We start from the raw sequence: 57,671 nt of genomic DNA, 5'->3' as shown, positions 1-57,671 counted from the left end.
AACAATTCGCCGCAGAACATGAAAACCGACCAGAAAGGGGTGTCGCTGCAGGTCGACTGGGATCTCGGCTTTGCAACCGCGACATCGATTTCCGCCTGGCGCTATTGGCATTTCAATCCCTTGCAGGACAGCGATGGCACGCCGCTCGACGTCATCCAGGTCAACGTCGCGCAGACCAAGGACGATCAATATTCACAGGAATTCAGGCTCGCGTCGCGGCCGGGGCGGTTCAACTGGCAGGTCGGTGCCTACCTGTTTCACCAGCGGTTGAAGGATCACTTCATCCTCAACCAGTTCGGTACCGATGCGAGCGCGTTCTACACGACCTATCTGCGCCTCGCCAATCCGGCTGCGGCAGCCGTGGTGATCGCGCCGGGATCGCAGTATCTCGACGATGTCGATACCAGCGTCGACAGTGTCGCCGCGTTCGGCCAGGCGAACTTCGATATCACGGAGCGGCTGACGGTCACGGGCGGCATCCGCTATACGCGCGACAAGCGCTCGGGGGTGTCGGACACCTCGATCGTCGGCACGCCTTATGCGGCGACGTCGATCCCCTTCCATTACGACGTTTCCGTAAAGGACGACAATGTCTCCTACCTCGCGAGCGCATCGTACAAGCTGGCCGACGACGTGCTGGCCTATGCCTCGTATTCGACCGGGTATAAGGGATCGGGCCTGAACCTGAACTCCGCGGTGTCCGCGGGGACTCCGCTGGTCCTGTCGCCCGAGAAGGTGAAGAATTGGGAACTCGGTTTGAAGAGCCAGTTCTTCGATCGTCGTGTCACGATCAATCTCAGCGCGTTCTCGACCGACCTGTCCGGCCTGCAGGCGAATATCGTCCCGACGAACGGCAACCGCTCGTATCTGGCAAACGTCGGCGACGTTCGGTCTCGCGGTGTCGAGTTCGACGCCTCGCTTCGCGTCACCGATACGCTGACGCTCAGCGGCAACGGATCGTACAACGACGCGGTCTATAAGCGCTACGCAAACGCACCCTGCCCTGTCGGCGTGAGCGGCGTCTGCGACCTGACTGGCCGACCGCTGTTCCAGGCGCCCCGATGGATCGGCAACGGCACGGTCGATTACCATGTCGATCTGGGAAACGGCACACGCCCATACGCGCTCGCGCAAATCAGCTATCGCTCGAGCATTTTCGGTACCGCCGATGCCGGACCCTATAGCCGCATTGAAGCTTACGCGCTGGCCAATTTCCGGATCGGCGCGGTGCTCGGCAACGGACGCTACGACCTCTCCGCCTGGATCAACAACGCGTTCGACAAACAGTATTTCCAGAACCTGAGCACGACGGCGATCGTTGGTGCGTCGCCATTCGCCTATGCCGGACAATTGGGTACGCCGCGCGCCGCAGGGACTACGCTGCGAGTCAACTTCTGACTTGCAGCACGCTAGGTTCTTTTCGATCTTCAAGCGCGGCGTGATCGGCACGTCCCACCACATGAGCGAGGCTAACCTGGGCCGCTACTGTGCCGAGTTCGACCTCCGCTACAACACGCGCGGTATGGACGATGGCGAGCGCGCTGCGCTGATGCTCAAGGGCGGTGAAGGCCGTCGTTTGACCTATCGGCGGACTGACAACCTCGCCGCCTAAGTGGCCAAAAATCCCGCGAACGATCGGAACGCCGCGTAAGCGTTACTTTCCTGACTGACTCGACTCTGGCTTGCGCTTGCCGATAGGCTTGTGCGGCTTGTGAGGAGTGGCGAACATACGCTGTAACGCTGCCTCGCGTCGGGCTGTCGTCTCCGCTTCGGAGTAGGTGTCCGCGTCGTGCTTAGGAACCATCATGTTCGTCACTCCTCCAAACACAATTCGCATCAGAACAGCCAGTTTCGCCTTCGCTTCGGTGCCGGGCTCCGGCACCGCGGGAGCCACGGACTTACACCTTTTTACGCCGGACGGTGAGCCAAACTACGTCACCTTCCTTACCCCGTTGGGCGTAGGGCAGATTAACGCGACAACGTCGCAGGTAATGGCGCAAGCCGGCGATGTGCCCCATGAAGGACAGTATCCGTTCGCTGTGCCCGGTGCCATTCGTAAAGGTGAAGGAACTAAAACGTTCTTTGGGCAAGAGTACGACAGGGCGGCCATAGAAGCCTTAGGTGTACTTTTGATTCGAGAAAACTTGCTAGATCATGGCTTGATCGAGACATACAGCGCAATGACGGGCGTATCTATTCAACAGGCCTCTAATCAATATTATTCCTCGACGAACATGAAGACTAGACTAGATGTGATCCGCAGTCTAGCTGACGTGAGCAGCCTCTCAGGCGAGAGAAAAAAAAGCTGCTAAAAGCATTGGATATAGTAAGTTCCGTTTCTAATCGTAGAAATGATCTAGTTCACGCTCATTGGTATTTCAGGGATGGCAAGCACATAACTCATAACTACAAACCGAACTCAAAAAACAAGATTGTGGAGGTAAACGTTACTGCCAAGGCGATATTGTCTCTCGCAGAGGATTACCTGGCGGCACAGGGGCTGTTACCAGCTTCTGCGCAGCTTATTGAAAGAGAGCGGAAGGCGACCTCAAACACCGCGACAAGTCGATCTTCCGGCGACCCAAGCATCTGATAACCCATCGCACCGCGCAGGGCGGAAACACCTGCTTCAATCATAGCTGCGGTTACTTCGATTTTAGCGCCAGTCCGCCCGGAATCATGTGCCATCTTAACCTGCTAACTAAAGTATATAGCTGCCCTTCCACCCGCTAGGCTGCCTGGCTGAATTTATTATCAAGCAACCCGGCGATACGGCCACTCTCAACCGGGCGACTGAATAGATAGCCCTGAATGTTACCGCAGCCCTCACCGCGCAGCAGGTCGAGCTGCCCGGTATCCTCGACGCCCTCGGCGGTCGTTTCCATGTTCAGCGCGGTCGCCAGGTCGACGATTGCGCGGACGATCGCCGCGGCGCTTGGATCGGTGGCGATGCTGGTGATGAACGAGCGGTCGATCTTGATCTTATCGAACGGAAAGCTGCGCAGGTAGCTGAGCGACGAATAGCCGGTGCCGAAATCGTCGAGCGCGACGCGAATGCCCATCGCGCGCAGCGTGTGCAGCAATGCGATCACCGGATCCTCGCCGTCGAGGAAGACCGATTCCGTGATCTCGATCTCGAGCCGATCGGGTGCCAAGCCACTATGTGCGAGCGCCTGGAGAATGATCGCCTGCAAGCCGCTGTTGCGGAACTGCAGCGGCGAAACATTGACCGCGACGCGGACATGCTCGGGCCAGTGCATCGCCTGTCGACAAGCCTCCTGCATCACCCATTCGCCGATCGCGATGATCAGCCCGGTATCCTCGGCGATCGGGATGAACTCGGCCGGCGGAACGATGCCGCGCTCCGGATGATGCCAGCGCACCAGCGCTTCGAACCCGCCGATCCGGTCCGCCTTAAGGTCGAACACCGGCTGGTAGTTGAGCACGAACTGGCCTGCCTGGATCGCCTCGCGAAGGTCGAGTTCGACCTGCCGCCGCCAGCGTGCCGCGGCGTCGAGTGCGGGTTCGAAAAACCGGAACACGCCGCGACCGTCTTCCTTCGCGAGATACAGAGCGAGATCGGCATTCTTGAGCAGTTCGTCGGCGTCCTCGCCGTCGATCGGCCCGATCGCGATGCCGATGCTGACCGCGGTCGCGATGTGGTGGCCATCGGCCACGACCGGCTGGCGCATCATATCGAGGATGCTCTGTGCAAGGACGCGCGGGCGATCGGCATCGAACTGCCCCGACAGGATCACCGCATATTCATCGCCGCCGAGCCGCGAGACCAACCCGTCGGGTGCGACCTCGATCAACATCGTGCCGATCGCCTTCAGCAACGCATCGCCGACCGGATGGCCGAGCGTGTCGTTCACGCCCTTGAAGCGATCGAGATCGAGACACAGCACCGCGATCCCCCCGCCGGTACGCCCGACCTGGAGGATCGCCTGGTCGAGCGACTGGCGAAAAAAGGTGCGGTTCGGCAGGCCGGTTAGGACATCGTGGAACGCAAGATGGGTGATCCGGTTCTCGCGTTCGAGAATGCCGGCCGACATCCGGTCGAAGCTCGCGGCGAGCCTGCTGATCTCGTCGCGCCCCTTCACGACGATATGCGCGCGACTCCCCTCCTCCAGCGCGCGCGCCGCGGCGTCCAGCGCCGCGAGCGGTCCGGCGATCCCCAGCGCCAGCCGCCGGCTGCCCAGCACAACGAGGATCAGCCCGGCCAGCCCGGCGAGCGCGATGCCCGCCTGCAACGGAAGATAGGGAGTCAGTGCGGCGTTGAGCGGATAGCGGATCAGGATCGCCGCCTGCGGCCGACGTGTCAGGCCGGCCAGCGGCTTGGCGATCGCGAAAGCGCGGCCGGTCGACAGATTTAGCATGGCGAGCGTCCGGGTCGACTGCGATGCGCCGACCAGGCGATCGACGTCGGCGTCCGACCCGATCGACCGGTCCGCCGCATGCCAGCGGCCTGCGCCGTCGCTGCGCATGATCGTCGCGATCAGCGGGATCGCGGACAGCCGTTCGAGCGCATGCATCTCCGTGCCATCGAGTCGCACCGCGAAGACCACCCAGCCGACCTGTGTCGGCGCCATCACCGGTGACAGGATCAGTCGATATACCTGCCCCGCCACCACCACGACCGCGTCGCGCCGGTCGTCCGGAACCGCGAAGGGAAACCGAGCGACCGTCGCCGCAAGCGCGCCCGAGGGGCCGCTGACCCGGCCGTCCTGATCGACCACGAACGCGGCGGTAACCTCGGCCCGGTGGCTGATATTGGCAAGCGCGGATGTGATCGTCGGCCGATCCCCACTGGCAACCGCGGCGCGGAATCCGAAATCTCGCGACAGCAGGTCGGCCGACGCGATCAGCGACTGCGACCTGAGCGTCCAGACCCGGTCGTAGACGCTGCCGCTGGCGATAAGTTCCTGGCGCACGGATTCGCGCGCGTGCGTCCAGATCATCGCCTGCGCGACGATCGCGAGCAGCACCATCGTTACCGCGAACAGGCTCGCGTACAGCACCGACAGCTTGGTCCGGAGATGGCGGAATCGCGGCGCGCGAAGACCCATCACCGGTGCAGCACGAAGGTCGTGGCAAAGCCCGTGGCGGCGACGTCGATCGGCTGCGACGCGGTGCTGCCGGGCGCGCGGATCGAGGGGTGCCAGACGCGGACCGTACCTGTCCCTGCCGGCACGCCGGTGATGCTGACATGCCCCGCCTGGTCGGTCAGCGCGGCAAACGGCGTGGCAGTCACGAACACGAACCCGCTCATCGAATCATGGATGTTGCAGCCGAGCGGGACCACCCCCGGACGGTCGAACAGGACGGTCCGCGCATCCTCCTGCCCGTAGAGTTTCAAGTCGAACTTCTTGGTCTTCGAAAACGAATAGACGTGGTGACGCACCCGGTCGCGATTGGGGAAGCCGACCGTCGCGCCGACCGGGACGATCAGCACGTGTGGCTGAAACGCGATGTCGCGCTGTTCGATCATGTACGGCCCGCGCACCGTCACCCCCGGCGCCTTGGGCGTCTCGATCGTGACCACCGCGCCCGGCAGTGGCTTGCCGTCGAAGCCACGGACATCGATCGCCACCGTGGCGGCATGCGCGGCCATGGGCAGCGCAAACGCGACGATCATCGAACTCAGGCGGAGGACGGATGCGTACATAGAGCGACTTCTAACGGTCGGAAGATTGCCAATCCGTAAATGCCGCTCATGTCTTTTTCGCCCCGGCTCCGCGTGGAAAACCGGGCTAGGGAAACCGAGATTTAACCAATGGTCTCCATGAGATACCGGATGATTCGCATGCCATCGACCGTCGCCGGATGCATCGCCAACTTCGTGGTGGCGATCACCGTCGTGACAGCGTCTCCCGCCGCAGCGCGCGAGGGTCGCGCAGGCGGTAAGCTGATGCTGACCAACGGCGTCACCACGATCGAGGGCAGTTCGGGCGGAGGCATCTCCACCTGGGCGCTGATCGCCGGCAACGAGACCGTCGACGGGATCGGCGGGTCCGCGCACGTCTCGGTTATCCTGCTGCCGGACTATCGATGGGAGAGCCACGGCGCAGCTATCGGGGTCCACGACCGACTGGAACTGAGCTACGCCCGACAGAATCTCGACACGCGCGATGTCGGTGCAAAGCTTGGTATCGGTCGCGGCTATACGCTCAACCAGGACGTGTTCGGTGCCAAGCTGCGTGTCGCTGGCGATGCCGTCTATGGCAGCGCCTACCTGCCGCAGATCGCGATCGGCGTGCAGTACAAGCACAATCTCGATCCGCAGATCGTCGCCGCGGTCGGTGGACGCCACGCCAGCGGTACCGATATCTACGTGGCTGCCACCAAGCTCCTGCTGCGGCAAAGCATCCTGCTCGGCACCACGATCCGCTACACGAAGGCCAACCAGAACGGCCTGCTCGGGTTCGGCGGCGATCGCGGCGCACATCGCACCGTCCAGGTCGAGAGCACGCTCGGCTATCAGATCTCGCGCCAGTTGGTGGTCGGCGGCGAATATCGGTCGAAACCGGACAATCTCGGGTTCGCCAAGGAGAATGACTGGAAGTCCGCCTATGCCGCCTATGCGATCAACAAGAACCTGACCGCGACCGCGGCCTATGTCGACCTGGGATCGATCGCAACGGCCGAGCGCCAGCGCGGCGGCTTTCTGTCGCTCCAGACTGCCTTTTAGGGGACGTTTCCGATGCTCGTGCTTGCCTTGCTCGTCCTCCTCCAGACCGCGCTGGCGCCGCCAGGCGAGGACCCGGTCGCGCCCTATGCCATGAGCGATGCCAATGCCGGCGGCGGTCCGTTCAAGGGCGTTGCCATGCTCGAGGCGTTTCACGGCGTGGCCGGCATCGGCCGGATCGTCGATGATCTGGTGACGACGAGCCAGGCCGATCCGCGCATCGGCGACATCTTCAAGGGGCAGGACATGATCCGCCTCCGCCGCACGCTGAAGGAGCAGTTCTGCGTTCTGTTGAACGGCGGCTGTCACTATACCGGTCGCGACATGGCGACCGCGCACAAGAGTCTCGGCATCCAGGCCAAGGACATGAATGCGCTGGTCGAAAACCTCCAGGCCGCCATGCGTCGCGAGGGTGTGGCGTTTCCAGCTCAAAACGCCTTCCTCGGCAAGCTTGCCGCTATGAAGCCGTACGTGGTCACCCGTTAGAAAGCCCACAAACGGACGTTCGGGGCCCTTCCCCGCCTCCATCTTCAGCCATCCGTTCGTCGGGCTGGAAGGTAGTGCTTGACGGCCGATCCGTTGTCTGGACGGCCTGAAATGACAGGAAAGCGGAAGACGGCTGTCGATAAGGCGGGTGGCAATAGCCAACATTCCGAAGCTGCTGCTTTTACCAAAAATAATCACGTTTGAGAAGGTCCGGTACAACGCAATGCGTTGATAAGCATACCGTGCGGTCTGCACGAACAGCGGACGGACACCGATCCTGTTCCGGCATGCGCACATGTACGCCCAAGCGGCAAGCGACACCGCCAACAGGACAGACATGCCACAATCATCGCCACGCCGGTAGCGACGCGTTGATCCAATATCGGTTAGGCTTCAGTGGGAAGGTAGCGGACAAGCGACTTTCCGCCCCGCGAGATGGTTCGCCATCGGGGTTATCGCCGCATTGTATTCACGCTCAAGCGTCAACGGATTGTGACGTTCATCGTGACGCGGCGGTTGACGGGGGCCACTTCCTCGTTGGCGGTCATGTCGAGTAGCGGTCGGCCGTCCGCGCTCCAGTGCGTGCGGCGCACGCGCGCATCTCGGCCGTCACCGCCGACACCATTGCCCCAGCTGTGGTAGACGTAGAGGTCGTTGCCGTCCTCGTCAGTAGTGAAGGCACCGTGGCCCGGCCCCTGTTCGTAGCGGCGATAATCGGTGACCCCTGCGGGCATCGGCACGCTTTTCTGGAGCGGTGCCGGCCACTTGCGCCACGAACTCGCCCTCGTCAAATCGGCGTCCACCGGCGCGGAGATGCCGTTCACGACATAGGTCGGGCTCACCCCGGAACTGGAATAGACGAGCGTCAGCCGTCCGTCGTGCCTGAGCGCGAACGCGCCTTCGGCAAGGTTCTCTTCGACCGAGGTCCCGGGCGCGATGATCGGGGCTGGCTGGCTGGCAAGGCGCGTCGGATGCTCAGGGTCGACCTTGGCGATCCACGTCAGCGGGTCGCCGAGCACGCCAGCGGTCGGCAGATAGCGTTGCGACCACGTGTAATAATGCTGACCAGCGACCTCGACGTAGGACATGTCGAGACTGATATTGCTCGGCATTTCAGTGCGGCCGAGTCGTGCGCCATCGGCCTTGCGGATCGCCGCGGGTCGCGACCAGTCGGCAGGGTTGGCGGGGTCGCCATCGTCGCGCAGTTGCATGATGTGGGATTCGACCGTGAACCATGCGCCGCCTTCGTTTGACGTGTTGTCCCGCGGGTTGAAGCAGGGCGCAAACAGGATCGAGAGCTTGCCGCCAATCTCGTGAAGCTCCGGCGCCCAATAGCAGCCGGCGATGACGCGGCCGTCCGCGGTGCGATCGCGGCGGGTGCGGCGGTTGAGCAAGTCGACCTCGCGCGCGCGGCCGCCATTGTCGTCGGCGAGGTCGGCGATCGTGTCGGCGACCCGGATGGGCAGGTGCGCGGAGCCGACATTGTCGTTGTTCGTGTCGTCGGTCGCGACGAAGAGGTAGCGGACGCGGCCGTTGCGCTCCCAGCGATAGATGTCGGGATCGGCGCGATTATAGGCGAAGATCGCCGGATAGGTGCGTTGGCGCACAGTGCCGTGAACGACGTATCGGCCTGGATGGGTAAGGCGCGCAAGATCGGCGGCGTCCCAGTCGACGGCGCGGGTGGCAGTGGAGCCGTCCGAATACCCAAGAGTCACACGTGCGTCGCGTAGCGCGGCGGCTTGGCGAGCGACGATCACCTGCGGCGCCACCGCGGCGGTGGTGTTCACGATGCGGCCAAAGCGTTGGGTGAGCACGGTGGCTAGGGTGGCATCGATCGGGAGCGTATCGTCATCGGTGGTAAAGATGCGGCCGTTGCGGGCGTCGCCGACGTTGCCGGCCGAAACGATCTGCTGACGACGACCGCCGGGCTCGAAGGGCATGTCGCGCCATTCGGTGCGCGTCAGATCGGCGGCTGTCGTCCAGCGCGGCTTCCCGGAGCGATCGGTCCACGACAGCACGTAGCGGCGGGCGGCGGAATCGTAGCGCGCGTGCGGCTTCGCGACGCCATCGGCGGTGTGCAGGTCAAGAGAGCCCAGTTCGACGAAGTCGCCCGGGTGCGTCAAACCGCTGCGGAAGACGATCGTCGCGGTGGGATCGGGATCTGGCGTGCCGGCCATGTCGACGCGCGTCGCGATAACGCCGAGCGTGGCGTCTGCGAAGTAGAACAATGACGGGTCGGCAACCCCGCGCAGCGCGACGCGATCCACCCCAACATACTTGCCGCGCGCGAACAGGACGCCGTAATCGTCGTTCAGAGGGACGGTGCTGCCGTCAGCGCCGGTAAGCGCGAGGTGAACGCTCCGCGCCACGGTCGGCTGGTTCGCGTCCCGCGCGGTCGTGGGCGCGCGCGCATAGGACCTGAGGCGGCTCGACGCGGTGCCGAGCAGGCGGACGGTGAAGTGCTTGGCGAGCGTCGTTCCGTCCAGACGCTTCAGGGTTCCGTCGAGATGGACGACGCGCGCCATCGCGTCACGGTTGATGAGAACACCGTCGGACAGCACGCGGCCGTCGACGCGCCATGTGACGAGATGGCCGTCTGGTACAGGCAAGCGCGTACCCGAGGCCAGCACGGGAGGAACCACCCAGCTATCGGCCGCGGGCGCGGGCGCGGGCGCGGGGCGGTTCCAGTACGCGACGAGCCTGTCACGTTCCGACGCGGTGATCGCCATGACCGTACCGTGCCGCGGCGATGCCGGCAGGCTGAACGCCTGCGGGTAAGTCCAGGCGATCTTGCCGTTGAGGTCATTCGTCGCCAGCGGAATGTAGCCGACGCCGCCATAGTCATCGACCCACAGGAAGTACTTGAATCCGCTGGTGTCGCCCGGATTGGCGACGAACGCGCTCGGCCCCTCCACCTCCGGTGTGCCGGAGCGCCGGCCGACGCAGCGGTCGACGATCTTCCACGCGCCCGAGGCACCGGATGCGCGCAGCGATGGGGAGACCTGAGCCAGGATATCGCTCGACTTGCAGCCGCTGGCGTCGCTGACTTTGGTGAAGCGATAATATTGATCGCCAACTTTCATGACGGTCGCGTCGATCATGCCCTTGGCCTTGACCGCTCCCGGGACGTCGGCGGCCTTGAACCACGGCTTCGGAGAAGTGAACGTTCTGAAATCCCGGGTCATCGCAGTCAGGATCTGCGGCCCGTTGCCGTCCTCGCGCTTGTGCGCGGCATCCTTGTAGAGCGTCGATGTCCAATAGACAACGTAAGCACCAATGGTGGGATCGTAGGTGGCCTCGGGCGCCCAAGTCATGCCCGCGGCAGGCACGTTCACGCGAACGTGGCGCTGCTTGCCCCAATGGATCAGGTCGGTCGATTCCCAGATTTCCAGGTGGCGGCTGCCGTGGTCGGTCGCCCCGCCCCAGCCGCTGCGACCGGTCGAAAGATCGGTAGCGAGCAGGAAGAAGCGGTCACCCTTTGCCGAGCGCATGATAAACGGATCGCGCAGGCCCCGCGTGCCCTTGGTCGATTCGAGTATCGGCTGGGCATCGTTCAACGTCTTCCACTGCAAGGCATTGTTGCCATCGGAGATCGCGAAGCGCAGCTTCTCGCCGTCGATCGTATTGCCGGTGAAGTAGACGAAGACATAGGCGGATAGCGGCGGCAGCGTGGCGGGCGCGGCGCCGATCAGGGGGACACCCGCAATCATGAGGAGTAAGAAACGAAGTGCCTGATTCATTCGGGTCCACCCAATCACCACCGGGGCCGGCAAGCTTGCAGGTTCCCTTATCAACTATAATATGTCCGACATTTAACCGGCAGCAAGGTTAATCGGAAAGCATCGTCCTTGCCGTGGGTGGCGCGTTCCCGTCCCCTCCCCTGCTTCACCACAGACCGAAGTGAGGAGCCTCGCTCCTCGGCCTATTGCGGCAAGAGAAGCTTGGTCGAATTGGGTGAATATCTCGAGCTGTGGAAGGCCGGGCGCGCAGCATGGGCCTCGTGTTCTTCTAACCAGCCGCCCCCTTCCAACCGACAACCTGTCCCGCGATCAGCAGTCAATGCGACGACCAAATTCCCATAGAAAGGGGGCGGACCCTGTGAAACAAACCGATTCTTATGGTACCCTTCGCGTCATGAAATCGACGAACTCGGCATCCATCTAGCCTAAGTGCTAAGGATCATTTGCTTAGCCCGTCCGGCATAATCGACTGCCATGCCCGGGCTTACTGACAGCGCAGAGATCCCAGGGCGCATCAGGTGAGCGCGGATTACCCGACTATTCGTCATACCGGAATAAGAACCCCGCCGCGCGCCCAAGGTGAGCACACCCGTTGCATGCTTCCACTCCAGCGACATCCGCGCCGCGGCGCCTTGCTCGTAGCGATAGGTAAGCCCGTCATCCTCGTACAACGACGCGGCGCCGTCCCGACCCGGATAAATCAGGAGATCGAGCGCCCCGCCAAGCAGCCCGGCCGTCGATTGGCCAACCGGCCCCAGTGGCAGGATACTACCCGCCCGCACGTGAAGGGGGATATGGTCCAGTGTCACCGGAACGGTGTGCGTCCGCCCTCCCTCACGATGCTCGCCTGTCCAGAAATCGTACCAGCCGCCGTCCGAAACCGGCAGGTAGACGTCCCAGGTCTTCACGCCGGCCGCGAGCACCGGCGCGACATGGATGGCGCTGCCGAACATGTACGCATGAACCTGATCGAGCGCCTTCGGGTCGTGTGGAAAGTCGAACACCAGCGGTCGGATGAGCGGCATGCCAGCCGCCGACGCCTCGGCTGCCAGAGCATAGGTGTAGGGCAGCAAGCGATAGCGGAGTTCGAGGTACAAGCGGGCGATGCGCTCCACCGTCTCACCATATCGCCAGAACTCGGTGTCGGTCATGTAGCCGTGGACGCGCGTCAACGGCAGGAACGTCGCGAACTGGAACCAGCGGAGGAACCGTTCCTGATAGGCAGGGTCGGTATATTGCCCTTTGCCCGGCCGAAAGAAGCCTCCCGCGTCGACGGTCCACCAGGCCTGGCCCGCCGCCGCCATATTGAGTCCAGCCGGGATCTGCCGTTTCAACGTCTCCCAGTCATGACCGATGTCGCCCGACCATGTCGCGGCACCATAGCGTTGCTGGCCCGGTGCGGCCGATCGGGTGAGGATCATTACCCGCTTGTCCGGATACGCGCGCCGCTGCTCCTCGTACACCGTTCGGCTAACTTGCAGCGGATAGAGGTTACGGCGCTTCTCGCCGGGCTGGGTCCTGCCCGGTGCCGCATAAATCGGCCGTCCGACGAGGTCGTCATTCTCTGGCTCTGTCGCGTCCTGCCACCAGGCGTCGATACCGAGCGAGGCGAGCTTCTGGTTCTGCTGCCGGGCATAAAAGCGCGCGGCGACCGGATTGAAGAAATCGATCCATTCGGTACCCGGAATGTAGAAGCCCTTCGCGGCCACGTCCTTGCCCAGCGCCGTTTCCTTGCCGACCTTGGACCAGACCGACAGCATCAGGCGCATGTCCGTCGCATGCAGATCGCGTACGAGGCCTGCAGGGTCGGGATAATGGTCTTCGTCGAAACGCATGGCGTTCCAGCCGTATTTTCCCCAATATTGCCAGTCCTGCACCATCATGTCGCAAGGGAGTTTTCGCGCGCGAAATTCGCGTGCCGTCGCGATGATCTCATCCGACGAGTGAAACCGCTCGCGACAATGAATGTAGCCGAGCGCCCAGAGCGGCATCATCGGCTGCGGCCCAAGCAAGGCGTGATAGCCGGCCATGACCTCCACCGCCGTAGGCCCGGCGATCACGACGTAATCGATGCCCTCGGATACCGGCGACCACCAGGTCGTGCGATCTTCGACCGGTGCGAAGTGGAGCACCGGCACGTCCTCGTCACCTGCCCGTACCAGCACGCTGTGCTCTCCGGCGGCGAGCTTGCCGATGAAGCTGGCGGTCGGCGGCAACCAGAGGTTGGTGTGATCCGTCATGGGCTTGCCGTCGATCTCGACATAATGGCGCGACGACATCTTGCGGTTGAGATCGAGCAGGAACGCATAGCGCGCGCCTTGCGGGACCGTGAACTTGCCCGTGAACACGGCATCGCGGCGCTCGACGCGGGCATTACCGGTGGACGTGGTGACATCGGCCATGCGCGCGTCGCCCGCTGCCGCCTGCCGGGTTAGCACGATAGGCCGGTCCGGCCGGTTCAGCTCCGCCATACCTGGATTATGCCACAGCAGACCATAGCCCTTGCTCGACAGCACGAACGGCTGACTGATCTGCGTGTTCACCTGCGTCAGGCGTCGCGGCAGGCCCCGAATATCGAGATGGCCGTCCTGAAAGCAGCCCGTACCGTAGAGGCGTTCGTCGGCCGGGCTGACGAAGCCTTGCGCTACGGCCAGGGTCGGCTCGTTTCCGATCGTCGATTGCGCGACATGCCGCGATCCGGGGGCTTCGCTGAGGAGCAGGTTGCCGGCGCCGTCATGGAATGACAGGCATCCGGTCGCTTCATCCCATACGCATTGTGCCTGGGGAAGCGTCAGACGCGTTCGGCTGCCCTCCCGTATCCGCCTGGGGACTGGCGGCTTCGCGATGGGCGCCAGCATTTCGCCTGGCGTCGCCGGCGGCGCTCCCACGGGTGCAACACGGACGCGGAACGCACGATCGCTCAGGACCGTGACGGCAATCGACAGATCGCTGGTGCGGATCACGAAATCGGTGGAGGCAATTCTGGTCGCGGCGTGTACCAGGCCGCTCGACACGATCGCCGCCCCCGCGCCGCTTCCTAGCAGTGCCCGCCGGGTAATGGCGGCGTTACGCGGCGTTTTTTGATCGTTCACGCAACCTCCCCTTCGCTTTGTTTCCGCACGGCGCGGCCATTAATCGGATCGTCCATCTTCCTCGATGATGGCGACATCCCACGCGGCAAGCTCGATCGGTCCGCCACGCTTCACCTTGCGCCCCTGCAGCAGTTCAGTGCCCGCAGCCGGGGCCGCCATATGCTGTGGCATAGCCGAATAGTTGAGCACGTAACGAACGGTGTGGCCGTTCTTCAAAATGCCGCCGCGCACGATCAGCGGGAAACGCACGCCCGCGACTGATGGCACGACACCCGCGCGCGTGACTTCGGCGGCAACGATCTTCTCGGCCAGCGCGTCGCTCGGCATGAAGCCGACATAGCTGACCTCACCCTTGCCCCAGTGGTTGCGGGTCATCGCGGCGGCAGCCGGCCATGACGGATGCTGATAGTGTGCCACGACCTCGGCGGTCGTGGGCTTCAGCATCTCCATCCACCAGCGCGGCGCGTTGTCGGCATCCGAAACGCCGAACGGATTGCCCGCCAACGTGACCCCTACGGGAATCGTGAACTCCTGGTACGTGACGCCAGCCGCTTCGGCGATCGCACCCGGTTGTGACGCATAGCGCACCTTCGTGTTCTCGTCCGAAAAGCCGCTCTTGAAGGTGTAGAGCAGATGTCCGCCGCGCTTGGCATAGTCGTTCAGCCTCGCGATCTCGGCGTCGCTCGCCGCGTAAAGCGCCGGCACGACGATCAGCTTGTAATCATCGAGCTTCCGCGTGCTGTCGGGCGACACGATGTCGGCTTCGACGTTCATCCGGTAGAGCGCATCGTAGAAGGGGCGCATCACCTGATTATACTCGATGCCCGCCGGCTTGAACGAATTGAACGCGGTCTGGGCGGCGTTGCTGACATAGACGGCGACCTGATTGTGCTTCGTCATGCCTGCCAGCTTCGGACCGAGCCGCGCGATCTCGGCACCGATCACCTTTGCCGCCGCATACTCCGCATTGGGCTTGTAGTCCTGCGACAACAGCCCGCGCCAATAGGTCTCGACCGCGTTGGCGGTGGTCGCCCAGTGCCAATATTCGACCATCTGCGCGCCCGAAGCGAGATGGCTGAACGCCTGCAGGCGAAGCTGGCCCGGATAGGGCGTCCATTGCGGGAACCCCTGCGCCTCGGTTTCCAGCACCAGATAATTCTGTCCATTGCGGATCGAGCGGGCTTCGTCGCCACCGAAAGCGATCTCCGCGCCGGTGAGCTTGTCCTGCGTTGGATGATAGATGTCGATGCCGGCGATATCGAGCGACCTTGCCGCCTTCCAATGGTCGACTTCCGGCTGGATGCCGTAGGAGCCATCACGCCAGCCCAAGTCGAAGTTCTGCGTCATGAACTGGCCGGGCCGGGCATGGGCGCGAACGAGCTTGGCCTGCCACGCGAGGAAGTCGGTGACGAGGCTGCGCTGGTAGGCGGCGAAGGCGTTGGACATGCTGGCGTTGATCGAGCCGGTGGCCGACGGGAAGTCCTCCCACCGGTTGATGCGGTTCGACCAGTAATTCAGCCCCCATGCCTGGTTCAGCGCATCGAGGCTCGGCCATTTCGCCCTGATCGACCGCACAAACCCCGCCTGCACCGCAGGACCGCTGGTGTCATAAGGCTTGGTCTCGTTGTCGAGCTGGTAGCCGATCACCGCAGGATGATCCTTCACATGGTCCACCAGCGCCACGATCACCCGCTGGGCCGCCGCCCGGTAGTCGGGATCGGTGATGTCCATGTTCTGCCGGGTGCCGTATTGCGCACGTACGCCGTCACGACCGACGACGAGGACGTTGGGATGCTGGCGCGCGAGCCAAGTCGGTATCGCATAGGTCGGGGTTCCGACGATCACCTTGATGCCTTGCTTGTGCATCGCGGCGAGCATGCGATCGACATGGCTGAAATCGAACACCCCGGGCTGCGGTTCCAGCGTGCCCCAAGTCGATTCCGCGATGCGGACGACACTGATCCCCGCCGCCTTCATCATCCGCGCGTCCTCATCGACGCGGTCGACCGGGGTGTACTCGTCGTAATAGGCGACGCCGTAAAGGATGGTATCGGGCACCTGCGCCTGCGCAACCGTCGGCAACGCCACCGTGGCCAATGCGAGTGCTTTCGCGAACCGCTGCATGTTCCTGCCTTTCATCGCCAAGTCCTCCCCACGCCGTATCGTTTGCACGCTATCGGCGCGATCCTCGCCGGCTCAGCAAGCGAGCGCAAGCGATCGATACGGAGCGGCGATCAGTCGCGATGGCCGAGCCGCCCGTCTTTCAATCCCGCGGTAAATCGCGCGGTAAATCGCGCGGTAAATCGCGTGGCGCGCGAGCGATCACTGCTTGGGCCGAACGAAGACGAGCCTTCCAGATTTTAACCGATGGGTGCCCCGAAGCCAGGCCGGCAAGCCGCCCTTCGATCTGCGCAACCTCTCGCTTGGCTGCATCGAGCTCGGTGGCTGTCGGAGCAGGTTGGATATTGGCGCGCGCGTGTGCGCCGGTGCGTCCCTTGCTTTTGGTCATGGACGACGCGATGGTCTTAGAGACGGGATCCCGTCAATGCGGGATGGCATCGAAGACGCCGCGTTTCGCCAGATAGCCATAGTCGGCCATTCGCGCGCCCTTCCCCGCTTCCCAACTTCAGACACTCGTTCATTGCCGCGCTGGCCGCTTTTGGCGCCTGTTCGTACGTCATGAATGTCGTGAAGGGAGAGGTCAGCCGACATTCCTGCCAACAAGGAGAAAGGCGTATTAGCAGTCGATCCGTTCCGCATTAAGTGATTGCCAAGCTCCTGCTCGTAGTCTGTGAAGGATGGGCAGGATGTCTTTCTTCGTCGGGATGTTCGGCCTTCAGCTGGTCGCGCCTTTGATAATCATTGGCTACCTAACCCCTCGCTACGTACCCAGCGCCTCGCTAGCGAGCGCGGCCGCCTCGACGCCGTGGCCGGAACTCGGGCGCGAACGCATGATGGCGAGCTTCGTCAAACGATGCCGCGGGGACTGGAACTTCGAAAGGTTTGAGCGTCGCGGCGAGGCGACGCTGTATTCCTGGGAAAGTGACGCCGGTCTCATCGCCCGGACCCGGATCAACTGCATGCCAGGCCATCGATGCTCGGTCGCAGCGCAGGCGCTCATAAACTGGCCATTCCCGCCACAGCTCGGAGGCAAACCCGTACCCACCCATATCTGGGGCTGCGGCGCCGGCATCCCCGACTGGACTCGGCCCAGCCCTGTCACGTAACGGGCGGTGTTCGCTGTCCCATGCCGCTGGTCTGTAACATAAACGATTACGTCGGATATGATTACTCCGGACATATAGCGCCAGAGTCCTCCGCGGCGCCGAAGAGCCGCGCGCCATTCCAGCCGCTGCTCACGACGATAGCCCAGCCAAGTGAATGATTGGCCACCGCCCGGTCGAACTGCTGGTAGACATCTTGCGGGGCGTCTACGAGGTTCTCGAGCAAGTCACGCTCCGCCACGAAACTCGTGGTCAAAACAGTACCATGACTCCGCAGCCTATGATCCGAATATCCACCCGAAAATCCTCGATGCGCGCTGAGCGCGGCGATAGGGCAGGCCCGAACGGCACGCTGGTGATCTTCAGCGCCGGCGATTTCGCGTTCAACCTCTATTGGCAGGCGATAAGCCTGTACCTGCTCTTCTACTATATCGATGCGCTGGCGTTGCCGCCCGCGACCGCCGGGCTGGTGTTCATGATCGGCGCGATCTGGGACGGTGCCGCCGATTTCCTTGCCGGGGCGGCGGCGGAGCGGATGCGGCTTTCGTATCGTCGGCTGGTCGGATGGGGTGCGCTGCCGCTCGGACTGACGTTCGTCGCCATGTTCTCCGTGCCGACCGGTGCCGCCGCCTTCGCGCTGGCGACGCAGATGATGTTCCGCACGCTCTACGCGTTCACCAACATCCCCTATGCGGCGTGGACGACACGCGTGGCGCAGACCAGTCGGGATCGCTCGCTGGTAGCCGGGTTGCGCATGGGGTTCGGCTCGGCAGCGGGAGCCCTGGTCGCGCTGCTGCTGCCCTGGCTGGTGGCGCGAACCGGAAGCTACGGCGTGGCCTCCGCCATCCTCGCCGTCGTCGCGGTGCCCCTGCTCGCGATCATGGCGTGGCGCGTGCCCGAGCCGACCCCGAGTGCCGCACCGGCAGAGCGGCTCGCGATCTGGTCCGGACTGGCGGTACTGGCGCGCAACCGGGCCTTCGTCGTGCTCAACGTCGCGTCGGCCGCCGGCGGCGCCGCGACCGCGCTGACCAGCCAGTCGGTGCTCTATTTCTTCCGCTACGTTCTGCAGGACGCGCCGGGCGGTCCTCGCGCACTGGCGGCGATGGCGGTCAGCAGCCTCGTCGCGGTACCGCTCTGGACGGCGCTCGCGCGCACCCGCGGCGCCCGCACCGCATGGTTGGGCGCCGGGGTGCTCGCGCTGATCGTGCCTGCGGTGTTCGCGCTAACCGGTTGGCCTGGCAGCACGGCGACGGCGGCATTCCTGCTGGCAATGCAGGCGGCGTTCGTCGGCTTCGCGCTCGCCGCCTGGACGCTGCTGCCCGATACCGTCGATTGGGGCGAAGCGCAGAGCGGCAAGCGGGTCGAGGCGCTCGCGTTCGGCACCTACGCGCTGATGCAGAAGATCGCGCTGGCGGGCACGGGCTTCGCGATCGGCATGATCTATCAGGCGAACGGCTTCGTCGCCGGTGCCGTTCAGGGCCCAGCCAGCCTGTACGCGATCCGCTGGCTGATGCTGGCCGGCCCTGCGCTGCTGATCGCGGCGATGCTGGCGGCGGTCCTCGCCATCCCGCTTCGCCGCGATACGATGGCCAGCCTCAGGTGAGCGTGAACTCGCCCGACACCCCCTCGGCCTGCGCGGACGGTGCGATCCAGATACGGAAGCGGCCAGGCTCGACCGTCGGCTTCAGGTCCCTCCCGACGAACAGAAGGTCCGCCTTGCGCAGCGTGAACGAGACGATCTGTCGCTCGCCGGGCTTGAGCATGATCTTCCGGAACGTCTTCAGTTCGCGGACAGGCCGCGTGATGCTCGCGGCGAGATCGTGGATATAGAGCTGCACCGTTTCCTCGGCGGCCCGCGTGCCCGAATTGGCGATCGTCGCGCTGACCGTCAGTGCCCCGTCCCCGGCGATCTGTCCGGTACCGAGATCGAGCCTGGCATACTCGACCGTGCCGTATGTCAGCCCGTGACCGAACGGGAATAGCGCTTCGTTGGCGAACTCGCGGTAGTGCGCCTTGTATTCGAGGAGCGGTCCAGGCGGGTTCGGACGCCCCGTGCTCTTGTGATCGTAATGATACGGCTCCTGCCCCGTCGCGTGCGGGAACGAGACGGGCAAACGCGCCGAGGGCCCGGTCTTGCCGAACAGCACGTCCGCGATCGCTGGGCCGTCCTGCGACCCGAGAAACCATGTTACGAGGATCGCAGGCGCGGCCAGCACCGCGCCGCTCAGCACCAGGGCGCGGCCGGTGCGGAGCAAAACGACGATCGGCTTGCCGGTCGCCGCGACCGCCTCGACCAGCGCGATCTGAGCGGGCGGGATGACGATGTCGACGCGCGACTGCGCCTCGCCCGACATCCGCTGGCTCTCGCCGATCGCCAGCACGACCACATCGGCCGCGCGCGCCGCGGCAACCGCCGCAGCAATCCCACCGGCCAGCGGCGCATCGACACCCGATCCGAGCGCGACGCTGACCCGCGACGGATCGGCGACCGTGGCGCGGACTCCGGTCGCGAGGTCGACCGCTTCGGCGTCGGTGCCGTACACGTTCCACGGCCCGATCAGGTCGTGCTGCCCCGCCGCGAACGGACCGATCAGCGCTATCCGCTTGCCCTGTCGCGGCAATGGCAGCAGGTTGCCGTGGTTCTTGAGCATCACGATCGACTTGGTACCCGCCTCCCGCGCCAGCGCCAGCGTCTCGCGCGTGCGGATACGCGTCCGCTCGCGACGCGGGTCGATACGGCGGAACGGATCGTCGAACAGACCAAGCTGCACCTTCAGCGCCAGCACGCGGCGCACCGCCTCGTCGAGCCGCGCCATCGGCACCTCGCCCGCCGCGACCAGATGGGGCAGATGCTCGATATAGAAACCGCTCTGCATGCTCATGTCGACGCCGGCCATGAAGGCAAGCTTGGTCGCCTCGCGCGCATCGGCGGCGAAACCATGCGCGATCAGTTCCTCGTCACCGGTATAGTCGGAGACGACCAGGCCGCCGAACCCCCATTCACGGCGCAGCACGTCGGTCAGCAACCAGTCGTTCGCGGTCGCCGGGATGCCGTTGATCTCGTTGAACGATGCCATCACGGTCGGTGCGCCCGCCCCGAAGGCGGACTCGAACGGCGGGAAATACACCTCGCGCAAAGTCCGCTCGGAGATGTCGACCGTGCTGTAATCCAGCCCCGCCTCGGCCGCGCCATAGGCGGCGAAATGCTTGGCGCAGGCGGCGACCGCATCGGCCGCGGCCAACCCATGCTCGCCTTGGAAACCACGAACGCGCGCGGCGCCCATCATCCGGCCGAGCAGCACGTCCTCGCCCGATCCCTCGACACCGCGCCCCCAGCGTGCGTCGCGGGCGATGTCGACCATCGGTGCGAACGTCCAGTCGATCCCGGACGCCGCGGCTTCCGCACCTGCCGCCCGCGCAGTCCGCCGTGCCAGCTCGGGATCGAAGCTCGCTGCTTCGGCCAGCGGCACCGGGAACACGGTACGCAGACCGTGGATCACGTCGGCGGCAAAGATCAGCGGGATCTTGAGCCGCGATTCGCGCACCGCGACCGTCTGCATCCGCTTGGCCATGACCGCGCCATTGCCGTTGAACACCCCCCCAAGCTTGCCGGCCCGGACATCGGCCAATTGCCCGTCGAAGCTCGCCGCGCCGCCGGCCGGGTTGAGCGACGTCGCAGCGCCCCCCGCCCAAGCCGCCGCCATCAGCGTCAATTGCCCCGCCTTTTCAATCACGGTCATGCGCCCGATCAGCGCTTCGACGGAGGCGGGCAGCGCCGCCGTACCCGCCTTCGTCTGCTGCAACAGCGCGCGCGCTGGGCTTGCCGCCCAAGCTGCGACCGCGCTTGCGCCCATCAGCATCGCCCGTCGGGAAATCGTTGTTGCCGTCATTCGCTCATCCCTTGCCTGTGCCTGCTGCGATCCCGTTCCGGCGTGTCGGAACGGCAATCGTCGCAAGGTTCTTGATCCATGTTTCTGGATCATGTAACCGGTTACATCAAGAACAAGATGCCGGTCGCAACACGTAAGACCGGTGCCAGAGGGGACCCTGACGCTTCATGCCGTACGCCACCATCCGCGATATTGCCCGTGAGGCCGCGGTGTCGGTGGCGACCGTATCGCGGGCGCTGAACGGGCACAGCAACGTCCGTCCGGAAGTCCGCGCGCACATCGAAAGCGTCGCCACGCGACTCGGCTACGTTCCCCACGCCGCGGCTCGACATCTGAGTTCGGCGCGGTCGGGGATGATCGGCGTCGTGGTCCCCGACCTGCATGGCGAATTCTTCTCCGAACTGTTGCGCGGCATGGACCGCGAGGCTTCGGAGCTCGGCCTCTACCTCATGATGATGGTCATGCACGGCGACGCGCAGCGCGGCGTCGCGGCGTTGCACGCGATGCGTGGCCGGGTCGACGGGCTGGTGGTCATGGCACCGCAGGTGTCAGCCGGCGAGTTGCTCGCGCACCTGCCGCAGGGCATGCCGGCCATCCTGGTCAATTGCGCGCCCGGCCAAGTCGGCCGTTCGGAGCTGCGCATCGACAATGTCGCGGGCGCGACCGCGCTGGTCGAGCATCTGATCGCGGGCGGCCGGCGGCGGCTGGTCCACATCGCCGGCCCGGAGGGCAACATCGACGCCGAGGAGCGGTTGCGCGGCGCGCGCGATGCCTGCGCCCGCGCCGGCCTCGCGCTGCACGTCCTCCCGGGTGATTTCCGGGAGCCCGCCGGGGCCAGCGCGGTGGCGACGCTGCTCGACGACGGCACCGAGTTCGACGCGATCTTCGCCGCCAACGACATGATGGCGATCGGCGCGATGATGGCGCTGAAACGCGCCGGCGTCGCGGTCCCCGACCAGGTCGCGATCTGCGGCTTCGACGACGTCCCGCTGACCCGCCTCCTCTCGCCGTCGCTGACCAGCGCCAGCATCGACATCGCCAGTTTCGGAGCGGGTGCCGTCGCGCGGCTGGTAAAGGCGATCGCGGGCGAAGACGACGGCCTGATCGAGCACCGCGTGCCCGTCGTGGTCGTCCGCGAGTCGACCGGTCCAATGCTTTTCGATGTCCACAACAAGACACCCGAACAATCGGGAAAAGGGGAACTACGATGAACAAGATGATGTTGCGTGCGGCGGTGGTATCGCTGACGGCGCTGTCCAGCGGGCTGCTGTTCGCGCCGGCGCCCGCGTCGGCACAGGTCGGCCAAGCGTCGTTGCGCGGCACACTCACGGCGCCGGCCGACAATCCGGTGATCGAAGTCGCAGCGGTCGAGATCTCTACCGGCATCCGCCGGGTCGTGCCCGCCGACGCAGCAGGCGCGTATAACTTCGCGTCGCTGCGCGCCGGCACCTACCGGCTCGAGATCAAGCAGCGCAACGGCACGCGCAATTCGGACGCGTTCACGCTGCGCGTCGGCCAGACCGCCGGCCTGGACCTCGATCTGGCCACCGCGCCCAACCCGGCTGCTCCCGCAACCGAAGGTGCCGCGCCCGCCACGACACCCGAAGCCGGCACCGATACCGCGGCGGCAGGATCCGGCGGCGAGATCATCGTCACCGGCAACCGCATCCGATCGCTGTCGGGCGGCCAGGTCGGTAGCGTCATCTCGTCGCGCCTGATCGAGCAATTGCCGCAGAACAACCGCAACTTCCTCGCGTTCGCCGATCTCGCCCCCGGCGTCCGCTTCATCGAGGATTCGAGCGGTTCGTCGCGCATCCAGGGCGGCGCGCAGGACAGCCGCACGGTCAACGTCTTCATCGACGGCGTCAGCCAGAAGGATTACGTCCTCAAGAACGGCATCACCGGCCAGGACACCAGCTCGGGCAATCCCTTCCCGCAGCTCGCGATCGGCGAGTATCAGGTGCTGTCGTCCAACTACAAGGCCGAGTTCGACCAGGTGAGCTCGGTCGCGATCACCGCAGGCACGAAGTCCGGAACCAACGAATTCCACGGCGAAGCGTTTTTCGACTTCACCAATCAGGACCTGCGTGATCGTCGGCCGAGCGAAATATTTCCGACCTATATCCCCAAGACCGACACCAGCAACAAACAGTTCGGCGCCGCATTGGGTGGCCCGATCATCAAGGACAAGATGCACTTCTTCGGCACCTACGAAGGCAAGCGCATCTCCAGCCCGTACGATGTCCGCCCGAACAACAACTTCCCGATTTCGTCCGTTCCGGAGCAGTATCGCGACAATTTCGGGACGTTCGCGCAGCAGTTCAAGGAAGACCTGTATTTCGGCAAGATCGACATCGTGCCGACCGATAACGACCTGATCGAACTGTCCGGCAAGTACCGCAAGGAATCCGGGCTTCAGAACATCACCGGAATCGATGCGGCGAGCACCGCCACGCTGAACAAGGTCGAAGATAAGCGCGGGCTGCTCCGCTGGCAGCATACCGGCGACCAGTGGATCAACGATGTGCGTGTGTCCTATGAGAATGCGATCTTCTCACCGACGCCCTCGACCGATGGCATAACGCAGTTCTTCCAGTCGACCGAACGGTTCGGGACATCCGTCCAGCGGAATGACATCCTGCGGTTCGGCGCGGGCAGCAACTTCCAGTCGAAGGGGCAGAAGGGCTGGACCCTGCAGGATGATTTCACGTTCACCGGCTTCAAGGGCCACACGATCAAGGTGGGCGGCAAGGCCAAATGGGTGAAGCTCAACTCGCTCGAGCAGAACTTGACCAACCCGTTATACACCTATGACGTCAACGCGATCCCCGGCGTCGCCTTCAACGACACGCTGCCCTACCGACTCCAGTTCGGTGCAACGACGGATGCGTCGGGTAACGCGACGGTCAGGTCCAACAACTTCCAGCTCGGCTTCTACGCGCAGGACGATTGGGACGTCACCAGCCACCTTACGCTGAACCTCGGCCTGCGCTGGGATTACGAGCGGACGCCCGCCTATCTCGATTACGTGACGCCGGCGGTCAACGTGGCGGCGGTGTCGCCCGAAAACTATCCGAACCTCAGAAACGCCGATTACGACATTAACGACTTCATCACCGACGGCAGCAAGCGAAAGGCGTTCAAGGGCGCGTGGCAGCCGCGGCTTGGCTTCACCTATCGCTTCGACGAGGCGGGTCGCTTCTCGATGTTCGGCGGCTATGGCCGGTCGTACGATCGCAACCAGTTTGACTTCCTGCAGCAGGAGGTCAGCCAGGGCCGGTTCCAGGTCCGCAGCTTCAACTTCATCGGCAATGACTCGGTCAATCCCTGCACGCCCAGCCAGACCTGCATCGCGTGGAATCCGATCTACCTGACCGACGCCGGACGTCAGCAGTTGCTCGGCGCCGCGACCGGCGGCGGCAGCGAGTTCCGCTTCATGAACAACGATCTCAAAGTGCCCTATTCGGACCAGTTCAGCCTGGGCGTGCGCGGTCGCTTCTCGCCGGTCGAGCTCGAGGTCGGCGTCACGCACATCGAAAGCAAGGACGGGTTCGTCTTCCTGCTCGGCAATCGCAGGACGGACGGCTCGTTCTTCTTCAACGATCCGACCTCGGCCACCGACATACCGCAGTCGCCCACGACCTTCACGCCAAACGGTTATGGCTCGATCATTCTCGGCAGCAATGGCCTGAAGACCAACTCGGACGCTGCCTATTTCAAGCTGACCAAGGTCTATTCGGCATCCTCGCCGTGGAGCATCGACGCCACCTACACCTACACCCGGGCAGACGAGAACCGGAAGTTCGGGGAGACCTATTCGCTCGATTACGCGCAGATCTCGGATTACCCCACGCTGCGCTCGTCGGCCGTGCCACGGCACCGGCTCGTGATCGCGGGCAGCGTCGACACACCGATCGGCGTGACCTTCTCGAGCAAGTTCCAGATCGAATCGCCGGCATTTGTAAAGGGCTTCATCGACAATGCGGATCCGTTCGGGCGCATCCTTGTCGGGCGCCAGGTGGATAGCCTCGGCGATGTCTGGGGCCGCCGCCAGCTGGATTTCGCGTTCACGAAATATGTGCCGATCGGCTTCGTCAGCGATCAGGCGCGAATCCGCATGCGCGTCGATATCCTGAACGTGATGAACGATCGCAACTATGTCGACTTCAACAGCAATGCGAGCGATCCGGCCTTTGGTCAGCGGTCGTCGTACAGCATCGGCGGCAACCCACCGCGAACGGTCAAGCTGTCGGCGGGCTTCTCGTTCTGACCCCTTTGGTGGGTCGCGGCCTGTCCGCGACCCACCACGTTTCTGGGCGAAATCTCGCTATCGAAGGACGTCATGATCGATGTCAGGCTGAAGAAGCCGGTCCCGATGCCGACGGTGTCATTCGATGATATAGGCACTTGCGCTGATCGCAATCGCTCAACGCTGAAGCCACTCACTTTCGAGTGACCATCGCCGCGCGGGCGGGGGCGTCGCCCCATAAGCAGTTGTTTACAGGTAATTAGCGGCGTTCCAACTTTCGCCCTATATTAACGGCGATTGCTATCATTTTCAGCAGCTTAGAAATACGTTCAGGCATAGATTCTTCAATACCAGTTTGGCTGTTTAGCCCAGCGATCGGTCTCAGGCCGTACCCGCTCTCTTCGCCTACTGTACGACCTTGATCGATGTGGCCTCGCCATCAGGATCGGTGCAGCATAAGACCGCCCGATGCGGATCGCGATCATCGACACGAGCACGACCCGGGCGGCGATCATCTCGGACGGCCTGCGCGAGGCGGGGCTCGACGATATCGTCGTGATCGACGGCACGTTGGGTATGGTCGCCGCGCTCGAGAAGGCGGCGCCCGAAGTGGTGTTGATCAACCTCGAGAACCCCAGCCGCGACGTGCTTGAGGAATTCTTCGCGGTATCACGCGCACTGGCCCGCCCGATCGCGATGTTCGTCGACCAGAGCGATGCGGAATCCACCGCTGCCGCGGTCGATGCGGGGGTTTCGGCGTATATCGTCGACGGACTCGCCAAGCAGCGGATCAAGCCGGTCATCGACCTCGCGATCCGCCGGTTCCAGGCGTTCGCAAGGTTGCAGGCCGAGCTGCACGAAGCCCGCAGCGCGCTCGCCGATCGCACCACCGTCGACCGTGCCAAGGCGATCCTGATGAAACGCCGCGGTATCGACGAGCCGACCGCGTACGGCCTGCTTCGCGCGCAGGCGATGCGATCCAACCGCAGGATCGCCGAGATCGCCGACGCGATCATCACCAGCGATGCGCTCATGGGAGATTTGTGATGGCGCTCGACCGGGTCCGCATCGGTTTCCTCCCGCTCGTCGATGCGGCGCTGCCGATCCTCGCGCGCGAACGCGGGTTCGCCGAGGCCGAGGGACTGGAGATCGAACTCGTCCGCGACATGACCTGGGCGACGGTGCGCGATCGGCTGTTGTACGGGCACACCGACGCCGCGCACATGGTCGCGCCGCTCGCGATCGCGACGGCGCTGGGGCGTGGGCGGCCAGCGGTGCCTATGGCGGTGCCGTTCGTGCTGGGGCTCAACGGCAATGCGATCACGCTGTCGCTGCCGCTTGCGGCACAGGTCATGGAGGGCGATGCGCTGGGCGATCCGGTGGTGCTGGGTGCGCGACTGAAGTCAGTCGCAACCGAGCGTGCCGCGACGGGGCGGCGGCTGCGGTTCGGCGTGGTGCATCGCTATTCGAGCCATAACTACATGCTGCGCTACTGGCTCGCCGCGGTAGGCATCCGGCCGGATACTGACGTCGAGATCGTCACGACCAGTCCGACTTTCGCCGCCGATGCGTTGGCGGCGGGCGAAGTCGATGGCATCTGCGTCGGCGAGCCCTGGAACGGCGTCGCGGTCGATCGCGGCGTCGGGCGGATCGCGCTGGTAACCGCGCAGGTCTGGCAGCGTGGCGTCGAAAAGGTGCTGGCGATGCGCGCCGCGACGCTGGCCGAGCGTGGCGACGTGGTCCACCGGCTGATCCGTGCACTGCACGCTGCCGCCGCGCAGTTCGTCGATCCGGACACGCTTGAGGAGAATGCGGCGATACTTGCTCGCGCGGAGTATCTCGATGCCCCGGTGGATGCGGTGTCGCGGGCGATCGGCGACCGGGTGCGGCTGGTGAAGGATGCGGGGCCGATCCACGTGCCCGACTTCATGTTCCAGTACCGCGAGGCGGCGAACTTCCCGTGGCGCAGTCAGGCGGCGTGGCTGTATTCGCAGATGGTACGCTGGGACGGCACGCCGTTCTCGGCCGAGGAGGCGGACGTCGCGCAAGGGGTGTTCCGACCGGACGTGTACCGCGCGGCGCTGGCGGGCTCGGGCGCGCCGTTGCCGAATGCGAGTTCGAAGCTCGAAGGGGCTATCGGCGCGGACAGCATCGGCGCGGGATCGACGCAGGGGCGGTTGATCCTCGGGCGCGATGCGTTCTTCGACCGGCGCGCGTTCGATCCGGATGATATCGAGGGGTATCTGGCCGGCTTGCCCTAGGCATTGCCTTCGCCCCTCCCTGGAAGGGAGGGGTTGGGGGTGGGTCGGCCAGCTTGAGCCACTGCGGTTCGGACTTGCGGAAGCCGACCCACCCCCTGCCCCTCCCTTTCAGGGAGGGGTGTTTTAGCGTCAATCGCCCGGCCAAACCCAAATCTGCTGCACCCGCGAAATGACGCTTGCGTGACCCGCCCACTTCGGTCATCTTCGCATCGTCCGGCAAGGGAGTCGGACACGAAATCATCGCGAGACCGGTTCCAACGAAGGGACCTGACCGCGTAGGATGATCCACCGATCGTCCATAGGCAACGAAGCCGCTCCGATGCGTCCGCAAGGTCGCCGTCGGGGCGGCTTTTTCTTTGTCCGCCGCAGATGGGGGAAATCATGCTGTTCGCATCACCAGCTATCGACACCGCCGCTTCGAAAGCCACACGGATCGACCTGTTCAGTGCCGCCACGCCGCAGATGCGCGCGTTCCACGTTACCTGGGCCGCGTTCTTCGTATGCTTCTTCGCATGGTTCGCCGCCGCGCCCCTTATGCCGCTGATCAAGGCGGAGTTCGGCTTGAACAAAGACCAGATCGCCAACATTAACATCGCCGCGGTCGCGGTGACGATCCTGGTGCGGCTGGTGGTCGGGCCGCTCTGCGACCGGTTCGGGCCGCGGCGTACCTACACGTGGCTGCTGCTACTCGGCGCGATCCCAGTGTTCGGGCTGGCGTTCGCGCAGACCTACGAGACGTTCCTGTTCTTCCGCCTCGCGATCGGCGCGATCGGCGCGTCGTTCGTCATCACGCAATATCACACGAGCGTGATGTTCGCGCCGAACGTCGTCGGCACCGCCAACGCGACCGTCGGCGGCTGGGGCAATGCCGGCGGCGGTGCGGCGCAGAGCCTGATGCCGCTGGTCGTCGCGGCGCTCGTCGGACTCGGCGTCGAGCACGCGTTCGGCTGGCGCGCCGCCATGTTCGTGCCGGGCGTCGCGATGGTCGCGATGGCGTTCGTCTATGCGCGCTACACGCAGGACACGCCGCAGGGCGACATCGTAGACCTCCGCGCCGCGGGCATCGAACTCGACGGCGGCAAGGCTACGGGGATGGCGATCTTCCGCCGCGCCGCCGCCAATTACCGTACCTGGATGCTCGCCGCGACCTATGGCGCGTGCTTCGGCGTCGAGATCTTCATCCACAACATCGCAGCGAGCTACTACGTCGACCGGTTCGGGCTTTCGCTGACTAGCGCAGGGCTGGCGGCCGGGATCTTCGGCGGTCTTGCCCTGTTTGCGCGTGCGCTCGGCGGAATCGCGAGCGACCGGATCGCGCTCGTGAAGGGCCTCGACGGCCGCGCGCTGCTGTTGTTCGCGCTGATGCTCGGCGAAGGCGTCGGGCTGGTGCTGTTCGGTCATGCCGGCAGCGTCACGCTCGCGATCCTGGCGATGACGATGTTCGGGCTGTTCACGCACATGGCGTGCGGCGCGACCTATGCGCTGGTGCCGTTCATCGACCGCAAGGCGCTGGGGGGTGTCGCCGGGCTGATCGGCGCAGGCGGCAACATCGGCGCGGTCGCGGCGGGGTTTCTCAACAAGGCCTCGGCCACCCCGCAGCAATGCCTCATCGTGCTCGGCTACGTCGTCGCAGGCACCGCGGTCTGCGCGCTAGCCGTCCGCTTCTCCGCCACGCACAAATCGAACGAGCGCGCGCTGCTCGACGCCGCGCTCGACGCACGCCGCACCAGCGACCGCTCGGTCAACGGCGCGCTCCCCGCATGACCCTCCCTTCCCCGGCTCCAACCCGACTGGATGATCTGATGGAACACCAAACCCCCTTCCCCGACACCCCCTTTTCCAAGCGGCGCGAGCATCTCGTCGTGATCGGCAACGGCATGGCCGGCTGTCGCGCGGTCGAGGAACTGATCGCGCGCGATCCGACCCGGTACCGCGTGACGATCTTCGGTGCCGAGCCGCACGTGAACTACAACCGCATCATGCTGTCGCCGGTGCTGGCGGGCGAGAAGACGTTCGAGCAGATCATCATCAACGATCACGCCTGGTACGCGACCAACACCATAGAGCTGGTGACGAGCGACCCGGTGCAGGCGATCGACCGCGCCGCAAAGACCGTGACCGCACGGTCGGGGCTGACGGTATCGTACGACCGGCTGCTGATCGCGACCGGCTCCGATCCGTTCATCATCCCCGTCCCCGGCAAGGACCTCCCTGGCGTGATCTCGTTCCGCGACATGGCGGACGTCGATCACATGCTCGAGGCTGCGGGCAAGGGCGGCGCGGCGGTCGTCATCGGCGGCGGGCTGCTCGGGCTGGAGGCCGCACACGGTCTCACGCTGCGCGGGATGAAGGTGACGGTGATCCACCTGATGCCGACGTTGATGGAGCGGCAGCTCGACGAGGCGGCAGGGTGGTTGCTCAAGTCGGCGCTGGAATCGCGCGGCCAGGTCATCCTCACCGAGGCGAACACCGCCGAGATCGTCGGCGATACCCACGTCGAGGGCGTGCTGCTGAAAGACGGCACGCTGATCCCCGCGAGCCTCGTCGTCATGGCGGTCGGCATCCGCCCCTCCGTGGCCCTCGCGCGCGACGCCGGGCTGGAGATCGGCCGCGGGATCAAGGTCGACGACCACATGGTCACCAGCGACCCGTCGATCCTCGCGGTCGGCGAATGCGTCGAGCATGACGGCAACGTCTACGGCCTCGTCGCGCCGCTGTGGGACATGTGCCGCGCGCTGGCCGACGGGCTGACCGACAGTCACAGCGGCTATCGCGGATCGGCGACCTCGACCAAATTGAAGGTCGCCGGGCTCGATGTGTTCTCGGCGGGCGATTTCTCCGGTGGTGCAGGCGCGGAGGACATCGTCCTGCGCGATGCGTCGCGCGGCATCTACAAGCGCGTCGTGGTCAAGGACGACCGGATCGTCGGCGCGGTGCTGTACGGCGACACGACCGATGGCGGCTGGTATTTCGACCTGCTCAAGCGGGCGGAAGACATCGCGCCGATCCGCGACATGCTGATCTTCGGCCAGTCGTTCGCCTCGGGGGGAGGCACTGCGGACCCTAAGGCGGCCGTTGCGGCGCTCTCCGACGATGCGGAGATCTGCGGCTGCAACGGCGTCACCAAGGGCAAGGTCGTGGCATGCATCGGCGCCGGCAACGCGACGCTCGATGCGGTCCGCGCGACCTGCAAGGCATCGGCGTCGTGCGGATCGTGCACCGGACTGGTCGAGACGTTGCTCGCGGTCACGCTCGGCGACGAGTATTCGGGCGAACGTTCGGTCAAGACGATGTGCAAATGCACCAGCTTCGGCCACGATGACGTCCGCCGCGAGATCGTCGCGCAGGGCATGCGCTCGATCCCCGAAGTCATGCAGAAGATGAGCTGGTCGACCCCCGACGGGTGTTCGTCGTGCCGGCCTGCGCTCAATTACTATCTGCTCTGCGCGCTGCCGGGCGACTACAAGGACGACCAGCAGAGCCGCTACGTCAACGAGCGCGTGCACGCGAACATCCAGAAGGACGGCACCTATTCGGTCGTGCCGCGGATGTGGGGCGGGCTCACCAACCCGCGCGAGCTGCGCGCGATCGCCGATGTCGTCGAGAAATACGATGCGCCAATGGTCAAGGTGACGGGCGGCCAGCGGCTCGACATCTTCGGGATCAAGAAGGAGGATCTGCCCGCGGTCTGGGCCGATCTCAATGCCGCCGGGATGGTCAGCGGACATGCGTACGGCAAATCGCTGCGCACTGTGAAGACCTGCGTCGGGTCGGACTGGTGCCGGTTCGGAACGCAGGATTCGACCGGGCTCGGCGTCAAGGTCGAGCGGATGACCTGGGGCAGTTGGATGCCGCACAAGTTCAAGATCGCGGTCAGCGGCTGCCCGCGCAACTGCGCCGAGGCGACGATCAAGGATTTCGGCGTGGTCTGCGTCGACAGCGGCTACGAGCTGTCGGTCGGCGGCAATGGCGGGATCAAGGTCCGCGCGACCGACTTCCTGTGCAAGGTCGCGACCGAGGAAGAGGCGATGCAGTACTGCGCCGCGTTCATCCAGTTGTACCGCGAGGAAGCGCGCTATCTGGAGCGCACCGCGCCGTGGATCGAGCGGATCGGCGTGGAATATATCCGCGAGCGGATCGCGGACGATCCGGAGGGCCGCGATGCGCTGGCGGCACGGTTCCTGTTCTCGCAGCAGTTCACGCAGGACGATCCGTGGGCGGCACGCGCGGCGGGCGAGCACCGCGAACAGCATGCGCCGATGGCGCGGTTCACGCCCATCGACAGCACGAGGGAAATGGCATGATCGGCGAATGGCTCGATATCGGCTGGGTCGACGAGATCCCGGTCCGCGGCAGCCGCACGGTGCAGGTCACCGGTGGCGACGACATCGCGGTGTTCCGTACCGGCGACGGCAAGGTCTTTGCGCTGGCGGATCGGTGCCCGCACAAGGGGGGACGGTTGTCGCAGGGCATCGTGCATGGCGGCGCGGTGGCGTGCCCGCTGCATAATTGGCGCATCGCGCTGGATACGGGGGAGGCGCTGGGCGAGGACAAGGGGTGTACGCCGGTGATCCCGGTTAAGGTGAGCGGTGGCCGTGTGCTCCTCTGCCGCACCTCGACCATGAAAGCCGCCGCATGAGCGCGCCACTGCTCCCTCTCCCCTTTGGGGAGAGGATCGGAGTGAGGGGTCGGGGCACGTGCGGCGTTTCCCAACTGCACCTCACCCAACTCTCTCCCCGAGGGGGAGAGGGCTAATGGCTTCCACCCGCGTGATCGTCCCACTGCTCCCTCTCCCCTCTGGGGAGAGGGTCGGGGTGAGGGGTTGGGGCGCGTGCTGCCCGTCCCAACTGCCCCTCACCCAACCCTCTCCCCGAGGGGGAGAGGGCTAATGGCGGCCGTTCGCACGACGTGCGCGTATTGCGGTGTCGGTTGCGGCATACTCGCGACGCCGACCGGCGAACGCCGCGTCACGATCGCAGGCGACCCCGACCACCCCGCCAACACAGGCAAGCTCTGTTCGAAGGGCACGCATCTCGGCGAGACGATCGGGCTCGAAGGTCGCCTCCTCACCCCGATGATCGGCCAGCGCCGCGCCTCCTGGGACAAGGCGCTCGACCTCGTCGCCAAACGCTTCCGCGACACGATCGCGCAGCACGGCCCCAACAGCGTCGCCTTCTATGTCTCCGGACAACTGCTCACCGAGGATTATTACGTCGCCAACAAGCTGATGAAGGGCTTCATCGGCTCGGCGAACATCGACACCAATTCGCGGCTTTGCATGGCGAGCGCGGTCGCGGGCCACATGCGCGCGTTCGGCGAGGATATCGTCCCCGCGAGCTACGACGATCTCGACGCCGCCGACCTGATCGTGCTCGTCGGATCGAACACCGCCTGGTGCCACCCGATCGTCTATCAACGCATCCGCGCGCGCTGCGACGCCGGCGCGAAGCTGGTGGTGATCGACCCGCGCCGGACCGAGACCGCGGACGAGGCCGACCTCCATCTCGCGATCCGGCCCGGCACCGACGTCGCGCTGATGAATGGCTTGCTCGCGTGGTGCCGTGACGCGGGCGTGGTCGACCACGACTATCTCGCCGCACACGTCGCGACGCCCGATGCGTTCTGGGACCAGTTCGACGAGGGCAGCGACCTGTGGTCGGTAGCGCGCATCTGCGACGTTCCGCCGCAGGACCTCCGGCGCTTCTTCGAACTGTTCGCCGCGACGCCGAAGACCGTCACTATGTTCAGCCAGGGCGTGAACCAGTCGCTGTCGGGCACCGATCAGGTCAACGCGATCACCAACCTGCACCTCGCGACCGGGCGCATCGGCAAGCCGGGTGCGGCGCCCTTCTCGATCACCGGCCAGCCCAATGCGATGGGTGGTCGCGAGGTCGGCGGGCTCGCGTCGTCACTCGCCGCGCACATGGATTTTGCGCCCGAGAACGTCGCCCGTGTCGGCCGGTTCTGGGCCGCGCCCAACATGGCGACCAAGCCGGGGCTGAAGGCGGTCGACCTGTTCCGCGAACTCGGCAACGGCCGGATCAAGGCGCTGTGGGTGATGGCGACCAACCCCGCGGTGTCGATGCCCGACGCCGGCCGCGTTCGCGAGGCGCTGGCGGCGTGCCCGTTCGTCGTCGTCTCCGACGTGATCGAGACGACCGACACATCGGTCCACGCGCACGTCCGCCTGCCTGCCGCTGCCTGGGGCGAGAAGGACGGCACCGTAACCAACTCGGACCGCACGATCAGCCGCCAGCGCGCGTTCATGGCCGCGCCCGGCGACGCAAAACCGGACTGGTGGATTATCTGCGAAGTCGGTCGGCGGATGGGCTGGAAAACCGCGTTCTCCTATGACCGGCCGGCCGAGATCTGGCGCGAGCATTGCCGGTTATCGGCGTATGAGAATGACGGCACGCGGATGTTCGCGCTTCCTGGTCACGCCGCGAAGGGCAATGCGGAATACGATGCGATGACGCCGTTTCGCTGGGGTGGCGCGCCCTTCGCAGACGGCCGGTTTTCGACACCCGATGGCCGTGCGCGCCTCGTAGCATTGGCGCAAAAGCCAGTTGCCGCGCCGCTCGCGCAATGGCCGATGACGCTCAACACCGGGCGCTACCGCGACCAGTGGCACACGATGACCCGTACCGGCCTGTCGCCCAAGCTCGCGCGCCACCGCGAGGAACCGTTGGTCGAGGTCCACCCCGACGACGCGATGCGACTGGGGATCATCGATGGCGGCTTGGCGCGCGTAATCACACCGCAGGGCGACAGTGTCTTCCGCGCGACCGTCGTCGCGACGCAGCGGATCGGCGAGCTGTTCGTACCGATCCACTGGACAGACCGCACCGCGACCGGGGGCCGCGCGGGGCTGCTCCCCCGCCCGCTCGCCGACCCTGTCTCGGGCCAGCCGGGCTTCAAGGCGACCCCCGTCCGGATCGAACCGGTTGCAACCGAGTGGCGCGGCTTCGTCGTGGTCCGCAGCGAACTGGCGACGCGCCCCGATTGCCTGTGGGCGACGCGCGTCGCGGTACCGGGTGGAACGGCGTGGGACATGGCGGGCAACGGCGACGCCGCCGCACTCGACGCGTTGCTGCCGAAGGGCCAGCGGATCGAGGCAGTCGATGCGGCTCGGGGCTCGCGCCGGATCGCGATATTGGAGGGCGGCAAGCTCGCCGCAGTGCTGTTCGTGACCCGGGACGGTACACTTCCGCCCCGCGACTGGCTCGTCGCGCAACTGAGCGAGGCCATCGCCGCCCCCACCCTGCTCGCCGGCCGCGCGCCAGGCGCTCAGGTCGATCGCGGGCCAATCGTCTGCGCGTGCTTCGACGTCGGGCTGAAGACCATCCTCGCCGCGATCGCCGACCAGCGTCTCGCCGACGTCCCCGCGATCGGTACGGCACTGAAAGCCGGCACCAATTGCGGATCGTGCCGCCCTGCCCTCGCCAAACTCCTCGTCACGCAAGGATCAGCCCATGTCGCATGATTTCCCGCCCGGTTCGGTCTGGCTAGTCGGTGCCGGGCCCGGCGATCCCGACCTGCTTACGCGGAAAGCCGAGCGGCTGATCGCGGCGGCCGACATCGTGTTTTACGACGCGCTGGTCGGCTCGGGCGTCCTTGCACTCATTCCCGACGGCATCGAGCGGGTAAGTGTCGGCAAGCGATCGGGCCGGCATTCGAAGGATCAGGTCTCGATCAACGTCTTGCTCGCCGGGGCAGCGCTCGCCGGCAAGCGCGTCGTCCGGCTCAAGGGCGGCGATCCGTCGATCTTCGGCCGCTCGACCGAGGAACTCGAGCACCTCGCCGCCAACGGCATCACGGTGCGGATCTGCCCCGGCATTACCGCCGCCAGCGCCGCCGCGGCCTCGGGTGGCGCCTCGCTGACGCTGCGCGGCCTCGCGCGGAAGCTGACGTTCGTCACCGCGCACGCCCGCGCCGGCGAAGCGCTCGATCTCGACTGGACCGCGCTCGCCGCGCCCGATGCCACGCTCGCCGTCTATATGGGTCGCGCTGCCGCCGGCGAAGTCGCGCGTAACCTGGTCGCAGCCGGGCGCGCGCCCGACACGCCGGTCATGGTCGCGGTCAACGTCTCGCTCCCAAGCGAACGCATCCTGCGCGGCCGACTGTCGGCGCTCGCGTTCCTGGTCGAGACGATCAGCGATCATGACCCCGCGCTGCTGCTGATCGGGGAGGCGATCGCGGTATCGTCGATAGCATTCGGTGCAAACGACGGCGCGGACGCGCAACTAGGAGTTCAGGCTGCTAGCGCGAACCGGCCCGTCCGGTTTCCGACTGACGCTGCGTGCGGCGAGCTTTGAGCAAGTCCTGACGCGAGAGGATGCCGACGACCTGTCGCGTATCGCGCGCGACGATCGGCACGCGTCCAATGCCGGATTCGACCATCATGTCGGCCACGACTCCGATCGGCGTATCGGGATACGCCACGAGCAGCGAAGCGTCCGACAAGGTCTCGGTCAGCGACACGTCGGTGCCGGGTTGCATCGTCCGCCAGCGCAACGCGTCGGTCCGCGACACCAGGCCAAGCACGCGACCCGCATCGTCGACGACCGGATAGCTCCGATGCTCGGCACGATCCGCGAAAAAGGTCGTCGCGTCTGCGGTCGTCATCGAACCTGGCAACGTCGCGGGCGCGCGTGACATCAACTGCTCCGCTTGCATCAGATCGAGGGGATCGACGCTATACTCCTGCAGGATATGCCGGCCGCGGCGCGCGATCTTCTCGGTCAGGATCGATCGCCGCATCAGCAAGACGCTGACCGCATAAGCGGCGGCGGCGGCGGCGATGGTCAGCGGCAAGGCATCGAAATGCCGCGTCAGTTCCGTGGCAAACAGCGCCCCGGTGATCGGTGCCCGCATCGCGCCACTCATGATGCCGGCCATCCCGATCATAGCCCACAACCCTGAACCGCCGGGCAGGACCTGGCCGATCAGCGCCCCCGCGGCGCCACCCAGGATCAGCAACGGCGCGAGGATGCCGCCCGACGTGCCCGATCCCAAAGCGACCAGCCAGACGATCGCCTTCACGACTAGCAGCGCGAGGATGACGCGCACCGCGAGGGACCCGTCGAGTAGCGCCTGGATATTTGGATAGCCGGCGCCCAGGACATGCGCGTCGACCAGTCCGCCGAGACCGACGACGACCGCGCCTATTGCCGGCCACCACATCCAGTGCACCGGGAGGCGATGAAACGCGTCCTCCACCGCGTAAAGCGCGACCGACAGCGCCGCCGCCAGCATACCCGTGGCAAGACCGACTCCCGCGGCGAACGCGATCGGCCACCCCCCGGATGGCGTCGTACCCACGAACGGGAACATCGGACCGCCGTCGAGCAGCACCGGCCGCCACGCGAACGCGACCAAGACGGCGACCACCACCGGTACGAAGCTGCGCGGCTTCCACTCGAACAGCAAGACCTCGACCGCCAGCAGGATCGCGGCAAGCGGCGTCCCGAAGATCGCGGTCATACCCGCCGCCGCGCCCGCGACGAGCAGTGTCTTGCGCTCGGCGGCACTCATGTGGAAGCGTTGCGCGAACAGCGATCCGATCGCCCCGCCGGTCATGATGATCGGCCCTTCCGCCCCGAACGGCCCGCCACTGCCGATAGATACCGCGGCGGATAGCGGCTTGAGCAGAGCGACCTTGGCCGACATCCGGCTTTCGCCGAACAGGATCGTCTCGATCGCCTCGGGTATGCCATGCCCCCGGATCTTGTCGGAGCCGTAGCGCGCCATCAGGCCGATGATGAGACCGCCGATAACGGGAATGGCGACCATCCACGGCCCGACGAGCGTGTCGACGATCGCGGCTGACCGCGTGGAAAGTCGACCGAACCAGAAGAGGTTGGTCGCCAGCGCGATGAGTTTGATGAGCATCCATGCCGCAAGCGCCCCGCCGGTCCCGACGACGATCGCCATCGCCGCCAGCATCAGCATTCGCCGGTCGGCGCTATGGTCCGCGAGCCGGTGGTTTTCGATTGCTCGTACCGCTGCGATCATGATGAGAGTCTTTCGCCTCCAAGGAAGGCAGGCTATTATATCGTAGTGCGATATATATCAACACGGGCTGACTACGATGAGCGATACGGACGCATTGAAGGACGCCGATTATCGGGCACTGGCGGATTTTCGCCATGCGCTGCGGCTGTTCACGACCTTCAGTGAGACTGCGGCGGCGGCGGCTGGGCTTGCGCCGCAACAGCATCAGGCGCTGCTCGCAATCCGGGCGGCGCCGGTCGACGACATCACGATCGGCTATGTCGCGACTCGGCTGGTCCTCAAGCCGCATAGCGCCTCGGGACTGATCGACAGGCTGGAGGGGTCGAACCTCGTCGTTCGCTACAATTCCGACGGCGACAAGCGCCGCTCGCTGCTGCGGTTGACGCCCGAGGGCGAGACGATGCTCGCGGGTCTGTCATCGGTTCATCGCGATGAGATCGCCCGTCTCCGGCCCATGCTGACCGAAATGCTCGATCGGTTTGGATAAGGCATGTGCCCGTGCCCGGCGGGAAACATCTGTCGCGATACGATCTAAAATGCCAAGGTGAGCTTGCGCGTATCGGTAGCCGCTGCGCAAACGACCACGGCGCGGAACGCGGTGGCGAAACGAGGGGGAAATGCAGACGATGGTGACCGGTAGGCGGGGTCTGTGGGCCTTCGTGCTCGGCTGTATCGCGGTGACGATCGGGGTCGCCCTGCATCTGCCGATGTTTCTGATGGCTCGCGGCATGGGCTACCGGATGGCCGGCATGCCGATGGACGTCGGCATGCTGTTCGGCATGGCGCTGATCGTCGGCGGGACCGGCCTCGCCGCCTATGGGTTGCTACCGGGCGATGCCATGCGGTTGCGGCGGCAGTTGAGGCATATGACCGTCACCGGGCTGCAGGATGCACCGTTGCGCGCGTCGCACTGGGTCATGATGGGCGCACTGATCGTGGCGCTGGTGATCGACGTCATGAAGCCCGCCGCGCTTGGCTTCACCCTGTCGGGCATGACGAGCGAATATGGCGTGTCGCGTGCCACCGCCTCGCTGGTGCCGTTCTCGGCGCTGTCGGGGACGGTCGCGGGATCGATCGTGTGGGGCTTCGTTGCGGACATATACGGGCGCAAGGCGTCGATCCTGCTGTCGGCGGTGATGTTCGTCGGCACGTCGATCTGCGGCGCGATGCCGAGCCTCGCCTGGAACATCGCCATGTGTTTCATGATGGGTGCGGCTGCCGGCGGGATGCTGCCGGTCACCTATGCGCTGCTCGCCGAGATGATGCCGAACCGACACCGCGGCTGGAGCCTCGTGCTCATCGGCGGCCTGGGCGCGGCGGGAGGCTATTTCGCGGCCAGCGGCCTGTCGGCGCTCCTCCAGCCGATCTTCGGGTGGAGGATCCTGTGGCTGGCCAATCTGCCGACCGGACTGCTGCTGATCCTTCTTGGTCGGCTGATACCGGAATCGCCACGGTTCCTGGTCGTTCAGGGGCGCGCGCACGAGGCGGAGATGGTGCTCGCGCGCTTCGGTGGCGGGCGTGTGACGAGGCAGGACGCGCCGTCGAGTGATGGGGCGGACGTTGCCGCACGGCCGACCTTGCGCAACGCCGGAGCGCTCGTCGCCTTCAGCATCGCCGCGCTGGCCTGGGGCTGCGCCAATTTCGGCCTGTTGCTCTGGCTGCCCGCCGACCTCGTCGCTCGCGGTTATAGCGTCGGCGTGGCTAGCGGACTGCTCGCCAAGGCGTCGCTGATCGCGGTCCCTACGATCTTCGTCGCAGCGCTGCTCTACAGCCGCTGGAGCAGCAAGGGTGCGCTTCTCGCAGCCATCGCGATGCTCGCCTTGGGACTCGTCGGTGTGTTATGGGTCGAGCGGCAATCCGGCGCCGTCAGTCCCGTCCTGCCGGTCGCCGCGCTGATCGTAGGCGTCAACGCGATCATCGCCATCTTGCTGCCCTATGTCGCCGAGAGCTTCCCGGCACGCGTTCGTGGGCGCGCCACGGGATGGGTCGCGGCCTGTTCCAAAGCCGGTGGCCTGGGCGCACAAGGACTCGCGATTGCAGGTGCGGTCCCGCCGCTGGCGACCGTAGCGGGTCTAGTTCTGGTACCGACGGCCGCTTCTCTCGTACTGGTGGCGTGGCTGGGTCGCGAAACCAAAGGACGAGACGTCGACGTCATCTAGCCGGCGATCTGGATCTGCAAATCGTTGCGTGAAGCAAATGACGGCGTCTGACCATCTTCGTGCCAAGCCGCCCTATTTGTAATCAGCCTCTTCGAACTGCCAAATTTAAAACGAATAAGGTCAGCCACGGATACCACAATCGGACGCTCACGCCCCTTCCCTAGCTTCCCAACTCCGAACGCTGGTTCAGCTTTGCGATAAGACCGATTTTTGAGGCCGCCTATCCGCTCGCGAATGTCGTGATGGGAAAGGAAAGCAGAGCGTCCGCTATCGGGAAGGCAGATGGCGTCAGCGGACGTCGGCTGACGCTGCAGCCTCCACAAAAAGGATTAATTTCGAGAACCTCACCTATCCAGAGCCCCGTTCGTTTGTTGACAACCTTGTCATGACCAATTCAACCATCGTCAGATATCCCGTTGGCCATTCTATGATCGCCTCCGTCCAACTGCTGAGCACCAAACCCTTGGTATCAGCTAAAGTCTAATTGAAGAAGTGATCTTTGGACGTGCGTTTTTCGCATACTCCAAGAAGTTTGCACGAACCGACTCTGCCACTAGTCGAGGTGCATCAGTGGGCCGCAATTGCTCTGACTGAGTGAATATCTTCAACTTGTTCCCACCCACGCCTTTAATCGTATTTTTTCAGTCATGCTGGCGCCAAAGTTACGAAATAGAAAACCTGATGAAAACCTATCACTCCCTACAACATCTTCAATCAACGAATGAGATGTCATAATTAACTCAAAGTAGCATATTGATTTAGAATCAGAACGTCGCTCTTTAACTTTATTTACGGTTTTATGGTCAAGAGGCAATTGATGATCCACAACCAAGGTCGCACTTGGCAGGCCCAGGCTTGTAGCTACGACGACGTCTCGCATCGCTGACATTTGTGACCTTGGAGTAAGCAGGTCACTCATTGATTTATTAATTTATTTTTTGGATGACCCACCTCTTATTATTTCATTGTATAAATAAAGACCATGCCCGCCCAACTTCTCCGACGGCCAAACATGTAACTCACAACGCGTAGTACTTAAGCCGGAACTAGCACGCGCCGTGGGCGTGTTTTGCGCGATAGCGGGATAAGCTATAAGCGGCGCCAGTGTGACTGCACCCATATTCACGTACCAATTTCTCATAAGCTCTCCAAGTAAAAGGTTTTTTGTTACGGCCATTTGCCACCTGGAGGAGGCGGCGCTGGTGGGGTGGGCCTATAGCCCATCGCATAGGCGCTACAGGTCTCGGGTGTGCATCCCCCTACAGCCTCCGCATAAGCAACGATCCGCGTTTTGATCGCACACGGCATGTCGGTCGTATCGATAACCAGCCCTGGCCGCGGCAATATTCGAGCGCCGGTCCGAAGATACTCGCGCAGAAGGCTGTCTGATAGCGGCGCTCCATTAAATACCAATACAACATCCGCGATACGGACAACGTTTTTGTTGCGCATTGGTAGGGGGCGCATGCTCCATTGTGCGCCAACAGGACAAGTCGGTGCACCGGCACCCGCGGACACTATAAGTAAGGCAAAGGTTAATACCATCAAACACCACCTGACGCCCAAAGCGGAACGATTATTGATCGGTACGTCATCTTATACTGGAGCCCCTCAACGTCAACGAGTGCCGACTGCCGGAGCCGTCCGGTGCGGTCCGGTGCGGTCCGGTGCGGTCCGGTAGCGAGCGGTCCGCGCACGTGCACATGCACGTGCAGAATAGGACAGCCGAATGTATCTGCCACGTTGCAGCAACGTTCGCGCATACTAGGATGCTAAAAAAGGGGACGTTATTATTATCACGTACAAGCTGGCCGCCCTAGCCATAGTCACATCGGCGAGTGCCGCACCGGCACCGGCACCGAGGCCCCTGATCATCGATCACCGTACCGCAGGTGAAGACAGACAGCGCAACCTGTCAGCTAGCATCTTCTCTTGCAGCTTTGGGATCCGTGTTCTCAGTGACGAGGGCCGCTCCCGTAAACGGCTTGATACTCTAGACGCCGCGCTCCGCGCTTCATCGCTCGCGCGACGCCTGGAACAGCGGCCGGTGGTGCTCCGATCCTATCAGGTGTTCTTTAACTCCGCAGCGGCGCAAATGAACCAGGCGCTCTCGATCGGGGTCGGATCGGTCAACGGTGGCGCAGGCTTTGTTGGTCGCAGTGCTGCCGTGCCTAAATGCAGCCGCGACAAAACACCGGACGGTTGGTTCGATCCTGCCGAAACGAACAACGGGAACCCACCAATTATCGTAGAGATCAAGGCAGAGGTGGCCGGCAAACCCCTGTTAGTCCGCAGCGTCCATTCTCCAAATGAAGCTCTTCATGTTCCCGCTACTGCCTTCAGCAGCAAGGCGAAGAAAAACTTCGCCGAAGGAGAAGCAGCGCTGGAATTTTATCGCGCCATCGACGAGGCAAATATTCGTTTTGTGGAAAAGGCTACAGCGTTAATCTGATTGAGGATGAGCATATTCTTTGAAACGATCTAGCCTTGCCCCCTAGTTGGACGGAAGGTCACATGGACACGCGCGTCATCAGGACCTCGGTTCTAACTGCGCGTATATGAAGGGTCGCGGTACGTCGCCGCCCGATCTGCCTCCCCGAACCGATGCATGTAGGTGTACATGGCAAGGGACGCGATTGAGCATGCCGTCAGCGTAAAGGCAGATGGACGATAGGATGACGGCAAATTGCCTCTGCGAGCCTAGTAATCTCTGCCGAACAGGTTGCGGAGGAAGTCGAGCTTGACGGCATTGGGTTTGAACGTCGCTTCGTCGATCAGGGCGATGTTGGCGTTGCAGATGGCGGCCGGACTCCCGTGAAAGGCAAGAGCGGCCTTGAAGTCGGCACGGGACAGCTGCGAGCGAGATTCAGCTCCGGCGACGATCGCGCGGGGAACGCCAAGTTCGGCGGGTTTGGGCTTCGGCTTGACGGGGCCTCCCAACAAAGCGCGGCCTCACAGCGTGGCTTGGTATTCGGCAAAAGTACGTGACGGCGGATCTTTGCCGGTGCCCTTCAGGACGTCGACGCATTGGGCCATGCTCCCTTGGGCCGCCCAGTGGAGTTGGTTGACATAGGCCCGGGCATTATCGGTGATCAGCTTTGCGTCCGGCCCGCGTAACGCGGACGCGAAGACGCTGTTGACGATCGCGTAGGCGCGCGGGACGAACGTCTCGAAGGATCGGCCGCCCGCCTTCTCGGACTGCCAGGCGCTGGCCAACTGAGCATATGCAGGCGGGTTTTTCTGCTTGAGATCGGCCACGGTCACGGTGTCCGCCGTTATCCGATCAAGCACCTGTTGGAGGTCGGACGACATATCGACGAACGGTGGCTGCAGTACGGGAGGAGAGGACGCGGTGTGGGCCGACCCTGCCGACACCGGCTTGGTTTTGCTCGCGGGACTGGGCAGCGGGATCAGCACGAGGATCAAAATATAGGCGATGCCCAAGGCACGCGCCCTCATGCTGTGCTGGGCGCGGAACAGGAACCAGACGAAGATGTACGGAAACAGGAACATGCCGATATACAGCAGCGGATTGGCGCGGTGCTGCTGGCCTTCGCCGATCCCGCGTTCCCAGACGGTCCGCCGCCAGCGTTCGCGGAACCAGCGCGAGACCGGGTTACCGCGGTGCTGGGCGGCGATGCGCGCGTTCCACCACTGCAGGGTGTCCTGGTTGAGGCCGGGAAGTGCGGTCGGGTGAAGCGATTGCAGATAGGATAGCAGATATTCGACCGCCGCCCCGTATCGCCACGCGCGCAACCTGCCCCAGCGCACGGGCGGGGGCTCGCGCAGACCGGTAAGCAGGTCCGCATAGAACCCATTCTGATGTAGCAGCCCGACCTCGAAATACCGGTCCTCGCGGCGCCGTAGAATCCAGTCGACGATCGGGAGGCGCCGCAGTTCGACACCCTCCGCAACCCATTTGAAATGGGCAATTGCGACGTCGATCATGGGATCACTGCGCGGCGTAGCGCGGAAGATGAGGTCGGCGACCATCCCCTCGACGTTTTGGGCATGATCGATCGCCACCATTGCGGGGTCGGTCAGAACGCGCTGAGTCGCCTCGACGATATCGTCCACAGATGCAGCCAGGGCAGGATCGAACAGCAGCGCGTGCAAGCGGTCGATCCGCGTCGTATCGGGGACGAAGGACGGCACCATCGTGGGTGCGGCTTCGGGAAGATCCGCCGGGTAGCTCGGCTCAACGCACTGATCCGACGTCGGCGCCGGCGCCTGCTCGGAATGCTGCCGATCGGGGCTGTGCGGATCGCTCGAGCCGAACGGCGTCGCGAACGCCACCTCGTGGAACTCGCTGCCGCGCACCCAATCCATCGCGGAGTCCCGCGCCCCGCGCAGGGCGATGAAGGCAGCGGGGTCGACCTCGGGATCGATCGCTTTCAATCGCCTGCCGTATGCGCGACGGATCGCGGTCTGGTCGTCGGTCGGATCGATGCCGAGGATCGACCACACCGACGATGTCGTGCCGTGCCAGCCGCTATCGTCCATCACAGGTAGCGTTCGCCTTCGAGTTCGTCGAGTTGATCGCTTACGGCTTTGACCGCGTCGGCGATCATCCGCGGATCCTGCGAGCCCAGCGCCCCTTCGAAATATCCGATCAGCCGGCCGACCAGGTCGCGCTTGGGGCCGATGAACGATTCGTAGCAGCGCTCGGCCCGACTGAGCAAAGCTTGGTTGACCTGCTGCTCGCGCGGATGAATCTTTAGCGCCGCCAGCAAGGTGCGCCGCGCGGCCAGTTCCTCTTCGGTGATCGGATCCTGTTCGTCGCGGATCACCAGCTGTTCGCGCACGCCCGTCTCGGGGACGATCACGTCGACTTCCAGCAAGCCGCTGACGTCATAGGTGAAGCGGCAATCGATGACGACCTCGCCGGCCGGGCGCGGGGGCACCGGCAGCGATACCGACCCCAGATGGATGTTGGCGCTAACCTGGCGGGACTCGCCCTGGAAGATTCCGAATTCGATCTTGCTCTGGTTCGGCGAGGCAGTCTGGAAGCGGTGGACGCGACTGGTCGGGAGAACGGTATTGCGTTCGATGATCGGCGCGAAGATGCCGTGGTGCACCGCCCCGGTCGCGGTAAGTTCGGAGACGTTGACGCCTAGCGTGTAGGGGCAGACGTCGGTCAGCCGGACTTCGGTGAGGTCGGCGTCGCGCGCCTTCAGCCCGGCCTGGACCGCGGCACCCAGCGCGACCGCATGGTCGGGGTAAACGGCAGTGTTAGGGAAGCGCGAGAACATTCGGGTCACCGTCCGGCGCACGATCGGCATCCGCGTCGCGCCACCGACCAGCACGATCTCGCTCATCTGGCCCGCTCGGATGTCGCTGTCGCGCATCGCGCGCAGCACGGGATCGCGCAGCCGGTCGAGCAACGGCCCTGCGGCCTGTTCGAAATCCGCCGCGGTGATGTCGGTCTGATATTCGCTATCGTTCCACAGGATCGCGAAGGATGCGCTGTCATGGTCGGTGAGCATCCGCCGCGTGCGCTCCGCTGCGCCGCGCATTGTTTCGCGAAGTTGGACGTTGTTCTGATAATGCGGTAGCGATAGGCGCGTACGAGCCAGCGCCATCATCACTTCGTTGAAATCCTCGCCGCCGAGTTGGTTGTCGCCGGCCGAGGCGCGCACTTCGATGATGCCGTCGAAGATCTCGACGATCGACACGTCGAAAGTGCCGCCGCCCAAGTCGAACACCAGAAACGGTTCGCGGTCGGAACGATCGATGATACCGTAGGACAAGGCAGCGGCAGTCGGTTCGTTGATGAGGCGCTCGACCGTTAATCCCGCGAGCTGCCCGGCGCGACGTGTTGCCTTGCGCTGGCGATCGTTGAAATAAGCGGGGACGGTGATGACCGCGCCGTCGACGGGTGCGCCGAGTTCGCGTTCGGCATCCCGCTTCAGTTCCGCCAGGACGAGCGAGGACAGGTCCTCGGGCGTGAAGCGCGTAGTGCCGAGCATGACCTGCCTCTGGCTGCCCATCAGCCGCTTGAAAGTGGTCGCGGTCAGCGCCGGATGCGAACGCTGCCGGTCGCGCGCCGCCATGCCGACGAGGATGGTACCGTCGTCGGTCATGCTGACCGCGGACGGAGTCAGGAAATCGCCGAGCGCATTGGGGATCAGCTGTGGCGCGCCGTCGCGCCAATATGCCACCGCACTGTTCGTAGTGCCCAGGTCTATGCCAACAATCACGCCGCCCCCGCCTCGCATTCCGCCGATGGTATCGGACGGCCGAATAGCTTAAAACGGGTTTGTCGCGAAAGAAAAGAGCTTTGCCAAGCGTTACGATCAAACAGAGCGATTAGATCGCTGATGAATTGCGCCGCTGGAAAAGGGGTCGCACCCGACGAGGGCGGACTATGCCACTTGCTGGTCGTTGGTCCGCACTTTGGGGCGCACGCCCGATGACGTGACTGCGGCAGGGAAACTGCGGCTGTCCTCGACGCAGGGGGCGTCACCGGACCTGGCGAAACTGTCGATATCGGTACCGCCGAGGGGCTACTCCGCCGCAGAGCAAGCCTTCGCGAACCCAGATATGGCTATTCACGCTCGTCGCTAAAGTTTGGTTGGCCACCGCGATCCAGATCGCTTCGATTACCCTCGCCCTTTTAGAAGTGCCTCTCTGGCCGACCTTTGGCCCCGACATTACCGCTGAGGATATTACGCTTTAGGCGGTGATGACAGAGTGGTTCTACATCACGCCGATCCCGCTGTTCGTCATCGGTCGCTGTTGAAACAGACTGCCCGATTCTTGAGGGCAGGCGCTTCGAAGCAGACTCATTGCAATCCACCAAAGATGCGATTTGCGATCGGCATAGAACCTTTCTCGATCGGCATGCATGACAAGTTGGGGTAAGCCGCTGGCGCTCTCACGAGCCGATGGTTGTGTACATATCAGCGCTAATTGGCACGGTTCTGTCAGCGAAAAATGTCACGTCGCAGGGTGGCGAGGCGTCCCGTTGCCTCGCGCAACCAATGGTCAGCCGGTGACAGTCGGTTCGGGTTTCGCTTGAACCCGCTCGAGCCTATAGGCGCCGCATGACAAAGCCGCCTCGCGAAACCAGCGCCTCGACGAAGCCACCTCTCAATGGTTGGCTCGGGATAGGCATCGTGCTTGTCACCATGACGATCTCGTTCTTCGTGGCTTACGCCTACCTGCTACCGTAAATCCCGCTCGATACGCTAGTCGCACGCCGCGGCATTCGAGCCCATGGCGAATGCGCGGTGAGCGACACGCGCTGTTCTTCTTAAGGGTGCGGTAGATATGATCTCGAATTGCCTGGAAGGAAGGTTGGGCGTGGCTAAGTCGGGCGTCTCAACGGCTCCACTCTTGATCTGAACTCGATGGATTAACTTCTCCGGATGTTCGCAAGGGTCGGAAATGCCAGCAGCGCAGGGCCAGCAAGACCCAGAAACGGTCATCCACAGCCCCCGCCGGCTTCCCGACATCCGACATTCGTTCATGTCTGAGGCAGCCGCCGATACGGTGGAAATGGCTCTTTGTCGGACAGCCGAGGTCTGTCCGGACCTACGATATTATTGCAGCCTGCCGGCCATTCGTCGAAGGCGAGATGGAAGGCATGGGCGACGCAATGACTTCCGCCGACAGGCATGTTGTAACGCATGGCGATCAGCCGCTCGACTGGGCAAACAGCTATCGCCTGGACGGAATTGCCGCGATCCGAGCCCTGAAGGATAGCCGACGGTCCGGACTTGCTGATTCAAGGCTCCTCAACGCTCTACCCTCCGCTCCTCGCTGCCGGGCTAACCGACGAACTGGTCCTCATGACCTTTCCTGTCGTGCTGGGGACCGGCAAGCGTCTGTTCGGAGACGGCACCCCTTCAGGTTCACTGCGCCTGCTCGACCATCAGGTTCGCGCAAAAGGCGTGATCGTCACACGCTGGGCACAAGCCGGGCCTATCCGAAGAGTGATTGGAAGCGATCGAGACGCCAACGGCGGATACTGGCAAGCCGAAATTCCTTCAAGCGAGGGCGAATGGCGCGGCGGTTCAGCGGTTTTGAACATTAGAACGGCAATGGTGGCTACGTCGAAAGCTCACCGAAAGGCTTGCGGGGCTGGATAGGTTCGGCAAGATTGCAAATGTCGAGTGACGAAGTAAATGTCTTGCCCGGCCACGGGGAACAGATTTGGTTCCCGTCGGGAAGTACCCGCCCAGGCGAGACGATGCCGACGCCATGGATTATCAAATGATGATCGCAGAGACCTCAATAAACTTGATTCATGAATTGGACTTATTAGCAGGCGAGGTTTTGTTTTCGGTGTCGAATAACGATCCAGAAAGCGCCAATACCATCGCTCGCTACCGAGAAATAATGCGAAACGGAGCCTTAGACGGCAACGCGCAGGAGGCGTTCCGTGAAGCAAACCTGCTAACGACAGTGAATAAGGGAGTCGCTGATCGAGAGCGAGAGGAAGACGATCCGGCAATCACGTCGCAAGCTCGTGCGCTGAGCGCAAAGGCGATTCATACAGCAAGAAGCCTTCGGCATGATCTCGGGATTCCATACTAAGCGTTGACGCTTATCAACGTAGCGGCTGGACCATGAGCCGCTTCCGGGCAAGCTCTGGAACGAGCTCAACGTCCGTTATTGAGCGATAGCGGAATGGCCGGAATGAAAAGGAAACCGGACTGGCTGCTTTCGGGACGACGGGTGGCGCTAGCCGACATTGGGCAGCTGCCGGCTCCCGAAAAGGATCGGAAAAAGGGAATCTGCTTACCGGCGCTCAAGCATCGTATGAGGGCCCCTCCGGGGGCGTCGCTGCCGGGGCTTAGAACATTTCATCCAGCAAAAGGTGAAACTGGAGCTTGCATTCGTCGGCCTCTGCGACGCCGTACTGTTCAAAAAAACGGTCTTGTAGCGATGCATCGAATTTCCCGAGGCAATTCCACAATATAGCTAGGTCTTGGTAGCGGTCCGCGATACCGACCCTGCCGGCGTCGATGCAGCCGACCACTTCACCATTGAGCATCAGGATATTATCTAGCGAAATATCGCCATGCGTGACTACGGGGTCGGAGGGCATCGGCAGCAGGTGCTGCATTGCTTCCCAAACTTGCTCCGCCGTCCAGCCTTCGCGCTCGTCGTCAAAGTCGTCTTCGTCGACCAGATCCGCGTCGATGCGTTCACGCGCCCGTGAAAGGCGGTAGGCGTGATCGCTGTTGAAGGGGCATTCGCTGGTCGGAATGGCATGTAGACGCCGCAGAAACGTCGCGAGCGCATCGACTATCCCAGCACCCGCATCGGGTTGCGCCTCCAGAATCTGGCATGCAGTCTGTCCAGGCACCGCCGTCATCAGCAGCCATGCCTCGTCCTGCATGGCAACGAAGCCTTCGACGGCCGGGACGGGGATGTACCTTCCCAGCCAACGCAATCGGACCATTTCGTCGGTTATGTCGCCAGCGACGGAGCTTCGCCCATGCTTGAGGAACAGGTCAGGCGCGCCGATCTTGCCATGCAGCCGATAAACGGCACCACCTGATTCCCCGACGTTATCGCGCGCCCACTCATACCCCACCAAGGGCGCGGACATACTCGCAGGCAGCGGTATGGCTGCACATGCCTCTTCTCGATCTAAATCCATTATCCCTCACCCTTCCGCGACGCCTTATGGCAACCGAGGTGGGCCGAAGGTAGCCCAGCATGAGGACGCTCCGTGTCTTCGGCTTCCCGAAAACGGAGGGCGACCGAGACCTGCTCTTTCCCGAAAGGACGGTCAGCCGGGAATATGCGAGTCTCTAAGCCGCAGTTCGATCGAGCACGTCAGATGCCACTATCCACTTGCCGAACAGCGCAAAGCCGCATGATTTAGCAAGGGCGACGGATGCAAGGTTGTCGAGCTGACAACGATACTGCGGCTCATATCCCTTTCGGCGCGAGAATTCGCTGATCGTCAGGACGACCGCACGTGCGAAACCTCTTCCCCGAACATCGGGAAGCGTCAGCACTCCTAAGTCCGCGAACGGGCCGCTTTCCCAAGGGTATGCGCTGGCGGCACTGACCAGCCGACCGTCCTCAAAGCAACCGAACACCCCCCAATGATCGAATTCGACAAACGCATCGTCGCGGTCCTGCTCTGATGCATCGGCATGGAACGCCTCGAACGCATCGCGATCCTCGATCGTAAGCTGGCGGGCGACCATTGATTGACCGGATGCGACGCACGTATCCGCGGGAAGGTAGAACAGATAGTCGGGATCGTGCAGGCTGACGCCGCCGCGTTCCAACAGGTCCTGTATGTCGGCGATCGACGTGACACCCGGCGCATTAGGACTGACCCGATCGATCAGCTCGGGTCGCAATACGGTTCGCACCCGGCCATCAATGCCCTCCAGCATCATCGCCGGGCGTTTGGGGTTCAACTTCTCGCTTACCGCCCACGTCGAGCTGCCGTCACCAGCGAACGCTTCATGCCAGTAGTCCAGAACGGGCTTGGGGAATATCGTCATGCGGCTGCACTACCATAGCGGCTCACTGCCCCGGCACCCCACTTTCCCGATGGGATCAAGATTTGTGACACGGTTAGACTGTGGCTGCCGTCTGTCGCTTTGCGAGCCAATCACGACGGACTGCGATGCCGGACGCGAGCCAGAGCGCACCAGCGGCCATGAATCCAGCGACCTCGCCGCCTGTAGGGGCTTCGACAATGAAGCCAATGATCGCTGCAACAATTAGTGCCGTTCCAAGAACATAGAACGGAGGAAAGCCGCCGGCGAAGGCGATTGGTAGGAAATGCAGGCCGACGACCAACGCCATTGATGGTAACAGAAGATCGGGCCGGTGCAGGTTCACTACGATGTTAGCGGCTAGGAAAAGGCCGACGCCTTCACCAATGCTGCTCCACATGATGGCTCGTTCTTCTTTCGGTGACGGCTTGATGCCCTCGCCAGGTGTACGGATCACATACCTCGCGGCAAGAGCGATCAGCATGAATCCCAAGAAGGGCAGCGCCAGAGTGATCCCGGACAAGTGCCATTGCCAGTAAAGCGTCAACGCTGCGAACACCGCTCCGAAGAAGCTCATAATCAGCGCGCCCCATGCTCCCACAGACGGTCCCCCTATGTTTAGGAGGCCGATAGTACGTCTGCTATTTCAGCAGGTCGAGAAGGATACGCCCGTTCTCGTTTGGGAACGTTTGGGCGTTAGCAGTCGCCAGCCCTCAGTCGCGCAACGCCAGCGAGTGTTGCACCGAACTGCACCGTCGCTGTTTGCTCGATCGGTGCGCGTCGGGCGAGGATCTAAGCCGATTCCTGCCAATGGGGGGGCACCTTTTGCGCCACGAAAAGACTGCGGGCGAGGCGGGGTAATAGCGTGTTGCATGGGGTCGCGAAATTGGGCCCTCCCCGACCCCGCCCGGCGCGATGCTCGCCGCCCCGATTGCTGCCGGACTAAAAGCGCTACCCGCCGGGGACGATGGTTAGCAGCACCCGTGATACCCTTAGTGCTGCCATGGGGGATGACACAGGGGGCGACGCCTTTATCGCGCCGCTGCGCGATAAAGGCGGGTTAGTTGACCCACAAGCGGACGCTCAGCGTCCTTGTTGTGCTTTCCAAGTTCGGACATTCGTTCATGGTTCGCAACTGCCCAGCAACGCTAATAAACGGTCAAACTGACGGCTTTGCTGCTGGGCTTAACGCAACCTCTCGAACGGCAGGTTCGCCGCAAACTAGCATCCGGTGTTCGTCTGCCCGACGACGCGTGATAGAACCCGGTGGCGCGATCAGGGGGTAACTTTAACCATGATCACCCCATGCGCTGGCACCAGTGCGGCGTATCGGTCACTAACCTTGCCTATCGAGCGATGGCTCCACACGTCGCGTACGTCTGCACGGACCGAGCGGGTCAGACCTATTTCCGGCCAATTGACCTCGATCTTGGCAGGACTTTCGGAGCGGTTGAATAGTATCACGGCCCGGCTTCCATCGCTCAACGGCTTCGACCAGACCTCCAGATCGCCATCATCGCGTATACGACGACCCTGCTGACCCAGGGGGTCCTGATTGACCGCGATTACCTCCTTGTTCAACAAAATGTCGCGCGTTGCTGCACTCATGTTGGTGATATCGTTGCCGGCAATCAGTGGTGAAGTCATCATCGCCCACAGACTAAAATGGGAGCGGTACTCGGTATCGGACATTCCGCCGTTGCCGACCTCGAGCATGTCGGCATCGTTCCAGTGCCCGGGCCCCGCATACGGATAAAGCGGCTCGTTCGCGTCAACGATGTCGACCATACCGATCGACCATTTGTCCCGCCCCTTCCAGGCATCGCGGATATCGCTGGTCGTGCGCCACGAGTTGCCGATCTTCTTGCCCCATTCCCACGGACGATTGTTGCCCCATTCGCACATCGCCAGAAGAACCGGCCGCCCCGTGGCTTTGAGGGCATCCGACATGAGCGCGTAGGCGCTCTCGGCATTCAACGTGCCAGTCGAGCACCAGTCATACTTTAGGTAATCAACGCCCCACCGAGCGTATGTAAGCGCGTCCTGATATTCATGTCCCAAGCTGCCGGGTTTGCCGGCACAGGTCTTGGCGCCGGCATCGGAGTATATCCCGAACTTGAGGCCGCGAGCGTGGACGTAATCGGCCAGTGCCTTCATGCCCGATGGAAACTTTTCTCGACTTTCCGTGATGAAGCCGGTGGCATCGCGCTCACCGTGCCAGCAGTCGTCGATGACGACATACTCGTACCCCGCATCGCGCATGCCATTCGTCGCCATGGTGTCGGCGATGCGACGCACCGTCTTCTCATCGATGTTGCAGCCGAACTTGTTCCAGCTGTTCCATCCCATCTGCGGCGTTCGTGCCAACCCATTGGCCTTGCGGTTCGGGTCCAACGAAGGACGCAACGTGTTTGGATCGACAAACTGATCCTGCGCGCGCGCCACGCCGACCGCAAACGGCAGAAAGGCAAGTACAACTAGATGCGCCAGCTTTTTCAAAAGTACTTCCTAATTAAAGCAATACGTCAGATCATTCGTTTGGCTATGCCGATTGCGACTTGATGAGTATCCCGTCCGACGGCAGGATGCGGTCGAGAAAAGGCAGGATCGCGGCGCCTATTGCCGGACTATCTCGCGAGAGACTCGCCCGAGCGATCGGCGCAATTATAGGGATATTGGGTGCTGCCGTTCGCAGTTTTCGGTAGGTATCCGTAGCGAGCTGATCGAGGATATCGTCCGGCAGCCGCCCTCCAACGAGAACAATCGCGGGATTGACTAGGCAGTTCACGGCCGTCAGCGCTGGCACGAGCGCGTCCGATGCGTCGTCGAGCCAAGCGGCAACGTGCGGCTTGAACGCTGCGGTAAACGGTTGCGTTGGATCCATACCCGCCGGGTCCAGTCCTGCAGTCTCTAGATAGCTCGACAACGCCGACAGGGAGACGACGTCCTGCAGCACCTTGGTCGGATCAGTGGCGAGCGGCAGAAAGCCGAGTTCCCCGCCGCGGGCGTTTGCGCCACGGTAATAAGCGCCGTCGATCACGACCCCGCCGCCTAGTCCCGCGCTGACGAGAATGTAGAAGAAGTTCGCATGGTGCCCGTCGCCGAACTGTGCCTCGCCGATGGCTGCTGCCGCGGCATCGTTGTCGATGTGTATCGACCAGGGGACGATAGGTGCGAGCATCGCCTGGATATCGACATCGCTCCACTGCTCGTACCCGGCCGGGCGATGCGGCAGGTCGACCCGCCCGATGTCGTCGGGAAGCGCCACACCCATCCCAAGCACCCGATCCAAGCGTATCGCATCGGTATCAACGATTGCCGCGATCCCCTTTTCGACGACCCGTACGACATCGTCTGGCGACGCGAATGCGATCTGTTGGGTAAATCGAGAGCGCACCGTGCCAGCTAGATCGAGTGATACCAACGTAACATGATCGCGATCAATGTTGAGGCCAATGGCGAAGCCCCCTTCCGGATTTATCCGGAGGCGGGTCGCCGGTTGCCCTCGACCGCCCAAGCGTCGTCCGGCATCGATCACGAGTTCGTTCTCGAATAATCGCCCTACGATGTTGGCGATCGTCGGCGCGGTCAAATTGGTCATCACCGCGATTTCGTTTCGCGTGATGTCAGGATTACGCCGAATGATCTGCGTGACGACGCGCTGATTATAGTCACCCGCACGTTCCAGGTTTGTGCCCGACAGGCTTGGCCCAAGCCTGACAGATCGGTCGTCTGCGGTAACGCTGCCGCTAGCCGATCTTCCTGAAACTTTGAAATTCGAGGGCTTATCCATTCGCGGCAAAGTTCATTGACCGGGATGCGGGAGGAGCTGACGCGGGGGCAAAGGACTTGAGAAACGTCTCGTGCGGTTCGGCAAGCGCAACGGCGTCACGTATCGAACCCTTCATCCGTTCGAACGCTGCCTCGAGATCTGACAGGGAGAAATGATCCGCCAGCGGGTCATGCGCAGCGGCATCAATGCCAAATCCGGCATACATGGAGAGCCAACTTGGGTCCTGAAACGATTCCCATTCATAGCGCACGAGGTGTCCACGAGCCTTGAACAATTTCAGCTTGCGCTCCAGCTGCTCTGGGAGCGCGGTGCCTCGGCAGCGATCCCACATCGGCTCACCCTGCCGACCATTGGCAAAATAGTGCAGGACCAGGAAATCGCGGATCCGCGCATATTCGAGGCCCGTGGTCCGATTATACTCATCCGCCAGCGCCGGATCAAAACTCCTATCAGGCAGCAAGGCGAGTAACTTCTCCAAGCCGGTCTGGATGAGCGTGATGCTCGTCGATTCCAGGGGTTCCATAAATCCCGCGGCGAGTCCGAGTGCGACACAGTTCCCTTGCCAGAATGCGGTCCGACGACCGGTACGGAAACGAATCATATTAGGCTCGGCCAGCGCTTCGCCTTCGAGCCGACCTTTCAAAGTCGCAACGGCCTCGTCATCCGAAATGTGGCGGCTCGCATAGACATAGCCGTTACCGACCCGGTGCTGCAGCGGAATCCGCCATTGCCATCCGGCAGTCAGTGCCGTGCTGCGCGTATATGGGGTAAGCGGTTCTGCTCGTTCGCACGGCATAGCGACCGCGCGATCGCACGGAAGCAGGTTCGTCCAATCCTCGTACGGTACGCCCAGCGCGTCGCCGAGCAATAGCGACCTAAAGCCCGAGCAATCGATGAAGAAGTCGCCCGCGATCGTTTTGCCACACTCGGTATCGACGCTGGATATGAATCCCGTAGATTGATCGACAAGAACATCGGTGATCGTGGCGTCGATGTGCTTGACGCCCCATTCGCCCGCCTTTTTTGCCAAAAACTTGGCAAACAGGCCTGCGTCGAAATGTACGGCCCAGTCGAAGAACAGCAGGTCATGCACCGGACTGTCGGTCGGTCGCATGAACAGGTTTCGCTCGGCAAGCGCGGTTGCGAGACAGAATTCGGACAACGGCGTAGGTCGCCCCGCTGCATTCAGTTTGCGCCAGTAATGATGGAACGCCACCCCTCGCGATCGCATCCCGTACAGACCAAATGGGTGGAAAAATCGCTCACCCTCGCGCTTCCAGTCGACGAACTCGATCCCGAGCTTCACTGTGCCCTGCGCAGCCGCCATGACGTCCTGCTCGGTGACGCCGATCTCCCTAAAGAAATCCCGAATGCCGGGAACGGTCGCCTCACCGACCCCCACCGTGCGGATATCGCTGGATTCGACGACCGTGATTGTCACGGACTGACGATCGAGCCTGCGCGCGAGGAGCGTCGCTGCCATCCACCCCGCAGTGCCGCCGCCCACAATCACGATCGAGCGTAGCGGTCCTGAGTTACGCGTTGTTCCTGCTCCATCTGTCACGCTCGGTTCCCATCCTGTGCGTTGCCGTGCAAACACCCGCCACCCCCGCAATAGGGTGGCGGGCGCTTACAGTCTCACCCGCAGATTAGAACTTGAAACGTGCGCCCGCCATGAACCGGCGCTCATAGATGTTGTTGTACGCTTTCTCATCCGGGAAGGTGAGATAGTATTTCTCATACTCACCGGTCAGGTTCGACCCTTGCGCGTACAGCGTCAAATTTGGCGTGAAGTCGTAGCTGATCGACGCATCAATGTAGTTCGTCGGCTGCTGATACAGTTCGAGGCCTCGGATGCCGCCGAAGTCCTGCTGGACCGCACGCTTCGAGCGGTAATTCCAGGCGACGCGAGCTTGGAAGTGATTGTCCTGGTAGAAGCCAGCAAGGTTAGTCTGGATCTTCGAATTGTCCTGGAACGGGATCGAGTCGCCCTTCAAATCGACAGCGCCTGAATCGGACGGCGAGTAGGTAATATTCGCATCTATGCCGAAGTTGGAGAGCACCGTTGGAATGAAGCCGAAGTCGTTGAACGACAGCTTGGCACCCGCTTCGACACCCTTAAGCGTACCACCGTCGCCCTGAACCGGGGTACTGATCGACACGGTCCGGTTGCGAACCACGCCGTCATTGTCCGGCAGGTCGGTTCGCACGATGTTGCCAGACTGAATGAAGCTGGCGACGTCGATGTAGAAGGCACCCAAGCTAAGCAGACTGCTGCGTCCGATATAGTATTCAAGCGAGCCTTCGACGTTCGTGGCGCGCCAGGGATCCAGCTGCGGATTGCCGTTGGAGCTACCGCCAGTGACGCGGAACACAGGCGATCCTGGATTGCTCGTGTCGATCGCGTAGTTCGGATTGAGTCCACCACCCCACTGGTTGAGATCCAGCAGTGTCATCGTCTTGGAATACGCCAGGCGCAGCTTCAGGTTGTCGGCGAAATTGAACGCCAAGTTGAATGCCGGCAGGAAGTCGGTGAAGCTCCGCTTGGTCTCGACCGTGCCGTTGACCGTATTTGCAACGCCGTAGGGGCGCGGCGAACCGGTCACGAACTGGGTGATGTCGAGTTTGGTGTTGATGACCTTTAGGCCCGCATTGCCGGATACGGGAATGCCAAACACGTCACCCTTGACGTTGAGTTGCGCATAGCCCGAGATCTGCTTCACACCAACGTTGAACGAGGCGCCCGGGTTCTGAATCTCGACGTTGCCTGGGTAGAAACTGTTTTGGAATGCGAGCGCGTTGTCCATGACCTTTGGGTCGAGCACGTAGATCGGCGGCAAGCCGGCACCCGGCAGGTTGAACTGCTTGACCTGCCCGTTAAAGATCGGATCGCTCGCCTTGCGGACAACGCCAGAGGTGTAAGGCCTGAAATTTGCCGTCCCGAACGTGCCCGTACCCGCATAGCAGGACGCATCATTTAGCGGTACGTCGAACGCCTTCCACTTGACCAGGCACCCACCAGGTTGAGACGCCTGCCCCGAATATAGCGGCGCGGCGCGATCGAATTCGAAGTCGTCGACCGAGCGCTCGCTGTACCGGCCACCAGCGCTCAGGCTTACATTGTCATTGGCCTCGTACGAAACGTCACCGCGAATGATCTTCAGGTCGCCTTTGCGGCGATAGTTACCCTCCGAAGACGTTGTCTTCATCGCGTAGCTGTCGATGTTGCCGAGCGCCGTCGTCAACTGCGACGGCAGAGTGAAGACCGGCTGGTTACCGGTGAAATCGACCGTCGCTGGCAACGATGCCGTACCCGCAATCGTGTTGACCGCATACCCGCCCGGATTGAACGCGACGTCGCCCGTCGGATAATGACCGATCCCGCCCGGCTGCCACTGCGCGCCGTTCGATGGGCTGAACTGCAGATAGCTCTGGTCGTAGTTAGAATAGGCCTTGCCGTAGACGCCGCGCAGGCTTGCCTTGAACCGGCCGCCATTGTCGTACTTCAGCTCGGCATTGTAGTTCTGCGACTGAGACTTGAACTTGTCATTCTGCGCATACGAGTCGAAATTGCCGAGGTCGTAATTATAGATCTGGGTC

41 protein-coding genes (2 of these 41 cut by a window edge) are annotated in these 57,671 nt (G+C 63.3%); 22 read left to right on the top strand and 19 right to left on the bottom strand.

The genetic code is table 11. From position 1 onward, the window contains the following. From C8J43_RS10770 to C8J43_RS10760, 3 genes are all read left to right on the top strand, one after another. Positions 1-1,398, top strand: partial view of a TonB-dependent receptor gene (locus tag C8J43_RS10770; RefSeq protein ID WP_165899605.1) — the 3' portion only. It extends 855 nt beyond the left edge of the window; only the last 1,398 of its 2,253 coding nucleotides appear in the window; the start codon falls outside the window, past its left edge; it ends in the stop codon at positions 1,396-1,398. A gap of 40 nt (positions 1,399-1,438) precedes the next feature. Then, positions 1,439-1,612, top strand: coding sequence for a hypothetical protein (locus C8J43_RS10765; protein ID WP_207893376.1), 174 nt, complete (start codon positions 1,439-1,441; stop codon positions 1,610-1,612). A 193-nt stretch (positions 1,613-1,805) separates the two neighbouring features. Continuing rightward, positions 1,806-2,312 (top strand): hypothetical protein, encoded by a 507-nt coding sequence (locus tag C8J43_RS10760; protein WP_133030906.1) that lies wholly within the window; start codon positions 1,806-1,808, stop codon positions 2,310-2,312. Positions 2,313-2,729: 417 nt separating this feature from the next. Here the strand turns inward: C8J43_RS10760 and C8J43_RS10755 are convergent, their stop codons facing one another. Next, complete coding sequence (locus C8J43_RS10755; RefSeq protein ID WP_133031409.1) at positions 2,730-5,069, bottom strand: EAL domain-containing protein; 2,340 nt, start codon at positions 5,067-5,069, stop codon at positions 2,730-2,732. After that, positions 5,069-5,668, bottom strand: coding sequence for a methylamine utilization protein (locus C8J43_RS10750; protein WP_243645519.1), 600 nt, complete (start codon positions 5,666-5,668; stop codon positions 5,069-5,071). Before C8J43_RS10750 ends, C8J43_RS10755 begins: the two co-directional genes overlap by 1 nt. Positions 5,669-5,806: 138 nt before the next feature. Between C8J43_RS10750 and C8J43_RS10745 the strand changes: the two genes are divergently transcribed. Together C8J43_RS10745 and C8J43_RS10740 are read left to right on the top strand one after the other, a co-directional pair. After that, on the top strand, positions 5,807-6,691 hold the full coding sequence (locus C8J43_RS10745; RefSeq protein WP_133030905.1) for a DUF3034 family protein: 885 nt from the start codon (positions 5,807-5,809) through the stop codon (positions 6,689-6,691). Positions 6,692-6,703: 12 nt separating this feature from the next. Further along, positions 6,704-7,174, top strand: a complete 471-nt coding sequence (locus tag C8J43_RS10740) for a group 1 truncated hemoglobin (RefSeq protein WP_133030904.1) — start codon at positions 6,704-6,706, stop codon at positions 7,172-7,174. Between the two features lie 482 nt (positions 7,175-7,656). Here the strand turns inward: C8J43_RS10740 and C8J43_RS10735 are convergent, their stop codons facing one another. The 4 genes from C8J43_RS10735 to C8J43_RS10720 form a co-directional block, all read right to left on the bottom strand. Beyond that, positions 7,657-10,884, bottom strand: coding sequence for a family 43 glycosylhydrolase (locus tag C8J43_RS10735; RefSeq protein WP_207893375.1), 3,228 nt, complete (start codon positions 10,882-10,884; stop codon positions 7,657-7,659). Between the two features lie 455 nt (positions 10,885-11,339). After that, positions 11,340-14,006 (bottom strand): TIM-barrel domain-containing protein, encoded by a 2,667-nt coding sequence (locus tag C8J43_RS10730; protein WP_133030902.1) that lies wholly within the window; start codon positions 14,004-14,006, stop codon positions 11,340-11,342. Between the two features lie 39 nt (positions 14,007-14,045). Next, positions 14,046-16,145, bottom strand: coding sequence for a beta-galactosidase (locus C8J43_RS10725; protein ID WP_243645518.1), 2,100 nt, complete (start codon positions 16,143-16,145; stop codon positions 14,046-14,048). Between the two features lie 124 nt (positions 16,146-16,269). Continuing rightward, positions 16,270-16,515 (bottom strand): hypothetical protein, encoded by a 246-nt coding sequence (locus C8J43_RS10720; protein ID WP_133030901.1) that lies wholly within the window; start codon positions 16,513-16,515, stop codon positions 16,270-16,272. Positions 16,516-16,813: 298 nt separating this feature from the next. Between C8J43_RS10720 and C8J43_RS10715 the strand changes: the two genes are divergently transcribed. Together C8J43_RS10715 and C8J43_RS10710 are read left to right on the top strand one after the other, a co-directional pair. Next, positions 16,814-17,233 carry a hypothetical protein gene (locus C8J43_RS10715; RefSeq protein ID WP_133030900.1) on the top strand — a complete coding sequence of 140 codons (420 nt, stop codon included), beginning with the start codon at positions 16,814-16,816 and terminating at the stop codon, positions 17,231-17,233. Between the two features lie 307 nt (positions 17,234-17,540). Next, positions 17,541-18,833, top strand: a complete 1,293-nt coding sequence (locus C8J43_RS10710) for an MFS transporter (RefSeq protein ID WP_133030899.1) — start codon at positions 17,541-17,543, stop codon at positions 18,831-18,833. On the opposite strand, the gene C8J43_RS10705 is transcribed toward C8J43_RS10710, so the two are convergent. Next, positions 18,826-21,120 carry a glycoside hydrolase family 3 N-terminal domain-containing protein gene (locus C8J43_RS10705; protein ID WP_133030898.1) on the bottom strand — a complete coding sequence of 765 codons (2,295 nt, stop codon included), beginning with the start codon at positions 21,118-21,120 and terminating at the stop codon, positions 18,826-18,828. The two genes, C8J43_RS10710 and C8J43_RS10705, sit on opposite strands and share 8 nt — an antisense overlap. Positions 21,121-21,287: 167 nt before the next feature. Between C8J43_RS10705 and C8J43_RS10700 the strand changes: the two genes are divergently transcribed. The 9 genes from C8J43_RS10700 (at position 21,288) to cobA (ending at position 35,945) form a co-directional block, all read left to right on the top strand. Further along, the gene (locus C8J43_RS10700; protein WP_133030897.1) at positions 21,288-22,331 is read left to right on the top strand and encodes a LacI family DNA-binding transcriptional regulator; all 1,044 of its coding nucleotides are present in this window, start codon (positions 21,288-21,290) and stop codon (positions 22,329-22,331) included. Next, complete coding sequence (locus C8J43_RS10695; RefSeq protein WP_243645517.1) at positions 22,328-25,390, top strand: TonB-dependent receptor; 3,063 nt, start codon at positions 22,328-22,330, stop codon at positions 25,388-25,390. The genes C8J43_RS10700 and C8J43_RS10695 overlap by 4 nt, the downstream gene beginning before the upstream one ends. 447 nt (positions 25,391-25,837) lie before the next feature. Next, positions 25,838-26,416, top strand: coding sequence for an ANTAR domain-containing protein (locus C8J43_RS10690; RefSeq protein WP_060525221.1), 579 nt, complete (start codon positions 25,838-25,840; stop codon positions 26,414-26,416). Then, complete coding sequence (locus C8J43_RS10685; RefSeq protein ID WP_133030896.1) at positions 26,416-27,630, top strand: CmpA/NrtA family ABC transporter substrate-binding protein; 1,215 nt, start codon at positions 26,416-26,418, stop codon at positions 27,628-27,630. The genes C8J43_RS10690 and C8J43_RS10685 overlap by 1 nt, the downstream gene beginning before the upstream one ends. Positions 27,631-28,011: 381 nt before the next feature. Next, positions 28,012-29,394: an MFS transporter gene (locus tag C8J43_RS10675; RefSeq protein WP_133030894.1), complete on the top strand. Its 1,383-nt coding sequence runs from the start codon at positions 28,012-28,014 to the stop codon at positions 29,392-29,394. Positions 29,395-29,432: 38 nt separating this feature from the next. Then, a complete protein-coding gene (nirB, locus tag C8J43_RS10670; protein WP_133030893.1) occupies positions 29,433-31,934 on the top strand; it encodes a nitrite reductase large subunit NirB in 2,502 nt (833 codons plus the stop codon). Next, positions 31,931-32,269, top strand: coding sequence for a nitrite reductase small subunit NirD (gene nirD, locus C8J43_RS10665; RefSeq protein WP_175518279.1), 339 nt, complete (start codon positions 31,931-31,933; stop codon positions 32,267-32,269). Before nirB ends, nirD begins: the two co-directional genes overlap by 4 nt. A gap of 249 nt (positions 32,270-32,518) precedes the next feature. After that, on the top strand, positions 32,519-35,113 hold the full coding sequence (locus tag C8J43_RS10660) for a nitrate reductase (protein ID WP_133030892.1): 2,595 nt from the start codon (positions 32,519-32,521) through the stop codon (positions 35,111-35,113). Further along, the gene (cobA, locus tag C8J43_RS10655; protein WP_133030891.1) at positions 35,103-35,945 is read left to right on the top strand and encodes a uroporphyrinogen-III C-methyltransferase; all 843 of its coding nucleotides are present in this window, start codon (positions 35,103-35,105) and stop codon (positions 35,943-35,945) included. Before C8J43_RS10660 ends, cobA begins: the two co-directional genes overlap by 11 nt. Here the strand turns inward: cobA and C8J43_RS10650 are convergent. Then, positions 35,890-37,644, bottom strand: a complete 1,755-nt coding sequence (locus C8J43_RS10650; RefSeq protein ID WP_243645516.1) for a chloride channel protein — start codon at positions 37,642-37,644, stop codon at positions 35,890-35,892. The two genes, cobA and C8J43_RS10650, sit on opposite strands and share 56 nt — an antisense overlap. A gap of 76 nt (positions 37,645-37,720) precedes the next feature. On the opposite strand from C8J43_RS10650, the gene C8J43_RS10645 reads away from it, so the two are divergent. Next, the gene (locus C8J43_RS10645) at positions 37,721-38,131 is read left to right on the top strand and encodes a MarR family winged helix-turn-helix transcriptional regulator (RefSeq protein ID WP_133030890.1); all 411 of its coding nucleotides are present in this window, start codon (positions 37,721-37,723) and stop codon (positions 38,129-38,131) included. 130 nt (positions 38,132-38,261) lie between these two features. Next, positions 38,262-39,803 carry an MFS transporter gene (locus tag C8J43_RS10640; RefSeq protein WP_133030889.1) on the top strand — a complete coding sequence of 514 codons (1,542 nt, stop codon included), beginning with the start codon at positions 38,262-38,264 and terminating at the stop codon, positions 39,801-39,803. Between the two features lie 604 nt (positions 39,804-40,407). Here C8J43_RS10640 and C8J43_RS10635 read toward each other — a convergent pair. Then, positions 40,408-40,722, bottom strand: coding sequence for a hypothetical protein (locus C8J43_RS10635; RefSeq protein ID WP_133030888.1), 315 nt, complete (start codon positions 40,720-40,722; stop codon positions 40,408-40,410). A gap of 1,149 nt (positions 40,723-41,871) precedes the next feature. Here C8J43_RS10635 and C8J43_RS10630 point away from each other — a divergent pair. Next, positions 41,872-42,255: a hypothetical protein gene (locus tag C8J43_RS10630; RefSeq protein ID WP_133030887.1), complete on the top strand. Its 384-nt coding sequence runs from the start codon at positions 41,872-41,874 to the stop codon at positions 42,253-42,255. Between the two features lie 248 nt (positions 42,256-42,503). On the opposite strand, the gene C8J43_RS10625 is transcribed toward C8J43_RS10630, so the two are convergent. The 3 genes from C8J43_RS10625 to C8J43_RS10615 are packed head-to-tail and all read right to left on the bottom strand — an operon-like array spanning position 42,504 to position 46,021. Further along, positions 42,504-42,743, bottom strand: coding sequence for a hypothetical protein (locus C8J43_RS10625; protein WP_133030886.1), 240 nt, complete (start codon positions 42,741-42,743; stop codon positions 42,504-42,506). Between the two features lie 12 nt (positions 42,744-42,755). Beyond that, entirely contained in the window at positions 42,756-44,306 is a 1,551-nt protein-coding gene (locus tag C8J43_RS10620; RefSeq protein ID WP_133030885.1) for a hypothetical protein, read from the bottom strand. Further along, positions 44,306-46,021, bottom strand: a complete 1,716-nt coding sequence (locus C8J43_RS10615; RefSeq protein WP_347812506.1) for a molecular chaperone HscC — start codon at positions 46,019-46,021, stop codon at positions 44,306-44,308. The genes C8J43_RS10620 and C8J43_RS10615 overlap by 1 nt, the downstream gene beginning before the upstream one ends. An 828-nt stretch (positions 46,022-46,849) precedes the next feature. Between C8J43_RS10615 and C8J43_RS22540 the strand changes: the two genes are divergently transcribed. From C8J43_RS22540 to C8J43_RS10605, 3 genes are all read left to right on the top strand, one after another. Then, positions 46,850-46,978 (top strand): hypothetical protein, encoded by a 129-nt coding sequence (locus tag C8J43_RS22540; RefSeq protein ID WP_279388831.1) that lies wholly within the window; start codon positions 46,850-46,852, stop codon positions 46,976-46,978. Positions 46,979-47,524: 546 nt separating this feature from the next. After that, on the top strand, positions 47,525-47,896 hold the full coding sequence (locus C8J43_RS10610; RefSeq protein WP_207893374.1) for a dihydrofolate reductase family protein: 372 nt from the start codon (positions 47,525-47,527) through the stop codon (positions 47,894-47,896). Between the two features lie 112 nt (positions 47,897-48,008). After that, on the top strand, positions 48,009-48,344 hold the full coding sequence (locus C8J43_RS10605) for a hypothetical protein (RefSeq protein ID WP_133030883.1): 336 nt from the start codon (positions 48,009-48,011) through the stop codon (positions 48,342-48,344). A 259-nt stretch (positions 48,345-48,603) separates the two neighbouring features. Here the strand turns inward: C8J43_RS10605 and C8J43_RS10600 are convergent, their stop codons facing one another. The 7 genes from C8J43_RS10600 to C8J43_RS10570 all read right to left on the bottom strand — a co-directional run. After that, positions 48,604-49,419 carry an APH(3')-I family aminoglycoside O-phosphotransferase gene (locus C8J43_RS10600; protein ID WP_133030882.1) on the bottom strand — a complete coding sequence of 272 codons (816 nt, stop codon included), beginning with the start codon at positions 49,417-49,419 and terminating at the stop codon, positions 48,604-48,606. Positions 49,420-49,570: 151 nt separating this feature from the next. After that, positions 49,571-50,281: a GNAT family N-acetyltransferase gene (locus tag C8J43_RS10595; protein ID WP_207893373.1), complete on the bottom strand. Its 711-nt coding sequence runs from the start codon at positions 50,279-50,281 to the stop codon at positions 49,571-49,573. A 73-nt stretch (positions 50,282-50,354) separates the two neighbouring features. Further along, positions 50,355-50,855 carry a hypothetical protein gene (locus C8J43_RS10590; protein WP_243645515.1) on the bottom strand — a complete coding sequence of 167 codons (501 nt, stop codon included), beginning with the start codon at positions 50,853-50,855 and terminating at the stop codon, positions 50,355-50,357. A gap of 698 nt (positions 50,856-51,553) precedes the next feature. Next, positions 51,554-52,777 (bottom strand): alpha-galactosidase, encoded by a 1,224-nt coding sequence (locus tag C8J43_RS10585; RefSeq protein ID WP_243645514.1) that lies wholly within the window; start codon positions 52,775-52,777, stop codon positions 51,554-51,556. A gap of 43 nt (positions 52,778-52,820) precedes the next feature. Further along, positions 52,821-54,071 carry an ROK family transcriptional regulator gene (locus C8J43_RS10580; protein ID WP_133030880.1) on the bottom strand — a complete coding sequence of 417 codons (1,251 nt, stop codon included), beginning with the start codon at positions 54,069-54,071 and terminating at the stop codon, positions 52,821-52,823. Beyond that, a complete protein-coding gene (locus C8J43_RS10575; RefSeq protein WP_263817013.1) occupies positions 54,064-55,578 on the bottom strand; it encodes a tryptophan halogenase family protein in 1,515 nt (504 codons plus the stop codon). The genes C8J43_RS10580 and C8J43_RS10575 overlap by 8 nt, the downstream gene beginning before the upstream one ends. A 142-nt stretch (positions 55,579-55,720) precedes the next feature. After that, on the bottom strand, positions 55,721-57,671 hold the 3' portion of the coding sequence (locus C8J43_RS10570) for a TonB-dependent receptor (RefSeq protein WP_197983157.1). It continues 1,229 nt past the right edge of the window; 1,951 of the gene's 3,180 nt are visible here — the last part of the coding sequence; its start codon lies off the right edge, out of view — the gene reads right to left on this strand; the stop codon is at positions 55,721-55,723.

This window comes from Sphingomonas sp. PP-CE-1G-424, assembly GCF_004341085.1.
Classification (GTDB): Bacteria; Pseudomonadota; Alphaproteobacteria; order Sphingomonadales; family Sphingomonadaceae; genus Sphingomonas.
Note: the sequence above shows the minus strand (reverse complement) of the source record. Positions and strands in the feature narration are given on the sequence as shown.

Coding starts and splice junctions, on each gene's coding strand:
- C8J43_RS10605 (WP_133030883.1), top strand. CDS start 48,009: ATGGATTATCAAATGATGATCGCAGAGACCTCAATAAACTTGATTCAT.
- C8J43_RS10705 (WP_133030898.1), bottom strand. CDS start 21,120: ATGACGGCAACAACGATTTCCCGACGGGCGATGCTGATGGGCGCAAGC.
- C8J43_RS10740 (WP_133030904.1), top strand. CDS start 6,704: ATGCTCGTGCTTGCCTTGCTCGTCCTCCTCCAGACCGCGCTGGCGCCG.
- C8J43_RS10640 (WP_133030889.1), top strand. CDS start 38,262: ATGCAGACGATGGTGACCGGTAGGCGGGGTCTGTGGGCCTTCGTGCTC.
- C8J43_RS10645 (WP_133030890.1), top strand. CDS start 37,721: ATGAGCGATACGGACGCATTGAAGGACGCCGATTATCGGGCACTGGCG.
- C8J43_RS10695 (WP_243645517.1), top strand. CDS start 22,328: ATGAACAAGATGATGTTGCGTGCGGCGGTGGTATCGCTGACGGCGCTG.
- nirD (WP_175518279.1), top strand. CDS start 31,931: ATGATCGGCGAATGGCTCGATATCGGCTGGGTCGACGAGATCCCGGTC.
- C8J43_RS10660 (WP_133030892.1), top strand. CDS start 32,519: ATGGCGGCCGTTCGCACGACGTGCGCGTATTGCGGTGTCGGTTGCGGC.
- C8J43_RS10580 (WP_133030880.1), bottom strand. CDS start 54,071: ATGGATAAGCCCTCGAATTTCAAAGTTTCAGGAAGATCGGCTAGCGGC.
- C8J43_RS10685 (WP_133030896.1), top strand. CDS start 26,416: ATGGCGCTCGACCGGGTCCGCATCGGTTTCCTCCCGCTCGTCGATGCG.
- cobA (WP_133030891.1), top strand. CDS start 35,103: ATGTCGCATGATTTCCCGCCCGGTTCGGTCTGGCTAGTCGGTGCCGGG.
- C8J43_RS10735 (WP_207893375.1), bottom strand. CDS start 10,884: ATGATTGCGGGTGTCCCCCTGATCGGCGCCGCGCCCGCCACGCTGCCG.
- C8J43_RS10710 (WP_133030899.1), top strand. CDS start 17,541: ATGCGCGCTGAGCGCGGCGATAGGGCAGGCCCGAACGGCACGCTGGTG.
- C8J43_RS10620 (WP_133030885.1), bottom strand. CDS start 44,306: ATGGACGATAGCGGCTGGCACGGCACGACATCGTCGGTGTGGTCGATC.
- C8J43_RS10715 (WP_133030900.1), top strand. CDS start 16,814: ATGTCTTTCTTCGTCGGGATGTTCGGCCTTCAGCTGGTCGCGCCTTTG.
- C8J43_RS10700 (WP_133030897.1), top strand. CDS start 21,288: ATGCCGTACGCCACCATCCGCGATATTGCCCGTGAGGCCGCGGTGTCG.
- C8J43_RS10590 (WP_243645515.1), bottom strand. CDS start 50,855: ATGAGCTTCTTCGGAGCGGTGTTCGCAGCGTTGACGCTTTACTGGCAA.
- nirB (WP_133030893.1), top strand. CDS start 29,433: ATGGAACACCAAACCCCCTTCCCCGACACCCCCTTTTCCAAGCGGCGC.
- C8J43_RS10720 (WP_133030901.1), bottom strand. CDS start 16,515: ATGACCAAAAGCAAGGGACGCACCGGCGCACACGCGCGCGCCAATATC.
- C8J43_RS10725 (WP_243645518.1), bottom strand. CDS start 16,145: ATGAAAGGCAGGAACATGCAGCGGTTCGCGAAAGCACTCGCATTGGCC.
- C8J43_RS10750 (WP_243645519.1), bottom strand. CDS start 5,668: ATGTACGCATCCGTCCTCCGCCTGAGTTCGATGATCGTCGCGTTTGCG.
- C8J43_RS22540 (WP_279388831.1), top strand. CDS start 46,850: ATGACAAAGCCGCCTCGCGAAACCAGCGCCTCGACGAAGCCACCTCTC.
- C8J43_RS10635 (WP_133030888.1), bottom strand. CDS start 40,722: ATGAGTGACCTGCTTACTCCAAGGTCACAAATGTCAGCGATGCGAGAC.
- C8J43_RS10675 (WP_133030894.1), top strand. CDS start 28,012: ATGCTGTTCGCATCACCAGCTATCGACACCGCCGCTTCGAAAGCCACA.
- C8J43_RS10745 (WP_133030905.1), top strand. CDS start 5,807: ATGCCATCGACCGTCGCCGGATGCATCGCCAACTTCGTGGTGGCGATC.
- C8J43_RS10595 (WP_207893373.1), bottom strand. CDS start 50,281: ATGACGATATTCCCCAAGCCCGTTCTGGACTACTGGCATGAAGCGTTC.
- C8J43_RS10650 (WP_243645516.1), bottom strand. CDS start 37,644: ATGATCGCAGCGGTACGAGCAATCGAAAACCACCGGCTCGCGGACCAT.
- C8J43_RS10755 (WP_133031409.1), bottom strand. CDS start 5,069: ATGGGTCTTCGCGCGCCGCGATTCCGCCATCTCCGGACCAAGCTGTCG.
- C8J43_RS10690 (WP_060525221.1), top strand. CDS start 25,838: ATGCGGATCGCGATCATCGACACGAGCACGACCCGGGCGGCGATCATC.
- C8J43_RS10760 (WP_133030906.1), top strand. CDS start 1,806: ATGTTCGTCACTCCTCCAAACACAATTCGCATCAGAACAGCCAGTTTC.
- C8J43_RS10615 (WP_347812506.1), bottom strand. CDS start 46,021: ATGCGAGGCGGGGGCGGCGTGATTGTTGGCATAGACCTGGGCACTACG.